This window comes from Rhodococcus sp. MT28, assembly GCF_058792695.1.
The window spans coordinates 1010852-1068522 of the sequence record NZ_JBXAFD010000001.1; the positions used below are offsets into that span (position 1 = coordinate 1010852).

A 57671-nucleotide genomic window follows, 5' to 3' on the forward strand; every position below is an offset into this window, starting at 1 on the left:
CGAACTGCTCTTCGATGGAGCGTCCCTGTCCACCGAATTCCTTGGGCCAGCCGATACCGAGCCAACCGTCCTTGCCCAGCAACTTCACGATCTCGCGGAAGTACTCGCCACCCACACCTTGCTCGCCGGCCGCGCGACGCTTCTCTTCCGGCAGCAGCGCCGCGAAGTACGCGCGCAACTCCTTGCGGAGCTCCTGCTGCTCGGGCGATTCCCTCAGATCCATCGCTGTTTCTCCTATGGCATTCATGGCTGGCAACTCTTGGCCTGGACGCTAACCAGATGCCCAGGTGGGCGCTGTGAGTGTCTCGATGAGCGGGAAGCCGAAACATGAGCGGCGTCACATAGGGTGAGATATGCGCATGGACTCCTCGGATCGCGTCGCTCTCACCGACTTGGCCGCCAGGTACGCACAGGCCGTCGACCGCCGAAACACCACTGCACTTGCGGCTCTCTTCACTGACGACGTGGCATTCGTCTTGCCGCCGGCACTGAACGGAACGGGTGCGCCGACGGAGATACGTGGGAATTCCGTCGTCAGCAGTTCGGTGGTCGATGCCGTCTCACATCTGCACTCGACCCGGCACATCGTCGAGCAGCAGATCCTCGACCTCGACGGCCCCACCACTGCGCACGGTGAGGCCTACTGCTCCGCCCACCACATCTATCCGCGGGGCGAGGGCCACCGGGACAACCGGATCGAGATTCGTTACCAGGACAGCTTCGAAAAGATCGACGGCACCTGGCTGTTCTCGCGTCGCGAACTGGTAGTCGATTTTGCCGAGGACGTTCCGGTCATCCTGCTCGGACAATAGGTACATGAAAAAATCGCGGTGATTCTGTATCTCCTCACGGGAGGTTTACCGGGCTAGCGTTCAGCAACTGTCACGCCATCTCGGCGTGCGTTCGGCTATGTCTTGGAGATTCACATGTCACGCTCGCGCACCAGAAGATTCCTCGCTGCCTTCGCAGTGGCCGCCGTCGCAGTCGGAACCGTAGCCGCGTGCTCGAGCGACAACTCCTCCGACGAGAACGCACCTCTTCGCATCGTCGCTTCTTCGGTTCCGCACGCCGAGATCCTGAAGTTCGTCGAAGAAAAGGGCCTGCTCGGTGACACCAAGATCGAGGTCAGCGAGATCACCGGCGATCTCGACGCCAACGAGGTGCTCGAAGCCGGAGACACCGACGCCAACTTCTTCCAGCACGTGCCGTACCAGGAATCGTGGTCGAAGGAAAAGGGTGTCGACGACCTGGTCGCCGTGGCGAAAGTCCACGTCGAGCCGCTCGGTGCATATTCCAAGAAGGTCACCAACGTGGCCGACCTGCGCCAGGGCGCAACGGTCGCTTTGTCCAACAACGTGACGAACTTCGCCCGTGGGCTGTACCTGCTGCAGCAGGCCGGTTTGATCAAGCTGGATCAGCAGTTGGGTGCTCCCGGCACGGACATCACGCAGATCAGCGAGAAGAACATCATCGACAACCCCAAGGGACTCACGTTCACCCAGGTCGATCCCCCGCAGTTGCCGCGCACGCTCGACGACGGAAATGTCGATCTCGCAATCATCAACGGCAACTACGCAATCGAAGGTGGCCTCAACCCGGCCAAGGACGCCCTGGTGCTCGAGAAGGCCGAGGGCAACCCGTACGCCAATGTCCTGACCGTACGCACCTCGCTCGAAAACGATGCGCGAGTACAGAAGTTGGCCGAGGCATTGACGTCCGCCGACGTCGCGACGTTCATCGAGCAGACCTATCAGGGCTCGGTCATTCCGGCCAGCGCTACCTGATCGAGACCCGTCATGGTCTTCTCGATCGAATCGGTCTCCAAGGAATACCGCAGCGGCACAAAGGTTCTGCATGCACTCGATTCTGTATCCCTGAAAATCGAAGACGGCGAAATCTTCGGCATCATCGGCAAGAGCGGCGCCGGCAAGTCGACTTTGCTGCGCTGCCTCAACCTGCTCGAACGCCCGACCAGTGGCCGGATTCTGTTGGGCGACACCGATCTGACCGCGTTGAGCCCAGCGCAACTGCGCGACACACGCAAGCGGATCGGTGTCGTGTTCCAGCATTTCAACCTGCTGCATTCCCGTTCGGTCGCCGCCAACATCGCCTTCCCTCTCGAAGTGGCGGGATACTCGCGGGCAGATCGACGTGCCCGCGTCGACGAGCTGATCGAGTTGGTGGGCTTGGAAGACCGACGTGACGCCTTCCCCTCGCAACTGTCCGGCGGCCAGAAACAACGCGTCGGCATCGCGAGAGCCTTGGCGGCTTCACCCGACGTCCTCCTGTGCGACGAGGCCACGAGCGCCCTCGACTCGGACACAACCGATTCGATCCTCGACCTGCTCGCCGATCTCAATCGACGACTCGGTGTGACCATTGTTCTGATCACCCACGAGCTCAACGTGGTTCGACGGATCTGCCATCGCGCTGCGCTGATCGATCAGGGCCGCATCGTCGACGAGGGAACGCTCACCGAACTGGTCGCAGACCCGGACTCACCCCTCGGAGAGGCGCTACTGCCGACCGGAACGGTACGAACGTCCACGACCGGAATTCCGGCGCTCCTCACCTTTGTCGATTCACTGTCCACCTCGCCTGTGATTTCCCAACTCTCACGAGATCTCGACGTCGACGTCACCGTGATCTCCGGCGGTATCGAGGACATCGGATCCCATCAGGTCGGTCGCCTTCGCGTGGAGTTCGCCTCGCACACGGGACTCGTCAGCAACGAAGAGACAAGAAAGTCTGTCGAAGAACATCTTTCGCAGCGCGGAGTGAAGGTGACGTTCTCATGAACAAGACGTCCTGGCAGGATTCCCTGGGCGAAGCATGGGAAGCCCTACTCGACACGCTCTACATGGTCGGTGTCTCGTTCGTGCTCACCGTGATCATCGGTATCGCTCTCGGTGTTCTGTTGCACGCGAGCGCGCCCGAAGGAATCCGTCCCAACCGCGTCCTCAATTCGGTTCTGGGCACCGTGGTGAACATCGGCCGTTCGCTGCCGTTCGTCATCTTGTTGGTGCTCCTCATCCCGGCAACGAGAGCGATCGTCGGAACAGCGCTCGGCGCCACGGCAGCGATCGTCCCGCTGACCATCGGTTCGGTGCCCTTCTTTGCGCGCGTCGTCGAGAACGCCTTGCGTGAAGTCGATTCCGGACGCGTCGAAGCAGCGCGGTCCATGGGCGCCACCGACAAAGACATCATCACCAAGGTGCTACTGCCCGAATCCGTTCCGGGATTGGTAGCAGGAGCAACCCTGACGGCGGTGATGCTGATCGGCTTCTCGGCCATGGCAGGTGCCATCGGCGCCGGTGGACTCGGCGACTTCGCAATCAAGTACGGCTACCAACGATTCAACACACCGGTGCTGTTCGTCGCAGTCGTGATCTTGATCGTGCTGGTGCAGGCAATCCAGTCGACCGGCGATCTCGTGGTTCGTTCAATGGCGCACAAGCGGTAACTGATCAGCTCGAGACCATCGCGATCGCTGTTCGCAGTCCGCGCCGCTTACCCGTCTGCGGATCGACGCCGAACACTTCCTTGATTCCGCCTCGGATGCGGAACTTCAACTCCGAGTGCGTCTCCGGAGCGTCGTCCTGGGAAGCCGAGAGAAACCTGTTGGGCAGCGACAACTTCCAGATGGTGCGCAGAGTCAATCCGTACTGCTTCCACAGCGGCCCGGTCGTGTACGGGAGGTCGTACTTGTCACACAGGTCGCGCAACGGCACCGCGATTTCCGAGTACCGATTGCTCGGCAGATCCGGGAAGCAGTGATGCTCGATCTGGTAGCAGAGGTTGCCGCTCATGAAGGCCATGACGGGACCGGCATGAAAGTTGGCAGAGCCCAGCATCTGTCGTAGGTACCACTGAGCGCGCGATTCGTTCTCGAATTCCTCGAGCGTGAACTTCTCGGCACCGTCGGGAAAGTGCCCGCAGAAGATGACGGCGTAACTCCAGTAGTTTCGGATGAGGTTCGCAACGACGTTCGCCGTCAACGTGGTCTTCCACGCGGGGCCGGTCAGGGCGGGGAACAGGATGTAATCCTTCGCCACCTGACGCGCGATCTTCTTACCGACGTCCTTGGCCATCTCCGATTTCTCGGACCACTTCACCTCACCCTTGCGGAGTTTGTCCGTTTCGAGGTGATGCAGTGCCACTCCCCACTCGAAGAGGGTCGCGAGCACAAAATTCGTGATCGGTTGAAAGAGATAGTCGGCGTGCCACTTTTGATCGCGCGTGACGCGCATGATTCCGTAGCCCACGTCGTTGTCCAGTCCGACGATGTTGGTGAACTTGTGATGGGTGAAGTTGTGCGAGTGCTTCCATCCCGAGGACGGGCAGGTGTTGTCCCACTCCCAGTTGCTCGAGTGAATCTCGGGATCGTTCATCCAGTCCCACTGGCCGTGGATGATGTTGTGGCCGAGTTCCATGTTCTCGATGATCTTGCCGACCCCCAGCAGCGCAGTCCCCAGAATCCAGGCAGGCTTCTTCTTGCTGGCGAACAAGACGATGCGGCCGGCCACCATCAGAGAGCGTTGAAACGCGATCGTCCGCTGGATGTATCGAGCGTCGTGCGCGCCGCGCTTCTCCTCGATGTCGAGCCGAATGGCATCCAGCTCGCGCCCGAGTGCCTCGACGTCTTCCTCGGTCAGATGGGCATATTCCTTGATGTCGGTGATCGCCACAGTGTTTCTCCGTATCGGTTTTCTCCGTGCCGCAGGACTGGTCCGTCGGGCGGTACCCCTGGGAGCCGGTGCGGAAACGTCAGCCCCGATATTCATGTGCGTCTTCACGCAATCTATGCCAGAGTCGATACACGTGAGCCCCGAAAACAAGATCACCATCCGCACCGCTACCGAGAGTGACTGGCCGGCTCTCCAACTACTCGACTCGGTGGGGTTCGGTTTTCACCCGTCTCCCGCGGTCAGCGAACTGACGAAGGCGCTCTACAAGCCCGAGCACATCATCCTCGCCGTCGACGGTGACCTACCCGTCGGCGTGGCCATCGAAATCGACATGGAATTCACCGTGCCCGGCGGACGCCAACTCCCCACGCGCGGAATCACCTGGGTATCCGTCGCCCCGACTCACCGTCGTCGTGGCGTCCTACGCTCGATGTTCACTGCGCTTCATGCCCACATCGAGTCGACCGGAGCACCGCTTGCCGCCCTGACGGCAAGCGAGGCCGGCATCTACAACCGCTTCGGATACGGCCCGGCCACCTTCAGCGAAGGCATCACCCTCGATCGCCGCTTCGCGCGATTCCGCCCCGAGGTGCCCGACAACGGTGGCGTGTCCATCGTCGACATCAAAGCTGCCTCGACGCTTCTTCCCGAGATCTACGACCGCTGGCGACTGCAGACTCCCGGCGCGCAGGTCCGTCCGCAACCACTCTGGGACCACATGTTCGCCGACCCGTCGGAGGATCGTGACGGCGCCTCCGGACTGTTCTTTCTGACACACGCGGACGGATACATCGCTTACCGGCACACGAGCGAGGGCCGCGACAGCATCGCCCGGATCGACGAGTTCGTGACGATCACCGAAGATGCGCACGCGGCGCTGTGGCGCACGATCTGCGGCCTCGACCTCGTCACCCGGATCGAGACACGCCAGCATCCTGCCGATCCTCTCCGGCTGATGCTGACGGACTACCGTCTTGCCCGGACGACGACGCGCTCCGATCGACTGTGGCTGCGCATCATGGACGTTCCCGCGGCTCTCGAGGCTCGTGAATATGCTGCTGACCTGGACACAGTCGTCAAGGTCGAAGATCCGTTCCTGAAGGCCGGCGGAACCTTCGCACTTCAGGTCAAGGGCGGCAAGGCCACCTGTACGGCCACTGACGCGGTGCCTGCGATCACGATGCCCTCTGATGTCCTGAGCAGCTTGTACCTGGGCGAGCACCAGGCCAAGACCTTCGCGGCGGCGCACCGACTCCACGCGTCCGATCCGCAGGAGATCCTGAATTTCGACTTCGCTTTCAACGCGCAGAAGCCCGCAATTCTCGGGTACGGATTCTGATGATCTTGCCGACACGGGCATCGACGATTTGTGCCCTCGGTCGTATTCAGGGTTAGCCTCGAACAATGGCGTTTGTCGAAAAGATGGTCAATAGGCTTCCTGAGCGGGTTCTCGTGCGCGTCCTGCCGCACGCAGAAATGCTCAAGTTCCTGGTGGTCGGCGGCATCGCCTTCATCGTCACCACGGTGCTGTTCTTCGGCATCAAGTGGACGGTTCTGCCTCAGCACCCGGTGACGGCCAACATCCTTGCGGTCCTGATCGCGACGGTTCTGTCCTACGTCCTCAACCGCGAATGGTCGTTTGCGCAGCGCGGTGGTCGACAGCGCCATCACGAGGCCGCTCTGTTCTTCATCGTCGCGGGTATCGGTTTGGCCATCAACCAGGTACCACTCTGGACCTCCCGGTACGTGTTCCATCTGCGTCAACCCGAGGTGTCGGTGTTGATGGAAAACTTCGCGGACTTCATTAGCGGATCGATCATCGGGACCCTGCTGGCGACGGCCTTCCGCTGGTGGGCCATGCGTCGGTACGTCTTCCCCGAAGAAGCCACCGACAGCCAGGTCGTTCTCGACATCGAAGCGACTCCCGGCACCAAGACGCCGACAACCGACGCCACCGCCCTCGACTGACTCCCGGATCGACGCACCCGATCGCTCGCGCTTCGATCAGAGTTCGTCGATTGCGATCAACCCGTCCTGCAGCGCCCGCGCAAGCAGTGCCATCTTTGTCGGCGCGATGCTCCTGAACGGGCTGGCCCATCCCTGATCATCATCGGCGACAAGCACTCCAGCCTGCAGTTTTCCCGCTCTGCACAACACGGTCACGACACAGTGATCACTGGTGCGTAGCCTCCGATTTCCAATTGGATTCGGAGGACCCATGGCTACTTGCAAAACTCGAGTTCTTGCGCTGTCGGCGGCAGGACTCATGCTCGTACTCGGCGCATGCAGCAAGGCCGAGTCGGCGAAAACGCCGACCGACCTCGACGTGACATCAGCGTCCGCCGGACACTACTCACTGGTCTGGGAACACGGCGGCTCGGAAAAGGTGCGTGTATTCGCCGCCACCGACCCGAAAAACCCAGCCGCAGAAGGAAAGGAAATTGGCACGGTCGACGGCTTCTCCACTGAGGTCGACGGCCTCGACCCACTGTCACGCTGGTACTTCGAGGTCATAGACGAGGACGGCACTTCCACCATCGCGTCAACCCGCCACGTGACGCTGCAGGGCGCAGCCAACGTGCGTGATGTCGGCGGATACGAGACAGCCGACGGCCGATCAGTCAAGTGGGGCCTGGTTTTTCGTGGCGACCGCTTGAGCGATCTGACTGCTGACGATCAACAAACGATCGAGAACGCAGGCATCCGGACCGTTGTCGATTTCCGAGGTGACAGCGAGATCGCAAAGGACGGAGCAGACAAGGTTCCCGCGAACGTGAAAGTGGTCAACACGGCAGTCCTGGATGCCGGCACTCAGGCTCTTGCCACAGCGATTACGAGTGCCCTGAAATCTGGTGACTCTGCAATCGTGGAGCAGGTGCTCGGGGGCGGTGAAGCCGTCCGGATCAGCGACACCGGCGCCGTCGACCAACTGTCCAAGCCTGACGGAATGGCCGGGTATTCCCAAGCCCTACGGACCATCGCCGATTCCGAGTCCGCAGTCGCTTACCACTGCACGGCAGGCAAAGACCGCACTGGACTGATGACAGCTCTACTTCTCGGCATTCTGGGTGTTCCTGACAAGACCATCGTCGACGACTTCGTCCTGTCGAACACCTACAACAAAGCCAAGAACGAACAGACCTACACGTTTCTGTCTTCGAAAGGAATCGATGTCGATCTGTTGAAACCATTGATGGAGCAGCGTCCCAGCCAGATTCAGCCAGTACTCGACAAGATTCGCGACCAGTTCGGTGGGTGGGAGAAGTTTTCGCAGGACGTGCTGAAACTTGACGCCGACACGATCGCAAAGCTCCGGAGCAAATTGCTGACCAAGCAATAACTGATCGACGTTCCGACAGCAATGACCGGCAGCCGCTCCGATGGCTGCCGGTCACGCCCGCACTCCTAGTTACTCAGCCCCAGCCGCTTCGAGCATTCGGCCATTTCGTCGATGATCAGTTCCAGCGACGTGCCACGACGACTGGCGGACAGCACGATTCGATCGGCTCCCAACCCGCGTGCCCACTCGAGTTTCGCTTCGTCGAGCCTGGGCAGTGTCGCACCGAGTACCAGCGAGACGTCGGCAGGATCTCGATCTGCCTTCACCGCAGCAGCTTTCATCGCTGCTACGGCCTTGTCGAGATCTTCACCGGCCAGTCCCAGCGGCTGGAAACCGTCACCCAATCGGCCTGCTCGCCGAGCAGCAGCGAGACTGTGTCCACCGATGTAGAGCGGAACTCCCGACTCGCGGTGCGGCTTCGGCCAGCTGTACGCACCCTTGAACGAGAAGTAATCGCCGTCGAAATCGACGGCTTCCTTGCCCGCCCAGAGTGAACGCATCACCGCGATGGCCTCATCGGCTACCTTGCCGCGGCGCTCGAAGTCACCGCCGCACGCCTCGATCTCTTCCTTCATCCACCCCAGGCCGAGGCAGATGCGCAATCGCCCACCGGAAAGGCGATCGAGCGTCGCCAATCGTTTGGCGAGCACTACCGGATTGTGATTGGGCAGCACCAGAACTCCAGTGGACAAGCCCAAAGTGGTTGTGGCACCCGCCACGAACGAAAGCAGTTCGAGCGGATCCGGGATGTCGCAGTCATCGGGAAGATGCGATTTTCCGGTCGGAGAATAGGGGTACTCGCTCTCGGTGTCGGCGATGACCACCGAGTGCTCCACTGCCGAGATCTCGTCGAAACCCAGCGACTCGGCCGCACGGGCGAATTGCAGAATCCAATCAGGGTCTCCGCTTCGACCCAGTTCGACCGGAACGACCACGCCGAGCTTCATACCGTTTCCTCCAGTGTCGCCATCAATTTCGGACCATCCACGACGCGACCGAGGTACCGGTCCGCATCGGGATCTGTTGCAAGCCACACCGCCGCTGCAGCGGGTACGGATGCCGGTGTGGCCGCAAATCCGGCGTCCACGATTGCGTCCGCGCCACCACGGGCTTTCCCTGATTCCGTGATGACAAATCCCGGACTCAGGTTGAACGCTTTGATTCCGGCGTCTCGGTACTCGGAGTTGATCGCTCCGGCAATACGTCCGAACGACGCCTTCGACGCGGCGTACGACAGACCCCAACCACCCTCGCCGGGAGGCGCAGGCGGATCCATGGTCGCCGAGCCCGATGCCAGATTGACCACTACGCCGTTGCCGCTCTTGATCATCGACGGGAGTATCACCTGGACCAGAGCGAGTTGGTGCAGATAATTCCCGATCGCCATCGCCTGAGCGTCGTCGATCTCGATGTCGAGCACCCGGTCCATGTTTCCGACCGTCTGCGCGTAGGCGTTGTTCACCAACACGTCGACATGTCCCCACTCCGCCAGCACCCGTTCACCGGCGCCGCGGACGGAGGCCAGATCGAGCAGGTTCATCGGAACGGCCAATGCGCGCACACCGAAGGACTCGATCTCGGCAACCGTCGTCTCCAGGCTGCCGGGCACCGGAATCACTTGCTCGCCTTGCCTCGTTCGCGGGGCTGCCCGTCCCTCTCCTTCACGAACGGTGCGAGCAGTGATTGCAACGTCGAATCCGGCGCGCGCGAATGCAAGCGCGCACTCTCGGCCGATCCCCCGGGAAGCGCCGGTCACCAGCGCAACTCCACTCACAGGAACCGCGTGCGGCCGTGCGTCTCGAACTCCTTCTCCAGGTTCACCACGTCAGCTTCGGTCATCAACGTGTATTCGGGAGTGCCTCGGCCCACCCAGTGGAACACTGGTTCGTCGGTCCGCCAGCGATCGGCTTGAAGTTCACGTTTGAGTACCTTGTTGGAGCCCGTGACGGGCAGGTCGGTCGAAACGCGAACAAATCGTGGCGCTGCCTTGGTACCCAGATCCGCCTGCGCGGCAAGGTAGTCGGCGAACTCGACCGGATCGAAATCGGCGAGATCGGCGACCTCGATCGCAGCCATGACCTGATCACCCGAACGCGGATCCGGCACCGCGAAGACACCCGTGGCGATCACCTTGGGGTGCCGACGCAGGATGTGCTCGATCATCAAAGCCGAGGTGTTCTCACCGTCGACGCGGATCCAGTCGCCCTTGCGTCCCGCGAAGTAGATGAAGCCGGCCTCGTCGACGTAGCCGAGATCGCCTGTCCAGTACCAACCGTGGCGAATCTTCTCGGCGATCGCGTCTTCGTTCTTGTAGTACCCCTCGAACTTCTTCGATCCGGCCTTGTCGACCATCTCGCCGATGGATTCGTCGGGGTTCAGCACGTGACCGTGCTCGTCGAGAATTGCGCGGGGTCGCTCTTCGCGCGTATCGGGATCGACGATGACGATGTTCTCGCTCGCGGGACGGCCCAGCGCTCCGGCAGGTTGGTTCGGATCGAGCACTACTGAACCGGCACCTTCACTCGAACCGTATCCCTCGAAAAGTTGTGCACCGAAACGACGGATGAACTCTGCCTTGTCCCCCGGCGACGCCTCGGTCCCGAAGCCGTGGGTGAGGGTGTTCTCGATGTCGTCGGGCAGTTCCGGCGTCGCCATGAGATACCCCAAGGCCTTACCGACGTAGGTGAAATATGTTGCGCCGTAGAACCGAACGTCCGGCATGAATCCCGAGGCCGTGAACTTACGAACGAGGCAGACCGTAGCTCCCTGCGAAAGGGCCGGCGCCCACAGAGCCATCAACGCGTTGCCGTGGAAGAGCGGCATGCAGCAGTAGCAGACGTCGTCGCGGTCGATGTCGTACTTGGCGCAGTTCGCGTAGGCCAACCGCGTCAGACGCCCCTGGCTGCACCGCACTGCCTTGGACATTCCGGTGGTGCCCGAGGTGAAGAGAAGCAAGAACAGCGTCGACGCGTCGACACCGAGGTCGATCTGAGGCGACTCGACGTGATGTGCTGCAATCCTGTCCGGGTACGACGCGTCGTCGACCAGGACGAAACGATCTTCGGTCAGCCCGAGGTCCAGGCCGGCAAGCTTCTCGTAGCCTGCTTTGTCGGTGACGATCAGCTGGCAGTCGACGTACCGGACCTCAGCCTCGAGTTCAGCTCCACGCCTGGTCGGATTGATGCCGACGATCGTGGCCCCGGTCAGGGCCGCGCCGCCGAGCCAGAACAGGAACTCCGGATCGTTCTCGAGAAGTACTCCGATGTGAAACGGTCCGGGCGCGCGAAGCGACTTCGCCAGCGAGCCGCGCGCTGCGCTCTCGCGCACCACCTCGTCCCAGCTCCAGTCCTGCGTCCGCGTCCGCAGGCCCAGGTGCTGATCACCGAGACGGTCGATCAACATCTGCGCGACGTCCTCGCGCTGAGGAGCTGCAAGAGCTGCATTCGAAGATGCTTCGGTGGCGGTGTTCGTCATCGTGTCCTGTGTCCTAGTCGATATCGGAATGTCGATTACTCCAACTGCGATACGACTCGAACGTATCGACGCCTCAGAGCCGGAACCGTCCCAGTCTCGCTCAGTGGTAACCGCCGCCACAGATATGATTTTCTCGTGAGATTTTGTGACGTGAAAAGCGCCACAATACGAAAGGCCATTCCATGACTGCCCCCGCAGATCCGCAGTTGCTTCTGGACCAGGCGGTCTCACGCCTCACCGGTCCAGGTGGGCCATTCGAGATCGTCGAAGAAGAGGTTCTCGGCACCGTCATGCCTGTGATGAAGAACCGCGGTCACGCCATCGGTGAACTGATCTCGGCATCCCGGGCCTGGGGCGACGGCGACTATCTCGTCACCAGCGATCGTCGAATCTCGTTCACCGAGCATGCCGATTCCGTTGCCGCGCTGGCAACTGCTCTGCGGGACAAGTACGGAGTCCGCAAGGGCGACCGTGTGGGCATCCTCGCTGCCAACACTCCCGAATGGGTCATGACGTTCTTCGCGACGCAGGCGCTCGGCGCGATCGCTGTCGGTCTCAACGGTTGGTGGGTTCCGCGCGAGGTCACCCACGGGATCGAGCTCTCACGTCCGAAGGTTCTGGTCGTGGACGCCAAGCGCGGCGCCGCCCTCCCCGAACTGCCGGCAGACATCACGGTCCTCACCATGGAAGAGGATCTGCCCGCGCTCATCGCGGAGTATGCAGGCTCCGACGTGCCGAGCACCGACATCGACGAGGACGACCCCGCCGTCATCCTGTTCACCAGTGGTACCAGTGGCCGCCCCAAGGGCGCACTCCATTCGCACCGCAACGTGATGGCCGTCGTCGACTACCACAAGTACAGCGACGCGATCGGCGCGGCATTCACCGGCCGTGAGTACGACGCTTCCAAGCCGAGCCCACTGCGTTATCTACTCACCTCCCCGCTCTTCCACATCGCCAGCCTGCACAATCTGGTGGTCCCCCGTCTCGCGACGGGCAGTGCCGTCATCCTGACCGAGGGCGGCTTCGACGTCGACAAGGTGCTCGGGTTGGTCGAACGCGAGCGTGTCACCAACTGGGGTGCTGTCCCCACGATGGCATCGCGGCTACTCGAGCACGGCAACATCGCCAAGTACGACGTCTCTTCGTTGACTGCATTCTCACTGGCATCCGCGCCGTCGTCGCCCGCGTTCAAGGAACGCCTCAAGGAGCAGGTGCCGTTCGCACGCAATGCTCTGGTCGACAGCTACGGCCTCACCGAATGCAGCACCGCCATTGCGGTCGCCGTCGGCGCCGAACTCGAAGAGTTCCCAGGCACTCTCGGGCGTCCGATCATCACCGTCTCGATGGAGATTCGCGATCCCTTCGGCGAATGGCTGCCGGACGGCATCGAAGGTGAAGTGTGCGTACGCAGCCCCTTCGTCATGCTCGGATACTGGGAGAACGACGAGGCGACCGAGTCGGCAATTGCCCCCGGACGCTGGCTCCGCACCGGCGATTTCGGCGTAATCGAGAACGGGCGTCTCCGTCTCACCGGTCGCCGTTCCGACCTGATCCTGCGTGGCGGCGAGAACGTCTACCCCACCGAGATCGAGCAGACGCTCGACGAACACCCCGACGTGATCGAGTGCGCTGTCATCGGCATGCCGCACCCCGACCTCGGCCAGGAAGTGTCCGCCGTGGTTGTCCTGCGTCCCGGAGCCGCCACAACGGAGGCGGAGCTGCGTGATTACGCTGCCGAGCGATTGTCCTATTTCAAGGTGCCGTCGAAGTGGCGCATCACCAGCGATCTGCTGCCTCGCAATGCAACCGGCAAGATGGTTCGGCGCGAGATCACCGTATGACCACGGAGCTGTCACGGATCGTCGCCGAGTCGGCGATCCGTGACCTGCTCTGCGAGTACACGCATCTGATCGATCAGGGCCGATTGCGTGAAGTCGCTGCATTGTTCGCCTCGTCCGACTACGGGCAGTGCGGGCCGGACGGGGTTGCCATCACGCTCATTTCGTCCGACGCCGACGCAGTGTTCGCAGCCTGCAGCGGCTTCATTCGAATGTACGGTGATCCGCCGGTTCCACGAACCAAACATCTGCTGACCAACACGCGAATCGCAGTCGACGGTGAATCAGCGACGGCACTCTCGTACGTCACGGTCATCCAAGGTACCGAAGATCTTGCCCTGCAACCCATTCTGGCGGGGCGCTACTTCGATTGCTTCACCTGCGTCGACGGGTCGTGGCAGTTCAGCTCGAGACTCTTCTGTCTGGACAACATGGGCGAGATGTCCGCGCATGCCAAGCGGGCACTGTAGAGGAACGACGACTGTGGAAATCGGCGTCAACATCTTGGGCCTCGAGGCCCTGTTCGACGGCAAGATTCGCCCGGTTCTGGACTTCGCCGCGCGTGCTGACCGTGCCGGGATCGATCTGATCTGCACCGGCGATCATCTCGGGTTCAATGCCGAAGCACACGCTCAGCGGGTAGCCGAACACAACTTCTTGTTCCCGCTGGATCACCCTTGGTACGAACCGATTTCACTTCTTTCCTCGATCGCCGCAGTGACCGAACGCGCTCGCCTCGGAGTATCGGTTCTGATCGCCACTGTTCGCCCAGCCGCCCTGCTTGCCAAACAGGTTGCAACTCTCGACTCATTGTCCGAAGGTCGAGCCGTCATGGGTTTCGGCGTCGGTTGGCAAGAAGCCGAATACACCGCTACCAACATGCCTTTCGACGCGCGATTCGGGCGCATGGAGGAGGCTGTCGCAGCGTGTCGCGAACTGTGGACCAATGCTCCGGCCACCTTCAAGGGACGCGACTTCGCCTTCGAGAACTACCACAGCCTCCCGCTGCCGATCCAAAATCGCGTACCGGTGCTCTTCGGTTTCGGACCAAGCCGGCGGAACTTCGACCGCATAGCACGCGTCGCCGACGGTTGGACCGTGAACCCGACCGACCTGGGAACGTTCACCGACAGTGTCACATTGCTGCGCAACACGTTCGAAGCCCACGACCGCGAGCCGGATACCGCACGTGTGCAAGTGTCTGCGGCGCCGGTTCGGCGCGACAATCGGTCCGTCGACCTCTCGGCAACCGCTGACAAGGTCCTGGACTGGTCCGACCGCGGCGCGTCTGCCGTGGTGCTTCGGCCTGCCGTATTCGATTGCGCTGCCGAAGAACTACCGGAATTACTCGACTGGATGACCAGCATCAAGGAGGCGTGACATGGACCAGGCACTGCAGGATCTCATCGACAAGCAGGCAATTCGTGAGGTGGTTCTGACGTACTGCCGCGGCATCGATCGCCTCGACTTCGATCTCGTCCGCAGCGCCTACCACCCGGACGCGATCGACCATCACACCGGATTCGACGGCACCATCGACGAGTACATCGCCTGGGCCACAACAAAACTCTCCGCGATCGGCGGCACGATGCACCACATCGGCAACCACCTGGTCGAACTGCACGGCGACCACGCGATCAGCGAGGCATATTCGATGTCCACACACTGGGGCGGGCCCGAAGACATCGGAATGATCAACTTCACCAGTGGTGCGCGGTTCATCGACCACATGGAGCGGCGCGACGGCCGTTGGGCGATCAAGGAGAGATGGGCCGTACGCGAGTGGACTCGCTCGGACGAGGGCCGCTTCGTCAACCCCGAAGGGCCTGGTCCGCGTGGGCGTCGAGATGCCTCGGATCCGCTGACAGCATTACGACTAACCCTTGAGATGCACTGAAATTCAGGAAACCGACTATTCCGACTGATTTAAGAATTCGACGCCATTCGAACGCATATTCGAATAAGATCGATGCATGGTCAACCCCACGACAGAGCTCTTCGGTATCTCAGCACAGCTGACCGGTACCGAAACTGATTGTGCGCTGGTTGATCTCATGACCGATCTGCACGCATGCGAGGCGATGCTGGTCGAACGCAAGCTCGCTGTGATTGCCGAGTTCTTTTCGCGGCGAAGCTCGGAGCATGTCGCCAGTGGTGCGTGGTCGTCGACCGCACACGAGTTGGCGGAGTCGGAAGTCGGTGCGTCACTGACGATGGGTCGCGCGGCTGCCGGCAAGCTGATCGGGTTGGGGTTCTCGTTAAGGACTCGTCTGCATCGCACTCGAGCGGCGATGGCGCGTGGCGAGTTGGATCTGTACCGAGTTGGTTTGATCGATTCCGCGACCGCGAACGTGAAAGACGAATTGATCGACGAGGTGGAACGACTACTGCTCGAGCAGGTTCTCGCCCCACCAGTAGCAGGCGGAACGGGCTTGACGGGAAGACGACTGACAGCGGCGATCGATCGGATCGTGGCGATGGTGGACCCGGAAGGTATGCGAGAACGCCGACGCCGTGCTCTCACCGATCGCTTCGTCGGGGTCAGCGCTGCCGAGGACGGGATGGCAAAGATCTTGGGAAGCGTTCCGGCAGAGCAGGCTCGGGCATTCGACGGCCGACTACGCGAGTTGGCAGTGTCGGTATGCCGAAACGACTCTCGAACGTACGAGCAGCGACGAGCCGACGCGCTCTTCGAGTTGACCAACGGATCACAATTCTTGCCGTGCAACTGTGGCCGAGCTGATTGCCCGCAGGATCGTAGCGGTGGTGTTGTCGTTCGTCGGCCCGTGGTTCACGTCGTGATGACTGATTCCACTCTGCACGGTGGCGGCGAGCCCGCCCACCTCGACGGGTACGGGGTGATCAGCGCTGAGCATGCTCGCGATATCGCCCGTGGCGCCGTAATTCGAAACGTCCGAGCACCTGCTGATGACGTCGCAGAGCCGGTGCCTGCTTCGGCGCGCGTCTACCGACCGGGCGCCGTTCTCGATACCTGGTTACGGATCATCGCGGGCAGCTGCCAATGGCTGCATTGTGATGTCCCGGCCTGGAATTCCGATCTGGACCACAATGAACCGTTCCATCACGGCGACCCCGAATGCGGCGGTAAAACGGTCGCGTCGAATATGAGTGCGTTCTGCCGCAACCATCATCGCCTCAAGCATTCCGACCGGTGGCGGTTCACGTCGAACGAGGATCGGACCATGTCGCTGACGTCGCCGACCGGGCATTGTTACCGAACGCGACCCGCAGGATTGATGGCTGGATCGCACGAACCGACACCGCCCCAGGGCGGTCGAAATCGGCGGACCCAGGCGGAGAACAAAGCTGCCCGTATCCAGAGTGAACGCAATCGCCAGCGCCGACGGATACAGAAACGAGCAGAGGAGCACGTTCAATACAAGCGGCGGAAATCACCGCGAGCCCGCCGAGAACCCAACGACTACGGGGACGACCCGCCACCGTTCTGAGATACCGAGCGGTGTCGAGGCGCGCCGACGGGTCGCAGGGTCAGTCTGACGTCGGCTTGGTGCCGTCTTCTGGTGCCGGATCGTCGTCGGCAAGCGGATCTATGGTGTCGACACCTTCAAGGACGGTCAGCTCTTCTTCCGCCTCGGCGAGGAGCCCTTTGGCTTCAGCTTCGACCTTCTTCACCCAATCGGACATCCCGAGCCTCTTCTCTTCCGAAGCGAGTTCCCGCTGTAACTGAACTCAGACTACGTCGCCGGCGACGAATTTCGCCGTCCCCTCGGGTCAGTACTCATGACCGAGTAATCATGATTCACGAAGGACGGAGCACGCATGCCCGGACAGTTGGAAGGCAAAACCGCACTGATCACCGGGGCCGCCCGAGGTCAGGGCAGGAGCCACGCCGTGCGATTGGCGCAGGAGGGCGCGAACATCATTGCGCTCGACATCTGCCGTCAGATCGAATCGGTGGCCTACCCGATGGGAACCGCCGACGATTTGCGGCAGACAACAGCAGCGGTCGAGAACCTGGGACGAAGTATCGTCGCGCGAGAAGTGGATGTTCGCGATCTGTCCGCACTGCGAACTGCGGTATCCGAAGGAATTGCGGAGCTGGGCAGCGTCGACATCGTCCTGGCCAACGCCGGTATCGGCATGATGTCCCCGGACATCGACGATGCTCGCGCCTTCCGCGACCAGATGGAGGTCAACCTATTCGGCGTCTGGAATACCGTCCAGGCCGCAGCGCCCGCGATGATCGCACAAGGTACAGGTGGCGCAATAGTCCTTACCGGATCAACTCTGGGACTTGTCGGTCGTGGAGGTGACGGCACCGGCGGATCCGACGGCTACTGCGCGAGTAAACACGCCATCGTGGGGCTTGGGCGCACGTGGTCGCACTGGCTTGCTCCCCACAATATTCGTGTCAACTCCGTGCACCCGACTGGCGCGAATACACCGATGGTCGTCAACGACGCGGTCGCGAAGCTGTTTGCGGACTCCCCGACATCGAGCGGAGCCGACGTGGGCAACCTCTTGAACGTCGAGTTGATCGAAGCTGCCGACGTCAGCAACGCGATAGCCTGGCTGGTTTCGGATCAGGCTCGATACGTCACAGGTATCGCGTTGCCGGTCGACGCCGGGTTCACGGCCAAATAGACGCCGGATACACCGGCTGCGTCGCCGTCGATCAGTCGACGGTCGGCGCCCACTGCACGCCGTTGATGTGCCCACCACCGTCGACGAAGAGGGTGTTGCCGGTGACGTAACGGCTGTCGTCACTTGCCAGGAAGGCCGCAACGGGGCCGATGTCGTCGAGGGGATCGCCGATCCGCCCCATCGGGTTCTGTGCGGCCATCACTGCCACGTTCTCCGGATTGGCTTCGGCGACACGCTTGTACGCCGCACTCTGCGCACCGGGACAGATGACGTTGCAGTTCACCTGCTTGGGAGCCCACTCGCGGGCGGCAGTGCGAGTCAGGGTTCGCAATGCTTCCTTCGCCGCGTTGTACTGCACCGAGTACATGTGAGCATTCACGCCGTTGAGGCTGCACATGTTGATCACGCGGCCCGTGCCGTGACGCTCCAGTTCCGGCAGGGCAGCCTGCATCGCCCAGAATGCCGCCATCACTGCCATGTCGAAACCGCCGCGCAACTGCTCGTCGGTCATCTTCTCGAGCCGAGCGAAACCGAAAGTCCGCCAAGCATTGTTGACCAGGATGTCGAGGCGTCCGAACCGCTCGACGGACTTGTCGACCATGGCAACAACCTGAGCTTTGTCAGTGACGTCGGTCCGGACGAATTCCGCCTCCGCGCCCCATTCGTCCCGCAACCACTGGGTGGTTTCGAGGCCCGCTGCCTCGTCGATCTCGGCAACCAACACCGACGCGCCTTCACGCGCGAACGCGCCCGCCACTCCGCGCCCGATGCCCATACCGGCACCGGTGACCACTGCTACACGTCCGTCGAGCTTGCCCACTGGGCCCTCCTTCGTCAGAACCCCTGTGGCGCGGCACGGTCTTGTCGATGAACAGTCCCTCTACCGACACACACAATTCGCCGTCCGCAGTTTTGATCTCACCGACGGTGTGAATCTTGCGGCCGTCCTTGGACAGGAATTTGCCGCTGATCGTGAGTGGCTCGAACAGCGGAGTCGGGCGATGGTACCGAGTGCTCAATTGTGCTGTCATGCCGGAAGTTCCACCCCAGGCGTTCGCGACGCCGAGAACGTGATCGAGCAGCAGCGCCGAAACACCGCCGTGCACATGGCCGGGAGGGCCCTGGTACGGCAGCGTCAACGTGACCACTCCCTGCACCGACCCGTCAGCGAGCCCTTCCAGAACGAGCGGCGGCGCAATGGCGTTCTCGGGGCCGGTCACGGGGTCGTGACGAGTCACGCCCTCACCGTTCCACATGTCGATCAACCGCTCGGCCACCTCGGGTGAGTGCTGTTCGAGATGCTCGGCAATGCTGTTGAGCTCCTCCGCAACCCGGTCCAGATTGGCGTTTCCGCGGTCGGTGCGCAGCATCGCGTCGACAACGCGACGCGCTGCTGCCGTGGCCCGGTCGACCGGGGCGTCCTGCGGCGGCGACGTCAGAATCGTGCCGCCCGGATGTGTCGCTGCTGTGGGGTGCGAACCGAGGTCCATCAGTTGATCTCCATTGTTGCGTGCGTGAGAACCGGGGAGTTCTCGCGTTCGGGGCACGTCGCCGCCAACGTCAGTGTGTTGCCGTCCTGCCATACCGAGGTGGTGATGGATTCGCCGGGGAAGAGCGAACCTGCAAACCGCACCGAGTAGTTCTTCACCCGCGTCGGATCTCCGTCGAGAATCCCGTCTACCACGGCCTTGCAGACGATGCCGTACGACGCGAGGCCGTGCAGAATCGGTGCATCGAAGCCCGCCATCTTCGCGAAGGAGGGATCAGCGTGCAGCGGGTTCATGTCTCCACTGAGTCGGTACACCAGCGCCTGTGAGGGACTCGTGCTCGACGTCAGTACCTTGTCGGGCGCTCGATCAGGCACCCCGGCAACAACTTCGGGCCCGGTGTTGCCGCCGAATCCACCTTCGCCGCGCGCCCAGATCTGCATTCCGGTGGTCCATAACGGATTCCCGTCCAGGTCCTCGGCCGCCGTCTCGAGAACGATCACAGCTGCCTTTCCCTTGTCCCAGACATCGGCGACCCGAGAAGAAATACGGGCAGCACCCGTCGACGGGATGGGCGCGTGAAGTGCCAGCGACTGCCCACCGTGCAGGATCTTTCGCAGATCGATGTCGATTCCCGGCATACTCATCGACGGTGCGGGCAGTACACCCGCCGAAACTCCCTGGCCTGCAACCATTGCAAACGTCGGGAGTACCTTCAGCCCCTTTTCGTACACCCAGGTCAGTTCAGCGGGATCGAGAGCATTCACCCCTGCCCCGAGTCCCAATTGGTAGAGCATGACGTCGCGATCGGTCCACGACGCCTCGCGCACAGTCGGTTCGGCGGCCAACGCCACCTCGAGATCGATAGCCATCAGTTCTCCAAAGTTCCGGCTCGGTAGACCGTCACGACGCACGCGCCGCCCAGTCCGAGGTTGTGTTGCAAGCCAATACGAGCGCCTTCGACCTGCCGCGCATCCGCGGTCCCGCGGAGCTGCCACGTGAGTTCGGCGCACTGCGCCAAGCCCGTCGCGCCCAGCGGGTGTCCCTTCGAGATCAAACCACCCGACGGGTTGACGACCCACTGGCCGCCGTACGTGGTCGCGCCGGATTGGACGAGCTTTCCGCCTTCTCCGACCGCGCACATCCCCAGGCCCTCGTAGGTGATGATCTCGTTGATCGCGAAGCAGTCGTGCAGTTCGATGACGTCGACGTCATCGATGGTGATCCCGGCCTGCGCAAAGACCTGCTCTGCCGCAGCTGCCGTCATCGGCGCGCCGACCACGTCGATCATCGACTTCTCGGCGAACGCTGCCTCGGTGTCAGTGGTCAACGCCTGTGCGACGATTTCGATCGCCCGGTCTTCGAGGCCGTGCTCACGCACGAACTTCTCGCTCACGACGATCGCGGCTCCGGCGCCGTCCGAGGTCGGCGAGCACTGCGAACGTGTCAGCGGCTCGTGAATCATCTTGTCGCCGAGTACCTGTTCGAGGGTGTACTCGTCACGGAACTGTGCGTACGGATTGTTCACCGAATGCTTGTGATTCTTGACCGCCACCGCTGCGATCTCCTCGACCGTGGTGCCGTACTTCTTCATGTGCTCGACGGCAGCGTTACCGAACAGCTGAGCTGTCATCGGCGATCGGGCGAACCCGTAATCCTCGACCATGATCTTCAGCTGAGAGTCCAAGGTCGTGACCTTGGGCATCTCACCGTTACCGGTCAACGCCGTTTTGGTCATCTTCTCGAAGCCGACGGCCAAGGCGCACTCGGCTTGTCCGGCCTGGACCCACTCGCGCGCCATCATCAGCGCCGTCGAGCCGGTCGCGCAGTTGTTGTTGACGTTGAAGATCGGAATGCCGGTCAGACCGGTCTCGTAGAGAGCTCGCTGTCCTGCTGTCGACGCGTTGAACACGTAACCGACCGCAGCACGCTGAATCTGGCCGTAGCCGATCCCGGCATCGGTCAGGGCATTCGAGACGGCTTCGGTCACCATGTCCGGGTATTCCCAGTCGCGGGTCTCGATCTTCTCGAACTTGGTCATGCCGACGCCGATGACGAAGGTGCGATTGCTCATGTGCAGGTCACTTTCCCGGTTCAGGGTCGCGAGGCAGACCCAGGATTCGCTCACCGATGATGTTGAGCTGAACATTGGTTGTACCACCCGCGATGGACATGCACTGCGAGTTCAAGAACATCTGGGTTGCAGACATCCGATGCTGTTCGCCCAGAAGTGAACTCGGTCCGGCCCACTCCATTGCCACGTCCCAGACCTGCTGGATGTGCTCGACACCGATCAGCTTCGCCACCGAGGATTCGGCACCCGGCTGCGCGCCGGTGAGCGAGCGCAGCGTGGTGCGCAGACCGAGCAGACCACCGGATTGCGCGTCGCACAGCACCTTTCCGAGCACGGTCAGCTGCTCGTCGTCGATGCCACCGGGCAGTCCGTCGACCAGGCTCAGAAGAGCCTCGCCACCCGATCCGAGCGACGAGTCGTTGGACAGCGAGACACGCTCGTTGGCCAGCGTGGTGCGAGCGAGCTTCCAGCCGTCGCCTGGCTCGCCGACCAGGCACTCGTCGGGAACGAAGACGTCGTCGAAGAAGACTTCGTTGAACAGTGCTTCACCGGTGATCTCGCGAAGCGGGCGAATGTCGAGGCCGCTGTTCTTGATGTCGATCAGGAAGTAGGACAGACCCTTGTGCTTGGGGGCGTCGGCGTCGGTGCGCGCGAGGCAGATTCCCCAGTGCGCGTCGCGTGCCATCGACGTCCACACCTTCTGGCCCTGCAACTTCCAGCCACCGTCGACCTTGGTGGCCTTTGTACTCAGCGCGGCGAGGTCGGAACCTGCGCCGGGCTCGGAGAAGAGCTGACACCAGACGATGTCGCCGCGCAGTGACGGCGGGACGAACTTGGCGAGCTGCTCTTCGTTGCCGTGCGCGATGAGCGTCGGGATGACCCAGTTGCCGATGATCATGTCGTGCGGCTTGATCTTCGCAGCGCGTAGTTCTTCGGCGATGACCAGCTGGCTGACGGCATCGGCGGATTTGCCCCACGGAGCCGTGAAGTGCGGTGCGGTGTAGCCCTTTTCCGCGAGATACGTTTTCTGGGCGGCGCCTTCGAGTTCGAGTGCAGGAGCGAGCTCGGCTCGGACGTCGGCTCGGATCGCCTCGGCCTCGGGCGGCAGCTCGACGCTGAGCACGCGACGGGTTCCGGCAATGGTCAGCTCGGCAACGCGACGACGCCAGGATGCCGTGGAACCCAGCAGAATTCGCAGGGACTGCGCGCGGCGCAGGTACAGGTGCGCGTCGTGCTCCCACGTGTAGCCGATTCCGCCGAGCACCTGGATGCAGTCACGCGTGACGGAGAAGCCAGCCTCGGGGGCCGTGGCTCCGGCGACGGCTGCTGCGAGAGAAGCCTCTTCGGCACCGACGCCGTTGGCGGGAGTCAGCGCACGCGCAGCGTCCCAAGCGCAGACGCGTGCCTGCTCGGCAAGCGCGAGCATACGTGCAGCCTTGTGCTTGACACCCTGGAACTGGCCGATCGGGCGACCGAACTGCTGACGCACCTTCGCGTAGTCGGCCGACGTCGTGACTGCCCAGTCGGCCAAGCCTGATGCCTCGGCCGCGAACAGTGTTGCGGCAATGTCCAGTACACGCTGGGTATCGATGGTGAGGATCTCGGAATCGGTGAGCACCAAACCGTCGACGGTGACCTCGGAGTTACGACGCACGACGTCGTAGCTGGCCAAGTCCGTGACCTCGAGGCGGTCACGTCCGAGCAGAACGAATCCGCTGTCCGTCGCGAGGAGGAACAGGTCAGCGACATGGCCGCCGAGAATAAGGCTGGACGTTCCGCTGAGGGTGGTGTTGTCGCCGTCGCGGGTGATCTTCAGCGAACCCGGCTGTAGTGCAACAGCTCCGAGCGTGCTGCCATCCACGAGCGTCGGCAGTCTGTCCGTTTCTCCGGCATCGCTGAGAACAGCGCTGACCACTACCGTCGGCAGGAATGGTCCGGGAACCATCGAGCGTCCAAGTTCCTCGACGACGATGGCGAGTTCGACCAATCCGTATCCTGCGCCGCCGAATTCCTCGGCTACGTGTAGTCCGAGAAGCCCCTGCTCGGCAAGCCCGTTCCAGAGTTGGGGGCGAGTTTCGACCTTCGCCTCGACGGCTTCACGGACGACGGTGGGTGTTGCGTGACGCGCCGCCCAGCCCCGTACGGAGTCGCGGAGGTCACGATCTTCTTCACTCAATCCAATAGTCATGTCTACCTCGTCAATTCGACAGTGTCAGTACGGGTCAGATGCGTTCGATAATGGTGGCGGTCGAGAGAGCGCCACCGGCGCACATCGTGACCAGAGCCGTCGACTTGTTCGAGCGCTCGAGTTCGTGCAGCGCAGTGGTGATCAGACGAGCGCCCGTGGAACCGACGGGATGTCCGAGCGCGATCGCACCACCGTTGACGTTGACCTTGGACAGGTCTGCGCCGTGAACCTGCGCCCAGGAGAGCACGACCGAGGCAAAGGCTTCGTTGATTTCGACGAGATCGATGTCGTCCAAGGTCATTTTGGCCTTGTCGAGCACCATCTGGGTGGACTCGATCGGTCCGTCCAGGTGATAGAAGGGATCGGATCCGACCATGCCGGACGCGACGATCCGCGCGCGGGGGTTCAATCCCAGTTCCTGTGCGCGCTCTTCGCTCATCAGCAGTACCGCAGCCGCGCCATCACTGATCTGCGACGAGTTGCCGGCGGTGTGGATATGGCCTTCGATGACCGGCTTGAGCCCAGCCAGCGCTTCTGCCGTCGTCTCACGCAGTCCCCCGTCGCGAGTGACAGTGGCGATCTCACCGGTAGGCACGCCTTCCTTGTCCACCACGGGAGCCTTGACGGGCACGATCTCGCGGTCGAAGCGTCCTTCAGCCCAAGCCTGAGCTGCGCGGCGCTGCGATTCCAGACCGAACGCGTCGACGTCGGCGCGCGTGATCCCACGCTTCTCGGCAATTCGCTGCGCGGAGGTGAACTGGTCACCCATGTCGATGGTCCAGTCGTCCGGGTACGGGTTTCCCGTTCCCGGTGCGTTTGCCTGACCCAGGAACACACGGCTCATAGCCTCGACGCCGCAGCCGATACCGGCCGAGATCTGACCAGACGAAATCAGGCCTGAAATCAAATGCACTGCCTGCTGGGCGGATCCACAGGCGCAGTCGATAGTGGTTGCCGCGGTGCTGTACGGCAATCCGGCGTGCAGCCACGCCTGCCGCGTGACGTTGTTGGACTGCTCACCTGCCTGGGTGACACAGCCGCCGATGATCTCTCCGATGTCTTCCGGTGCGACGCCTGCCCGTTCGAGAACGCCGAGCTGCGCTGCTCCCAGAATCTCGGCGGGGTGCAGTCCCGCCAGGGCGCCGCGACGACGGCCGATAGGTGTCCGAGCGGCCTCGACGATGACTGCATGACCCATGATGTTCGCTCCTTCGTGGAGTTTTCGGTCGGTGAGCTGGCTCACCGTCTATTTTTCTGTAATTTATTCTATTAATGATGTCAGGGCAATGTCCGGATTGACATCAACTCTCAACTGATGCGGATTCAAAAATAGAATTTATTTCAATTTTGCGAACATGACGAACCCTCCCCAGAGAGGGGCGAAGTCACGTCAGTGCCGTGAGAGATTCACCAGAAGCAGGTCGCATCCCTTGCGGATGTCGTACTCCGCATCGGGGATGGAGATTCGACCGTTGAGGCACGATTGGATGACCCCGAACCACAGCTGCATCAGCAGACGCAACCCGGTGTTGTCTTCCTCGGTGGGGTTCTCGATCCCGGCCGCGTCGAGGATGATCTGCCGGAAGCCGCGATCGATCTTTCCCACGTCCGGCACCGTCGCGACGTTGGCGGTACTGGACGACTGCAGCATCGCAGTCGAGAGAGCCGGCCGACGCAGTAACCCGCGAGTCGCGCGAACCAATACCTCGTACACCGCATCCTGCGGATTGTCCGACTGAACCTGATGCCTGACAAAGCTGGCACCGATCTGGTCGATCTGCTCGACCATCACAGCGACGAAGAGGTGCGTCTTCGAGGGGAAATAGCGATAAAGAGTGCCGATGGCCACGCCCGCCCGCTTGGCGACCTCGTGCATCTGTACCCGTGAGAGTTCCTTCTCGGTCCCCAATTCGGCTGCCGCTTCCAGCATCCGCACATGGCGCGCCCGCTGCTCGTCCGAACTGGGCTCTGCAGCGTCCCTGACCTCGGCAATTCTCGGCAACGTCGCCCCCATCATCGATTCTGTGTCCCGGTCGCGAACGACCTCGCCAATTCTCTCATCTCGACCACCCATCTCGGCATATTGCCCGCTCAGTGGGACCTGGCATGGCCTTCTCTCCCCGTGCGGTATTCCGTGGACACCCCACCCTCTTGGAGTAAGGACGCAATGATGCAGGACTGGACCACCGAGTGCGACGTGTTGGTAGTCGGCTCCGGCGGCGGCGCGCTGACCGGCGCATACACCGCGGCAGCTCGAGGATTGACGACGATCGTCCTCGAGAAAACCGATCGCTTCGGCGGAACTTCCGCGTACTCGGGCGCATCCATCTGGCTGCCGGGAACCCAAGTACAGGAACGTGCGGGACTCCCCGACTCAACGGAGAACGCACGCACCTATCTGCGCGCATTGCTCGGCGACGCCGAGTCCGAGCGCCAGGATGCCTATGTCGAGACCGCTCCCGATGTCGTCGCACTACTCGAGCAGAACCCGCACATCGAATTCGAGTTCCGTGCGTTCCCCGACTACTACAAGGCCGAAGGCCGGATGGACACGGGACGCTCCATCAACCCTCTCGATCTCGATCCCGCCGACATCGGTGACCTCGCCGGCAAGGTGCGTCCGGAACTCGACCAAGACCGCACCGGTCAGGATCATGCTCCCGGCCCGATGATCGGTGGGCGCGCACTGATCGGCCGACTGCTGGCCGCAGTCCAGAGCACCGGTAACGCAGAACTTCGTACCGAATCCATCCTCACCTCCCTGATCGTGGAAGACGGTCGGGTTGTCGGCGCCGAGGTCGAATCCGGCGGCGAAACCCAGCGAATCAAGGCGAACCGCGGTGTGCTGATGGCAGCGGGCGGCATCGAAGGCAACGCCGAGATGCGTGAGCAGGCCGGCACCCCCGGCAAAGCGATCTGGAGTATGGGTCCCTTCGGCGCCAACACCGGTGACGCGATCTCCGCCGGAATTGCTGTCGGTGGCGCAACCGCTTTGCTCGATCAGGCGTGGTTCTGCCCCGGCGTCGAGCAGCCGGACGGCAGCGCCGCATTCATGGTCGGCGTTCGCGGCGGACTCGTCGTCGACAACGCGGGCGAGCGTTACCTCAACGAGTCTCTCCCGTACGACCAGTTCGGCCGGGCCATGGATGCGCACGACGACAACGGTTCTGCAGTGCCGTCGTTCATGATCTTCGACTCGCGCGAGGGTGGCGGACTACCTGCCATCTGCATCCCGAACACGGCGCCCGCCAAGCACCTCGAGGCCGGAACCTGGGTCGCCGCCGACACTCTCGAAGAACTCGCCGCCAAGACCGGACTGCCGGCCGACGCATTGCGCAGTACTGTCGAAAAGTTCAACGATGCCGCAAAGCTGGGAGTCGACGAAGAGTTCCATCGCGGCGAAGACCCGTACGACGCATTCTTCTGCCCACCCAACGGCGGCGCGAATGCGGCACTGACGGCGATCGAGAACGGTCCGTTCTACGCGGCCCGCATCGTCCTCAGTGACCTCGGCACCAAGGGCGGATTGGTCACCGACGTCAACGGTCGAGTCCTGCGTGCCGACGGCAGCGCCATCGACGGCCTGTACGCCGCCGGCAACACGAGCGCGTCACTGAGCGGCCGCTTCTACCCCGGTCCTGGCGTTCCGCTCGGCACGGCCATGGTCTTCTCGTACCGAGCAGCCCAGGACATGGCGAAGTAACCAGCACAACGAGGACGTGGGGCAGGCAATGTCAGAATCACCTGCCCCACACTCTTTCGCACGGCGACGCGATTTTGTATCACTCCAGGTCGATACCGGGCAACCCGTCCACACTCTTCGCGTTCTTCTCGGCGCGATAGGCGATTAGCCGCTCCGGGCCCTTCTTCTCCGCCACGCGGTCGAGCACGTCACGATCGGATTGGTAGTCCATCAGCGGTACTGCGTATCCGCACGAATCCGAAATGCGCGTCAGATCGACCACGACGATCGACCGCAGCCCCGGGTGCTCAGGGAACCTACCGACAAGCTCGTTGAATGGTTCCGACCCTGCAAGCAGAACGTGTCCGTGACCGTGCAGTCGTACGATCTTCGGTGGTCCGTCAAACGCCATGAACATCAGTGTTATTCGGGAGTTCTCGCGCACGTGCGCGATGGTTTCCACACCGCTGCCGGTGAGGTCGAGGTACGCCACCCGGTTGGATGTCAGCACCACAAACGATCCGACTCCCCCTTTGGGTGAGCAATTGACCAACCCGTCAGCAGACAACGGTGCGGTGGCAACGACGAACAGCGGTTGAGCCTGCAACCACGTGGTGAGCTTTTCATCGATGCCTTCGTAGACGCGCCCCATGTCGAGAGTGTAGTTCGCGCCGACTGGACGTCACGGGGCAGACGCTGCGGCAGCTCGAATCTCCTCACACATCGCTGCGAAGACGCGGTCGTCGGCGGGATTCGCCGGCACCGCCAGTGCAATGCCGTCGCAGAGACTCGCGTATTTCGAACTCAGCACCTCGGGGAGTTCGGCGTAGGTGCATTGCGTGACCAGCCTGTCGAGAACATCGTCGGTGAGGACGTCAGGTAGTCGAGCCCAATCACCTGCCCGCGCCATCACTGTCAGTTCTTCCCCGACCTCGGATAATCCGAGGACCTCCAGCGCGACTCGGTACGCCGGAGTGGAGTAGAGAAAGGCAAGTTCACTGCGCACCGCTTCTCGTTGAGCAAGTATCGCGGCAGGATCTTTGCCGGTGATCATCTTCGGAACGGCAATCAGTCGCGGCTTCCTTCCTCCTGCCGTCAACGATGGAATGATCCTCTCCGCGAGCACCTTCGGATGGGAGCTGGTGGGGTGAGAAACAAAACCGTCGGCGACGGCTCCCGCCAGTGAGCACATGCGAGAGTTCACTCCCCCGGTCCAGATCTCCGGAGCCGGAACATCGAGCGGCCCCGGATTGAAGTAGGGCTGCAGCCGGTCGAAGGTATAGTGCGTTCCCGCATGGTCGAGTTCACCGCCCTCCTGAAACACTCGGAAGATCTCGCGTACAGCGCTGACGTAATCACGCAGTTGCGCAACAGGATCCGTCCACGGCATCGAGTACCGCCCGACGATGTTCCCACGCACCTGCGTCGCAAGCCCCAGTTGAAATCGCCCACCCGAGAAACCCGCAAGATCCCAGGCAGCCAAAGCCGTCACCATGGGACTGCGCGCAAACGCGACAACCATCGACGTCCGGACAGTGAGAGTACTGCTGTGCTCGACGGCCAGGGCCGCCACCGCAAACGGATCACGAATGGTTTCGGAGATGTGCACCGTGTCGAAACCAAGGTTCTCGATGCGTCGGACGTGCTGAGCTACCTGCCGCAGCGGAGTGTCGGCAGGTAGCGAGGTCACCAATTCCATATCAGCTCAAAGGCTCCAGGCGAATCGACAGCAGCTTTCCTTCGGTAGCCACCTTGCGAGCGTGTTCGTTGAAATCCGGGGCGGCACAAACGAACAGGGTACGACCGTCGGAACCGCCGAGTCCGCAAGCGAAGACACCGCTGTCGAAGGCAATTTCGTCGACTATCTCCCCGCTGGCGCCCACATGAAGAACACGGCTTCCGAGGGCATCGGCCACCCACATCGAATCGTCTCCGTCGATACAACACCCGTCCGCCGCAACGACGATCTGAGCGAGGGTGGTCTCCATCTCGGGTCCACCAGGCACCGGCCCGAACGACGCCCAGTCGCGGCGTTCACCCAGAGAGCCGTCGGCCTGGACGGCAAACGCACTGATTCGATTTCCCAGCGTTTCGTCCACGAGCAGATCTCCGGTCGACGTCAGAGCCATTCCGTTGGGGAAGTGGAGATCTCGCGCGACGACGTGCACCGATCCGTCCGGGTCGACGCGGAGGAGATCTGCCGTCTCGACGGGGGCCAGGTTCATCAGATCGAACCCGAAGTTGCCCACGTACGCTCGTCCCTGTGCGTCGACCAGCATGTCGTTGACGTTGGCACTGACGTACCCGGACAAGTCTGCGTGCACCACCAACTCGCCATCGGATTCTCGCCGCAGAATCTTCTGGTCCCGCATGGAGACGACCAGTAATCTGCCGTCCGGAAGCCACCCCAGCCCGGACGGCTGCCCTGGAACCTCCGCCTCGACGCGTATGTCTGTCCCGTCCTCGCAGGCCGAAATCACCTGGTAGGTGTAGAAGTCCGATACCCAGATCCGGTTCTCGTGCCAGCGCGGGCATTCGAAGTAGGTGTATCCCTCGAGAACTACCGCAACTTCTGGTGCCATCAGGCTCTCCTGCGTCGGTGACGAATGGACTATCAGCCCCATTCAATCACCGGCACCGCTGTCGCGGTGTCCGATTCCCGACTAGTCGCCGGCGCGAACTTCGTCCAACACGTCGAAAGCGGATTCCCATCCGTCGTACACATTCCCGTCACCCTTGAATCCCGGAATTCCTACCAGGTGGAAGGTCATCTCGGTTTTGTCACCCCGTTCTGCGAGCGTGACCGTTATCCGAGGTGCGGCATCCACCGGATCACTCGGATTTCCCCAGGTGAAGACCAGCCTCTTCGGCTCGTCGACCTCGAGATAGGTTCCGCCGGTGGGGTACTCGGCTCCGTTCTCGTCGTTGATCATCAGGTAGCGGTACGTTCCGCCAACTCTGGGATCGATCGTGACATGCTCACGAGGACTGCTGACACCCTTCGGATGCCACCAGCGCGCCGCCTCGTCGGGGTCGGTCCACGCCTGCCAGACAAGGTCGCGCGGCGCGTCGAAGATCCGGGTGATGGTGAATTCTGCAGTGGCATCGACGTTCTGGTCACTCATTGTCCTTCTCCTTCTTCGGTCGACGTTGTTTCAGCTCACGTAGACGCTCGTCGAGGAGGTCGAAGCGTTCGTTCCAGCCTCGCCGGTGTTCGTCGACCCAGGCGCTGGCGTCGTCGAGACCCTCTGCGCGAAGGGTGCACGTGCGCCATTGCGCGGTGGCGGTTCGTTCGATGAGACCGGCTCGCTCGAGCACCTTCAAATGCTGAGAGATGGCGGGTCGACTCATTTCGAACGGCTCGGCCAACTCACCGACGGTCATCGAACCATCAGTGAGGCGAGAGAGCATTTCACGCCTCGTCGGGTCGGCCAATGCGCTGAACACTGCATCGAGTCGGCCGCTTCGCTCGTCCATGTAAGCAACTCCTTAATTAAGGAATAGCTTAAACATAGGACTCGACATCTTGCGCGTCAACCCTTTCAGCTCCAGGTATATCGAAGCCGCTCGACGGTTGTCGCCTCGTCCATCTGGGAGAAAGTCTCGCGCTCAACTCCCTTCACTGACACCATCGCTTCGATGATCGACTCCCCGAAGATTTCCTTCGCCACCGAGGAGGAGTTGAACTTCTGCACTATCTCGCGCAGATCGGTGGGGACTCGGGTCACCCCGCGCTCATCACGTTCCGCCTCCGTGAGAGTCGACGGGTTCACCACAATTTCCGGCGGCAATGGCGAGGCATTGCCGATACCGATATGCGAAAGGCCAAGTATCGCAGCGGTCGCCAGATACGGGTTGGCCGATGGATCGACGATTTTCACTTCGGCGTTGGCGCCGTGTGGATTCGACGGTGACTCGGCGCAGAACCTCAGTGCCGCTTCCCGGTTCTCGAGCCCCCAACAGACGTAGGCCCCCGACCAATTGTCCGGTCGCAGCCTGACCCCGGAGAGCGGTGAGGACGCAAAGACGGCCGTGAATTCCGTGAGGTGAGAGAGGATTCCACCCAAAGCTGACGATCCTTTGTCGGTCATCCCGTACTCCTGCCCGCCACCGGAGAAGACGGGCCGCCCACCTGAGTTCAACGAAAAGTGCTGGTGTGCACCGTTCCCTGTACCTCCGATCGTAGGTATCGGTGAAAACGAGGCCGCCAATCCGTGGGCTCTGGCAGTGCGGCTGATCAAGATCCGGGCCAGTATCACCAGGTCGGCAGCCTGAACAGGAGTTGCCGGAGCGATGGAGATCTCGAATTGATCCGGTCCGTACTCTGCATGAACTTGCTCGATATGAAGTTGTGCGCGTTCGGCATTGCGCAGAAGGTCCTTGAGGAAGTCCTCGCGGCGCAGGACTGCACCTAACCCGTACGCCGACCACGCTCCGTTGCACGCATCACCGAAAAGAGTGAACTCGATCTCGTGACCCACCCGAGCTTCCAGTCCGTCGGCGGCAAGCCGCGCCACGACGGCAGTGAGTGCGGACCGAGTACACACGGCAGCCGTCGCACCGTCTTGCTCGTGCAACGTCGCCGGCGCCCACGACACGCCCCCGCCGAGATCACGGAGGTCGGAGCGGTCGATACGCAACCGGAGATCACCCACGACGGAAAAGGAATCGGTGAAGGCAATCCGATCGTCGCTACAGAAGACGTTCCAGCTCGGTGAGACTCCCGCACCGGCTTTCTCGAAGACACCGGTTCGGCCGGCCGGCATCACCTTCGCGCGCGCGACACCCGCCATGTCGACGATCGAGCCGATGGTCAGAGCCGGTACTTCCCTCATCCAAAGGCAAATACCCCACCCGGTGACGCGCCAACCCGTCAGATCAGGTTGTCCTCCACCGGCAGTCCGAACGCCGCCCGGCCGTAGAGCGCCAACGCGCGCTCGGGTTCGTTGGCAACGTGAACGCTGCCCGCATGAACGTCACGCCACGCACGCTCGATCGGGTTTCCGCGAGAGAGGGAGTTCCCGCCTGCCGTCTTGAAAAGCATGTCGATCGCTTCCACCGAGCGTTCCGTCGCACGAACCTGATCACGACGCGCACGCAGCCTCATCGAGAGTGGGAGCTCCTGACCGGCCACAGCAAGTTCGTACATCTCCCGGATATTGCGATCCATCTGCAGAATCGCAGCATCGATCTCCGACGACGCACGTGCGACGGCGACCTGAGCGAACTGATCCTCGCTGAACCGTCCACCACCCAAACTCAGACGGACGCGCTCACGCATCACGTCCAGGTACCCCTCGTAACAACCGGCGACGATGCCCACACACGGAGCGGCAACCGTCGAGGTGAAGATACTCCCGAACGGAAGCTTGTACAGCGGACCAGGATTGACTGCTTGGCCTGGGCCGCGAAGTTGTGCGGTCTCGTAGTTGCGCTTCAATCGGTGCTCGGGAACGAAGGCCTTGTCGACCACGATCTCGTTGCTCGCGGTGCCGCGCATCCCCACGACATCCCAGACATCTCGGATCTCGTAATCCGTACGCGGCACCAACACCGTCATGAAATCGACGGGACGACCATCCATGCCGACCACCATCGCGCCCAGCAATGCCCAACTCGCGTGATCACAGCCGGAAGAGAAGCCCCACTGGCCCGACAGTTCGTAACCACCGTCCACCGCCGTCAGTCGACCGACCGGCGCGTAGGCGGACGAGATGAGCGTCGTCTGATCCTCTCCCCACACGTCGGCCTGCGCTCGGTCGTCGAAAAGTGCAAGATGCCACGGGTGCACCCCCACCACCGACGCGACCCAACCGGTCGAGCCGCAGGCAGCCGAGATGGCCCTGACCACTTCGTAGAACTGAACCGGGTCGCTCTCGGCACCTCCGTATCTTTTCGGCGCCAGCATGGAGAAGACGCCGGCTTCGGACAGCTCCCGGATGGTCCGTTCGGAGATCTTGCGCGAATCGTCGACCTTCTGAGCGCGGGCCGCGATCTTCGGAAGCAGATCACGGACTGAACTCAGAACCTTGTTGACCATGGGAGACACTCCTCGCACCGAACCGTGAGGGAGCGGATCGGCAGATAGACATAACGGCTGCCCCGTCACGATATGTCGGTCACGCGTTCCGGTGATCGGAAGTCCCGGAGGCCGGGATCAGCCGCCGGATCCTCGCGCTCGCCGCTGGTCCCGGCCAGTGAGACGAGACCCCAGAGGCAATTCACGCTCCCCTAGCGTCGGGCGTCGACACTGCCCCTGGAAAGGACGGGACTCATCGTGACGATCACTCAGTCCGACAACGACGAGGTTCGCGAGATCCAAGCTGGAACCGCGCCTACACGCTTTGCGCGTGGATGGCACTGCATTGGACTCACGGAGTCCTTCAAGGACGGCCAGCCGCACTCCATCGAGGCGTTCGGCACCAAACTGGTCGTCTTCGCCGACAGTGAAGGCAACGTCAAGATCCTCGACGCGTACTGCCGTCACATGGGTGGCGACTTGAGCCAGGGCACCATCAAGGGCGACGCCATTGCCTGTCCGTTCCACGATTGGCGCTGGGGCGGCAACGGCAAGTGCCAGAAGATTCCGTACGCACGCCGCGTCCCCCCGCTGGCCAAGACGCGCGCCTGGCAAACCCTCGACCAGGACGGCATGCTCTTCGTCTGGCATGACCCCGAGGGCAACCCGCCGACCGACGACGTGGCTATCCCCCGCATCGAAGGCGCGCTCAGCGACGAGTGGAGCGACTGGGTCTGGTACACCACGACCGTCGACACCAACTGCCGTGAAATCGTCGACAACATCGTCGACATGGCGCACTTCTTCTACGTGCACTACTCCTTCCCGACGTACTTCAAGAACGTCTTCGAAGGCCACGCCGCAACGCAGTACATGCGCGGCGTCGCTCGCTCGGACATGCGTCCCCACGCAGCCGGCACCCCGAAGATGGTCGGCAGCAACTCGGTTGCCACGTACTTCGGCCCCTCCTTCATGGTCGACGACCTGACCTACGAGTACGAGGACTACAACGTCGACTCTGTGCTCATCAACTGCCACTACCCGGTCAGCGCTGACAAGTTCGTGCTCCAGTACGGCATCATCGTCAAGAAGTCGGATCGCTTCCAGGGTGAAGCCGCCGACGCGATGGCCGCGAACTTCGGCACGTTCATCGCCAAGGGCTTCGAGCAGGACGTCGAGATCTGGAAGAACAAGACTCGCATCGAGAACCCGCTCCTGTGCGAAGAAGACGGCCCGGTCTACCAGCTCCGTCGCTGGTACGAACAGTTCTACGTCGATGTCGCGGACATCGCTCCCGAGATGACCGAGCGCTTCGAATTCGAACTCGACACCGCGCGACCCGTCGCCGCCTGGCAGAAGGAAGTCGAAGACAACCTCGCTGCAAAGAAGGCAGACGAAGATGCAGCCTCTTCAGTGCGCTGAGTGCAAGGCTCAGGTCCTGGTCCAGAAGAACAGTTGGGAACACACCACCGTTCAGTGGAGTGACCAGGCCCGCGCCCAGTGCCTCGAAATCGCCGACGACCGTGAATTCGGGCAGCGAGAGGGACGACCCGGTGCCCCTCGCAAGCAGTGCGGCGCCTTGATCGCGTCCATCGTGAACGCTGCAACAGCGGGCGAACTCGAGATCCTCAACGACGAGCCGGTGCCTCAGCCGATCGTCGACAACAGCGAACCCGTACCGACTCCGTTTCACTAGTCAAGCCAACATCTTTCGAAGAAGGTAGTAATGATCGATCCTCAGTACTACGGCCCGTGGGCAGTCATCGCCGGCGGTTCAGAAGGTGTCGGCGCAGGGTTCGCCGACGAGCTCAGCAAGATCGGCATCAACCTCGTTCTCATCGCCCGCAAGCCGGGCCCGCTCGAGGAGACCGCGGCCAAGGCACGCGCCAACGGCGTCGAAGTACGCACTCTCGCATTGGATCTGCTCGTTCCGGACGCGCTCGATCAGATCAAGGCGGTCACCGACGACGTCGAGGTCGGCCTGCTCATCTTCAACGCCGGCGCCAACAGCTACGGCCACGAGTTCGTGACCGGTGATCTGACGGGATTTGCCGGAGTCATCGAGCTGAACATCAACAAGCAGCTCGAACTCTCGCACCACTTCGGCGGATTGATGAAGGATCGCGGACGCGGCGGCATCATGCTGCTTGGTTCGCTGGCCGGATTCATGGGCTCCGAGCACCAGAGCATCTACGCGGCGTCCAAGGCATTCGGGCGCATCTTCGCCGAAAGCCTGTGGCTCGAACTCCAGCCGTACGGCGTTCACGTCGTCGAGTTCATTCTCGGTGTCACTCGCACACCCGCTATGATTCGCGCGGGACTGAACTTCGACATCCCGGGCATGAACGTCGCAGAGCCCGAAGATGTTGCACGTGAAGGTCTCGAACACCTTGCCGACGGCCCGATCTGGGTGGCTGCAGGAAACTACGAAGGCGCCAAGAAGCGCAGTGGCTTCCCCCGAGACAAGATGGTCAAGGGTGCTGCCGAAGCGATGCGCAAGCTGCTCAACCGCTGACATCTGCTGTGCGCCTTTATTAACCCCCCGACGTTAAGAAAGGCGCACAGCATGAGCATCGACATCACCACTCTTCTCGACGAACGCGAGATCACCCGCTCCATCTTCGAGTTCGCCCGAGCTATGGATGCGCGAGAGTGGGATGAACTCCACCGGATCATGACGCCGGACGCTACGGCAGAATTGGGCACCGGAACTCTGCGCGGACCCGCCGAGGTAGTGGCGTCCATCCGCTCGTTCCTCGACGAGTGCGGTCCCACCCAACATCTGATCGGTAACGTGCTGGTCGAGGTGGTCGGCGATCTCGCCACCAGCCGCTCCTATGTCAGCGACATGCATGTGGGCACCGGGAGCAAGGCTCACCTGAACTTCTTCACCCTCGGCGACTACCACGACTCATGGGCGCGGATCGACGGAAAGTGGCGAATGACGCACCGCACCAAGCATTCACACGCCAGTCAGGGATCCATCGAGGTTCTGGGCGCCGGCCCCAGCGGTTGGCGGAGCTGATTCAGCTCAACATCGACGAACGGCCGGTCGCGAGCGGACTCTTGCTGGTGAGTCCGCCGTCGACCACCAGGGTCTGCCCCGTCATGTAGCGAGATTCGTCCGAAGCCAGGTAGACCATGGCATGCGCGATGTCTTCGGGTTCGCCGAGGTAAGGCAGGGCGTTTGCCTGCTTCATGCCGTCGATGACATCAGCGGGGATGTTGTCCACGAGAGCGGGTGTCATGATCGCGCCCGGCGCTACGGCATTGCACCGAACACCGTTTGCTCCGTACTGGACTGCGATGTACTGCGTCAGACGAATGACAGCCGCTTTGGCGGATCCGTAGGCAGACTGCAGGGAATCCCCGATCAATCCACCTACCGAGGCCGTGTTGACGATCGATCCTCCACCGGCACTGTTCATGTGCGGAATGGCAAGTCGTGAAGCGACGACAGTGCTGCGGACGTTGAGCGACATCACGCGATCCCACTCGTCCAAGTCCATCCGGAGCAGGTCGAGATCCTTGCGCGGGTTACTACCGCCCACGTGATTACACAGGACGTTGATGCCGCCGAATTCGGTGACCGCCTTTTCGATCATCGCTGCCAGAGAGTCCTCGTTCATGACATCGACGCCGAAACCCACTGCATTGCCACCCGTCTCGCGAATCGCCACCGCCGCTTCCTCTGCACGCGCAGGATCGAGGTCGGCGACCAACACCTTGGCGCCCTCTGCCGCCATGAGTTGTGCTGCTGCACGCCCGATTCCACTGGCGGCGCCTGTGATCACTACATTCTTGCCTTCGAGCCTGTTCATATCTGTTCCTTTCGCGGAGAATCGCCGTACCCGGATCTCACGTGCCCGGAGTTGACAGCTCGGCGATTGCCCGATCACTACCAGTCAACGCAGGATCGACAGCCTCGTCCAACTTTCTTGAATGAACTCACAAGTACGTGACCACGACCCGCGCACCTGCTACACCGCCGAAATCGAGTGGCGACGGAAGACCTCACTGTGCTGAAGTGGCACTATGCAGAATTCTGTTCGACCGCTGTCCATCGACGACCTCGACCGTGCCGCCGAGGTTCTCGGCGAGGCGTTTGCCGACTACCCCTGGACGAACTGGTGCGTCGCCGAAGACTCCCACGTGGAACGCGTCGCGACTCTGCAACGGATCTACCTCGAACACCTGGCACTACCGTTCGGGCGTTCCTACATCGACGATTCCGGCAACGGCGTCATCGCAGTCCTGCCGCCGGACACTCCAGAGCCTGATGAAGCGACCGTCGAGAAGATCGTCGAACTGCACGGAGATCGGTTCGAGCGCGTTCTTCAGGCTGACGAACAACTGTCTGCGCTTCCCGTCCCCGACAACGCGTGGTCGTTGGCAACGATCGGTACGACGCCGCGCTCACGCGGAACCGGATTGGGTTCTGCGCTACTGAAACATGCTTTGGCGGAACTGGATCGAACCGAACAGAATTGCTGGCTCGATACGTCGACCGAACGAAATCTACCGCTGTACCAACGGTTCGGTTTCACGATCGTCGGCCAGACCTCGCTCCCCGACGGACCGGACGTATGGCGGATGCATCGACTTCAGGGCTGATTGTTCGACTTCAGCACTCGCCTAATCATTTTCGACAACGACGCGTATTGGGTGATCGTGTTGACGGCGATCCACCTCGAGACCGGCCACGTCCGGGTCCACGAGAAAACCCCGACCGACAGCAGTTGATCGTCGTCAAGGGTCTCGATGTAGTTGCGCAACATCGCAACAGCAGCTCCCAAGCGGTCACGAAGCTCCTGAGCCGGAATGTCGATACTCGCGTCGACAACCGACTGGTTCAGTGCGGGTGTTTGCGTCCACTTGTAACCCGCCGCCGGCGTCTGCGGAGCCTCGTCTCGCAGCCCGGCACCTATCCACTCTGCGACGGCCTCTGCCCACCAGACACGCACAGCGAGTACGTCGTGCACCGTCCACGCGTCGACGACGATGGCGTCGAACGCGTCGGCCTCGGCGACGCCGTCGAGTAACGCTTCGAGTTTCGAATACGCCGAGTCCAGCTCGCTCACCAGCTCTTCGCGTGACCAGGTCTGCGCCACAATGCCTCCGAACGATCAGTGGAGAAGAAAGAAGCGGGACCATCTCGACTCGATGGCCCCGCCTCCAACTTTAACGTCCTCCCGGATTCAGTTCAGCTCACCCAAGAACCTTCCGAGGTTGTCGGCGATTTCCTTCGACCTGGTGTGGTGCAGGTAGTGGTCTCCGTCCAGCAAGATCACCTCTCCGTGATCGACGGAGGCTGCCTGCCCCTCGTGCAGCTCTGTCCAGCCCTGAACTTCTGAATTGTTCACGGCGAACAACAGAATCGGAAGATCGGCTGGGAACGTCTTGCCGATTGCTTCAGCAAAGTTACTCGAAAGATGATCCATCTCGTTGAGATAGGTATCGCTGAAGTTGTTCTTCGCAGTCAACTGTCGCATCTCGTCCTTTGCGGCGGGATCGAGGTACTCGTCCGAGGCTTCACCACCGACGACCTTGGACAGCAATTCCGCCAAGCCCAATTGCCTTCCAACTCGGAGTGCGTCGATCGGGAATTTGGTATCCATGTTCGGCTGCCCTGGAACACTGCTGTCGATACCCACGAATGCGGTGACCTCGTCACGGTACTTCGCGGTGTAGTCCAGCGCATAGAGACCAGTGATCGAGTGCCCCATGAGGATGTATTCGTCAATTCCCAGCGACTGTACTGCCGTATGAATCTCTTCGACGATGTTCGCAGTCGTGCGGTCCTTGTCCGTTCCGTCACTGTAGCCGTAACCGAAGGGCTCGATCGTGACGACGCGGTAGTCAGGTGCGAGCTCGTTGACAAGCGGTGTGAAGTCGAGAATCGGTGCGGACGTTCCGAACCCGGGTAACAGCACTATGGTCTGATCGCCGTTGCCGCGGATCGAGTAGCTCATGTTCTTTCCGTCGACGGACACGAACTGGTTGCCCGTCTCCCCGGCCGGAACGCTCGCTTTGCTGGAGCCGACATTGAATACGAGCGCTATCGATACCAGCACAACCAGAACTACGGACACCGAAGCAACCAGCTTCAGTGCAACGGTACGAATCTTCTTCATTCTCATCCTCATCTTCTCGGGCGTCGATACGGCTAGGAAAGGCGCGACATCGAGGCCGCACTGGTCTCGTCGAGCACACGCAACACGTTGTTGCCCATCAGCTTTGCCAAGTCCTCCGCGGACCAACCGCGTTCCGCCAGACGGTCTATCAACACCGCGAAACCGGATACGTCCTGCATACCGTCCGGAAAGTCGTCGAACCCATCGTAGTCACTGCCCAAACCGATGTGGTCGATGCCCGCGACGTCTCGGGCATGCTCGACGTGGTCGGCGAGATGGTCCACTGTCATCGCCGGTCGTGGGCCGACTCGCCCGCCTTTGAACCACTCGTTGTACTCGGCAGAAAGGAACATGGGTACAAAGGCGATCATGATGACCCCGCCGTTGTCCGCGAGCAGTCGCATGACGTCGTCGGGAACATTACGGGGGTGACCGCATAGCTGAGAGCACGACGAATGGCTGAAAATCACCGGCGCCGACGACGTCTCGATGGCATCTCTCATCGTTTCCACCGAGACGTGCGACAGGTCGACGAGTACGCCGAGCCGATTCATTTCGCGCACGATCTCGCGACCGAAGTCGGTCAGCCCGCCGTGTACTCGAGTGTCCGTCGCGGAGTCCGCCCACCCGGTGTTGTCGTTGTGCGTCAGCGTCATGTACCGAAGACCAAGGCGCGCCATCATTCTCAGAACACCGAGCGAGCTGCCGATGCTGTGACCGCCCTCCGCGCCCAACAAGGACGCGACCTTGCCCTCGCTCCAGATGCGACGCACGTCGTCACCTGTACGCGCGAATTCGAAAGTATCCGGGTATCGCTCGATCATCCGGTACACGTAGTCGATCTGTTCGAGTGTGTACTGAACCGCCTCTGGCTCCGTCCGGTCACACGGGGTGTAGACCGACCAGAACTGCGCACCGACGCCGCCGCGACCGAGTTTGTCGATGTCGGTTTGGAAGATGGAATCCTTCTCGAGATTCTCCACCGAGTATGCGGCAGTTTCGCGAGCCGTCCAGGCCAGATCGTTGTGACCGTCGATGACCGGCGCAAGGCCGTAAGCATCGAGTGCCGCGGGGTGATTCACGTCCGGAAAAGGAGCGAGAGGTTTCATCATGAGTTTTCCTCGAAAAGTAGTGCGGGCAGGTCGAGGGCCCTCATCGCCTTCGACCTGCCCGAGATTTCATTCAGCGGAGAGAATCGCCGCGACTAGTCGGAAATCTTCTTGAAAAGCCTTGTCATGTACAGATATTGCTCGCCATCGATCGTGAGATGAGCCATCTCACCCGAAGCGCTCTCGTTACTGATCAAGAACCTGGAGGCGGACAGAGGTACGACCTTGGTGGGCGGAGCCGGCGGCTCGCCGTCGATCTCGACCTTGGCGAAGTTCTGCACCTGGAATCCGCCGTCCTCGCCGCGCGTGAGTTCGATTCGCACGGTTGTCGATTCATAGGTTCCGAGAATGTGCGACAGGTCGATGTCTTCCGCATTCGGCTCGGACTTCGGTTCCGGCAGAACGAGATCGAGCTCCTGGGCGATCTCCTTCTCGATGTCGTGGGCCAGGGCGCCGCCGCCACGCGAGTTGGTCACCACGGCCATGGCGAGACCGAGCTCGGGGAAGGTGTGAAAACGAGTGATCTGGCCGATTGTCGCACCACCGTGCTGCGCGGACGTCACGCCGCCCCAGTCGGACAGGATCCAGCCGAGACCCCAGGCCTGATCGACGCTCGAGACCGCGGTCAGGTCGAATTGCGGAGTGCGCATCAGGCGCGCGGATTCTTCGGACAGAATGCGTTCACCCGTCAATGCGAGTCCGTCACGCATGTGTGCAGCACCGAAGGTCAGGAGCGAGCTGACCGATCCGGTGATGATCCCGGCCGGACCGATACCGCGCGGAAGCAGCCACTGCTTGGTCGGAATCACCTTGTCCGGCGACGTCCGATCCGGGTTGGCCACGTGGCCGACGGCCGTGCGGAACAGCGGCGCGTCCTTGGCCTTGGTGATGATGTGCGTCAATCCGAGTGGCTTCCAGAGATATTCGACCAACGCCTCGTCCCACGTCATCTCACGAAGGACCTCGACGATGCGGCCGGCAACGGCAAAACCCGCGTTGCTGTAACTCAGATGCCCGCCGGGCTCGGTGACGCTGATCGCGGTCGCGAGTTCGTCGACGTACTTCTCGACGCAGTCGTCACCGTCACCGGTGTCGTTGAACAGGTCTCCGTCGATACCGCTTGTGTGCGTGAGCAACTGGCGGATCGTGATTTCCTTCGTGTTGGAAGGATCCGCGATCGTGAACTCCGGAAGCACCTCCACCACCAGGGTGTCCAGCGTCAGCTTGCCCTCGTCGACGAGCTGCATGATCAGCGTCGTCGTCCAGATCTTGCTCGCGGATCCGTACTGGAACAGGGTGTCTGCGTCGACGTCGACGCGCGTGTTCAGGCTCGTCACTCCGGTGGTGATGACACGGATGTCCGCCGCGCCGTCTTCGCCCAGCGCGATCACACCGACCTGCGCGCCCGGTACCGAATGCTTGGCTGCCAGTTCGTCGAGGCGTTCCTGCCACTTCGGGGCGACAAGTAGGTCCTTGGGCAAGTCGGTCACAGGTCGAACTCCTTCGATCATGGAAGCGAGCGGCGTAGACGGCGTTGCTGGGATCCGCTCAGGTCTCACTCGTCGGGAAGTGAGGTTGCGGAAGCAATAACCGTCCACCCATGATCTCAGTGTGCTCGCAGTCACGTCCTGGTCGATTGCACCGAAGTCGGCCCCGAAAATGGTGCAATCGGACGAGCGAGTGTTCAGGATTCGCCATTCGAAACGATCAGCGCTCGAAGGTTCCTTCCAAGCGATTGCGTGAACCCGGATGGATCAAGCGCGCCGCGCTGACCAATCCGTTAGCCGACCAGGTGCGGCGGCGAATCAGCAGGCACGGTTCCCCGCGATCGATGCGTAACAGCTCGCATTCGTCCGGGCTACCCAACACCGCTTCCACGACATGCTCGCCGCGAACCAGAGGCGCAACGTCACTCAAGTAGTTGTTGGGGGTGATCGCGGTGAAGTCCTGGCGCAGATAGTCGGGCGCCTCGTTCGGATTCACGAATCGGTCTTCCACCTGAATCGGAGTTTCGTCCTCGAAGTGCACCATCAGCGAATGGAACACCCGTTTGCCCACCGATTCACGAAGGAACGTCTGCCCGTGGTCGGTTTCTTCCTCACGAACGAAGACGACCTCGGTTCGATGACGGTGGCCGCGGCGCTGAATCTCGTCGGCGATGTTCTTGACTTCGAACAGCGGGGACGCGGTCTTCGTGGCGGCGACAAAAGTACCGACCCCCATCATCCGCACGATCAGACCGTCGCTGGTGAGTTCGCGAAGCGCTCGATTGATCGTCATTCGTGACAACCCCAGCGCACTGACCAGTTGATTCTCCGAAGGCAGCTGATCGCCTTCGGTCCACCGACCCGAGTTGATCTGCGAGACCACGAGGTTCTTGACCCGTTCGTAGGCAGGGGCGGACTCGCCGCCTGCCTCGTTGAACAGCACGGCGAGTTCTGCGTCCACTTCGGCAATCGCCATCGCCACCACCCGTTCGTCGAAAACCACCGAGTCGGTTCTCCCGTTCGGCCTCCGAAGTCTATCCGCCTCGTGCACCTTTCCGATCCATCCGAGAGCGTCCGCGCCGGACCTAACCCACCATGCGCCGCAATTGGCTCGTCGCAACCGAAAGCGCAGCAAGATCGTGTTGCCCGGATGCCTCGATCTCTGCGAGCGCGAGAGTGGACCTCTCGATTCTCGACGCATTCCTTTCTTCCCACCTCGAGAGTTTTTCCGCTGTCGTGTCACCCGCTTCCGCGTCGGCCAAGACGTCGAGGGTCAGGGCCCGCACCGTCGAGTACAACTCGTCCCGCAACGACAACCTCGCCAACGCGTTCCATTTTCCGTCCTTGCTCAATGCCGACACTCGATTGAGCATCGGGACGAGCCCAACATGCTCACCGAGCCGGAAATAGAGTTCGCCGGTCTCCGAGATCGTCCGATCGGCGAGGTCCGCGATCTCCACCACGTCGAGCAGTCCGAACTGATCGAGCAATATCTCCACTCGTCTGACCAGGTTCTCCGGCGCGCCTTTGTCCGTGATGAGGACCGTTCGCGCAGCCAGGTTCCGCTGATCTGCGCCTACCAGCCAGCCATCGAGCTCTGCCGACGCCTCCGCGATGCGATCACCGAATCTGCTGATCTCGGCCCCGACGGCCAGCGGTTGCGGACGACGTGTCAGCATCCACCGTGACGCCCGGTCGAGCAGTCGCCTGGTGAGCAGGATCAACTCGTCGGACACTGCGGTCGAGATCGAGGCTTCGCTGATGGCGTGCCACAACCCCCACAGTCCGAACACCTCGGAGACCACAGTGAAGGCACGTACTGCGTCTTCCGGATCAGCGCCGACTTCTTCACCGAGCCGATACGCATAGGTGATGCCGCCTCGATCGATGACGTTGTTCGTCAGCACTGTCGCGACGATCTCGCGACGAAGTGGGTGCCGGTCGAGGGCGTCACCCCCTGCAACTCGAACGCCCTCCGGAAAATAGTTCGCCAGCACCTGGCGGTAGATCTGGTTGTCGATCGAGCTTCCCGCCAACAGCGTGGATTTCAGATCGAGCTTGACGTGGGCCATCAGTGTGGCGAGTTCCGGCGACGTCAGCCCCGTTCCCGACTTCTCGGCCGCGGCGAACTGCTTCTTGGTCGGAAACCCTTCGATGACACGGTCGACGATCCCGCGCGATTCGAGGTTGGAAATCACTCTGCCGTGCACACCGATCATCGCCCCCGCATCCGCCCGCGTGGTACCCATCAGTTCGTTCTGCGAACGGTTGTCTGCGAGAACGAGTTCTGCGACCTGGTCGGTCAGCGATTCGAGTAGTGCGTCACGACGTGAGTCCGTGACGACGCCTGAGCTGATCAGGGAGTCGAGAAGGATTTTGATGTTCACCTCGTGGTCGGAACAATCGACTCCGGCCGAATTGTCGAGGGCGTCTGTGTTGATCCGTCCACCGCCGCGTGCGTATTCGATCCGTCCGGCCTGGGTGAGGCCGAGATTGCCTCCTTCACCGATCACTCGGGCACGCACTTCGTTGCCGTTCACCCGAACGGCGTCGTTGCTCTTGTCGCCGACTTCTAGGTCGGACTCACCGGAGGCCTTGACGTACGTTCCGATGCCGCCGTTCCACAACAGATCTGCCGGGGACCGCAAAATCGCCCGAATCAGTTGCGGTGGAGTCAGTTCGGTGACGTCGTCCTCGAGGCCCAGTGCCTCTCGTATCTCGTCACTGATCGGAACGCGCTTCGCCGAGCGTTCCCACACTCCGCCGCCGGCACTGATCAAGGTCGGGTCGTAGTCGGCCCACGAGGATCGTGGGAGTGCAAAGAGACGTGATCGCTCGTCGTACGAGCGCTCAGGCGACGGGTTCGGATCGACGAACACGTGCCGATGATCGAACGCCGCGATCAGGCGAATGTGCCTGCTGCACAACATACCGTTGCCGAAGACGTCGCCACTCATGTCTCCGATCCCCACCGCGGTGAAGTCATCGTGCTGGGTATCGACGCCGAGCTCACGGAAGTGCCGCTTGACACTTTCCCAGGCGCCCTTGGCCGTGATACCCATGGCTTTGTGGTCGTAGCCGACCGACCCGCCGGACGCGAAGGCGTCGCCGAGCCAGAATCCGTACTCCGCGGCAACCTCGTTCGCGATGTCGGAGAACTTCGCAGTTCCCTTGTCCGCGGCGACAACAAGATACGTGTCGTCTCCGTCGTGGCGAACGACCCGCCGCGCCGCGACAACGGCCCCGCTCTGCTTGTCGACGTTGTCGGTCAGATCGAGTAGTCCGCGAATGAAGGATCGGTAGCAATCGATCCCGGCCGCCAACGCAGCTTCTCGGTCTGCGTCTGCGCCCCGCCCTGGAACCGGTGGGCGTTTGACGACAAATCCGCCCTTCGCTCCGACAGGCACGATGACTGCGTTCTTGACTGCCTGCGCCTTCACCAATCCCAGTACCTCGGTGCGAAAGTCCTCTTTCCGATCCGACCAGCGCAAGCCGCCGCGAGCCACCGTACCGAAACGAAGGTGCACACCTGCTACATCGGGTGAGTACACGAATATCTCGAACTTCGGTCGAGGGAAAGGCAATACGGACAGCTTCTCCGAATCGAACTTCAACGAGAGCGCGCCGAGCGATTGAGTGGGATACACGAAATAGTTGGTACGCAACGTGTTACGGACCAGTTCGGACAATGCGCGCAGGATCCGATCGGCGTCGAGTCCTTGCACCTGCGCCACGGCCGTTTCCACGTCCGCTGCTGCACGTGCACCTCGATCTCCGTCGACGACGCCAGGATCGAAACGGCTCTCGAACAATTCGCACAATCTGCCGGCGATCTCGGGATGATCGGCAAGTACCTCGGCGACGCGACCGGTGCTGTAAGGAAATCCCGCTTGCTGCAAGAACTCCGCGTATGCCCGCAGCACCACTACCTGTTTCCAGCCGAGTCCCGCGATCGCGACCAATTCGTTGAACGAGTCCGGCTCGGCGTCACCGTTTCGAACCGCGGCAAACGTCGCCGCGAATCGCGCGGCAAAGTTGTCGAAGCCTTCGACCGGAGCACTCGGATAGTCGAGCGTGAACTCGTAGATCCTGGACTGTTCGGTTCCCACCGGTGCGATCTCGTACGGACGCTCGTCGACCACTTCGACGCCCAGGCTCTGCAATACGGGCAGCACCTCGCCCAGCGAGAGCGGATCACCCGAGACGTACAGCCCGAGACGGTGAGTACCCGGTCCGTCGACAGATCGGGCCAACCGTGGACTTACTTCTCCGGGCGCGAGGCCCTCGAACACCGCCATGTCCTCGGCGGCTCGGACAGCGTCGAAATCCTGCTTGTATGCCACCGGAACGCGCTCGGCGAACCGAGCACGCCTGCGCCGCTCGTCGTAGTGCGAAGCATCCAGAACGAATCGTTCGTCCCACGTCAGGCACGCGTCGACGACGAGGTCCCGAATCTCCCGTGCTTGTCGCGCCGACGCGAAGTTCGCGCCGCCGCCGACTGTGGCCGTGAAATGTACGACGGCCAAGGGGGATTCCGAGACTCGACTGGAGAACTCGATATTGTGGGCACCGAGTGCGTCGGCGAGTACCGACTCGGCCGTTGTTCTGATCGTCGTACTGAATTTCTCTCGCGGAACGAAGAGCAAAGCCGACAACTCTTGATCTCGCCCTGTCGCCGGGGAACTTCCCACCGGTTGCAAGAACAGATGGATCGATGTGCGGCCGTCCACGGAAGTGAGTTCGTCCAGCGCGTCCGCGATTCGGGCCGGCTCGGCCGCCAGGAGCACTGTGACCGGAATCGACTGAATCACTGCCAGCATCGATTGTCCGACAAACGAATCGACGGTGGATCCTGAGGCCTCGAAGATGTCTGCGACGCGTCCTCGCACGAGCGGGGTTCGCCTGACGTCGGCGACGATACCGGTCGCGGTGAAGAACCCGACGAATCGGTACGCACGGTCGCCGACGGACACGTCGATCTCGGTGGCGTATTCGGATCCACCGAACCCTTGCCGGAGGTACACCACTGCAATCGCGAGGGGCGCCGCTTTCGAATCCGAAGAGCCGGTTGGATCGGGGAGCACGCCGATGGCGTACGGCTCGTCACTGTCGACAGTTCGCGCACCACCGATGACACTGAAGTTTCCGGCGCTGCACCACCGGAGAAAGTCAGCTTCTTCGGCGTAGCCGTTCGAGTCCAGTTGCTCGCGCGCCTCGTCGACGAGGTCCCGCAGGGGCACGGAATCGCGGAAGGCACGCGCGATACGGTCGAGGATTCCGGCGACGTCGTCCGCGATCACCTGCGCCTGCGCGTCCGAACAGTGTGCGGGTAGTCCTATGTGGATCCATGATTCGGTGCGCTCCCCGGCCCGGGCGTCTTCGGTGCTGTGCGCCGGTTGTACGGCTGTGCGAAGCACGGGGTGCACCACGAATTCAGGTTCCACGCGGGCACGGGCAAGTGTCGCCAAGACCGCTTCGACGAGCTGCGGCATGTCGTCGCCGACGTATTGAATCGCGGGGCCATCCCCTAACTCCCCGGCCGGCGCGAGTCGCGAGATCGACGAGTTGTGTCCTCGTCGACGCGAAAGGTCCATGTGCGCGGCGACAATCGCCAGCTTGCGGTCTTCGGCGAGCGCAGCGTATCGGTCCGCCGACAAGCCCTCGAAATACGTACTGGACACCCTCCTCACATTCTCGGAGTCCGGTGTCGTGTCGACTGAAACGAGGCTCATGTCAGCACCTTCCGCCGAAAGCCACGCTGCTTCCGACTTGTAGTGGGTTCGATCCGCAATCAACTTGTCTATACAGGCTTAGACAAGTTGATCATTGCAGAACGTGAGCCGCGACACAACAAATTCACCCCTGGACAAATTCGCCACCCTCGGCCATAGTCAGTCCATGCCAACTAGTGGCAATTAGATTTCATTAGATGAAATTCGTAACTATTCCGCCTCGAAGGAGCCCCCGTGACTACCCAGACCGCGCCCGACACCGACAGCGTCGATCTCGCAGAGTTCCGCAGCACTGTCCGAGCCTTCGCCAACGCCGAGATCCACCCAGGAGCAGCCGCACGCGACGAGTCCAAGGAGTTCCCGGCGCAGCTGGTCAAGCGCCTCGGGCAGCAGGACCTCATGGGCATTTCCGTGCCCGAGGAATTCGGTGGGCTGGGTCTGTCGACACGAACCCAACTGGTCGCCATCGAAGAAGTTGCACGTACCGACGCCGCGCTGGCATCGATCTACACCGCGCACTACCTGGGCCTCGAGCCGATTCTCGTCGGCGGCTCCGAAGAGCAGAAGCATCGCTGGTTGCCTCAACTCGCGTCGGGCGAACTACTGGCCGGCTTTGCACTCACAGAACCCGATGCCGGCTCCGACATCGCCTCGATGCGTACCGTCGCCCGACGCGAGGACGACGGCTGGCATCTCTCCGGATCGAAGACGTACATCTCCAACGCCAAGGAAGCCGACCTGGTCGTGCTCTTCGCCAAGACGGACCCGAGCGCAGGATTCCGAGGCATCACCGCCTTCGTCGTCCCCAAGGGAACTCCGGGAATCAGCTACTCGGAGCCGCAGGACAAGATGGGAATTCGTTCGGCCCCGACGTACACCGTCTACCTCGACGACGTCGTTCTGCCGCTCGACTCCGTGATCGGCACCGAAGGTCGCGGCGGCAACATTGCCTTGACCGCCCTGAACCGAGCACGCATCGACGTAGCGGCAATGGCAAACGGCATCGCTCTGCGCGCTTGGGAACTGGGACGCGAGTACGCAACGGAGCGAAAGCAGTTCGGCACGCCGATCTTCGACTTCCAGGCAATCCAGCTACTCCTCGGTGGCTGCGACGCGCAACTTGTCGCATCACGCGTCACCGCAGACTGGGCCGCCGACGTCAAGGACGCCGGTCAGGACATCCGCCGCGCCGCATCGATTTCGAAGTACGTCGCCACCGAAGCCTGCTTCTCGATCGTCGATCAAACCGTACAGATCCACGGTGGCGCAGGTTTCATGCGCGAATCGGAAATCGAACGCCTGTACCGCGATTGCCGCATTCTCCGCATCTTCGAGGGCACCTCGCAGATCCAGTTGCTCACCATTGCCGGCAATGCTCCGTCGCCGCGTTCCACCGAGTTCTGAAAGGCGCGGACATGACTGCACTTCCCCCACTCGACGGCATCCGGGTCATCGACCTCTCGCGCGTCCTTGCCGGACCCTACTGCACCGCACTGCTTTCCGACGCCGGTGCGGACGTCGTCAAGATCGAATCCGAACACGGTGAAGACTCTCGGCACCTCGGCCCGTTCCGCGACGGCGAGAGCATCTACTTCAACGTGCTCAATCGTGGCAAGCGTTCGGTGGCACTCAACCTCAAGAACGACGAGGACCGTGAGGCGCTATTAACGCTCATCGAGACCGCCGACGTCGTCGTCGAAAACTTTCGCCCGGGAGTCACCAAGCGCCTGGGAATCGACTACGAGGCTGCGCGGGCTCGCAATCCGCGGATCGTGTACGCGTCCATCTCCGGTTTCGGACAGGACGGGCCCATGTCCGGAGCCGCCGCCTACGACCTTGTAGTCCAGGCTCTTTCGGGCATCATGAGCATCACCGGTTCGGAGGAATCCGGGCCGACACGGTTGGGTGAGTCGTTCGGAGACCTGGTCGCCGGGCTGTTCGCCGCCTGGGGAATCAGTACCGCCCTGCTGAGTGCACGGGCGAGCGGACTCGGGCAGCACCTTGACGTCGCGATGTTCGACAGCATGCTCGCCATGCTGCCGACAGCACACAGCCAACTGCAATCCACCGGGCTCACTCCCCCACGCGTCGGCAACCGTCATCCGGTGTCAACACCGTTCGACACCTACAAGGCCGACGACGGACTCTTCGTCCTCGCGGTTGCGAGCCAGTCGGGTTTCGAGAAGCTGGCGCAGACGATGAATCGCGTCGACCTGATCGCAGATCCTCGATTTGCCGACGACACCGCCCGGACCGAGAACGAACCGGCACTGCGCAAGGAGATCGAAAACTGGGCTGCCGGAAAGACCGTCGCCGACGTGGTCGGTATTCTCGGCGACGCGGGCCTCGCCGGCTCGGAAATCTGGGACGTCCAGCAGGCACTCACCTCCGCGCAGGCCGAGTATCGCGGAGTCGTCGAATCGTTCGAGCACCCGGTAGCAGGAAAAATCTCCTACGTACGACAACCCGTCGTGTTCGGTGATAGCCGACGCCCCGATGTCCGCCGCAGTCCCCTGCTGGACGAGCACCACGGTGAGGTACTGCCGGGCTCGCGATAGATTCAGCGCAGACATCCCTCGGCACTTGGAGTAGGACATGGCCCCCGGCGACGTGACCCGCAGCGCGAATCGCACGTTCGAACTTCTCGGTGCGATCGTCGAGCACGGCGGGTTGACGCTCGGCGACGCCGCCAAGGCAACCGATCTGGCAACCAGTACCGCGCTTCGCCTGATCAGAAGCCTCGAACAAACCGAGTTCGTCGTCCGCGGCGAGGACAACGTCTATCGCGTCGGCCCGCGGCTACTACAGATCGGGGCTCGCGCACTCGGTGACAATCAACTGTTGCCGAGAGCGCGGCCCGCGATGAAGGCCATCGCCGAAACCACGAGAGAGTCGACCTACCTGTCGACGAAGGGACCGAAAGACACTGCGCTGTATCTCGATCAGATCGAGGGCACGCACGCGATCCGCCACATGGGGTGGGTGGGCCAGAGCGTTCCCCTGGACGGCACCGCCGTCGGCGCAGCGTTGAGCGGCAAGGTAGGCGAGAGCGGGTACGCCATTGCGCACGACACCATCGAGGATCACTCGACCGGAGTTGCCGCGCCGATCTACAACGCGGTCGGTCAGATAGCCGGAGCGCTCAGCGTCGTCGGCCCGACATTCCGTCTGACGGACGAGGTCTGCGCCAGCCACGGTCGTGTCTTGGTGGAGCACTGCGCCCGGTTGTCCGCGGAACTCGGCAACCAGACTCCCTGACCACCCCGAGCACTTGGCGATTCAGTCTCGTATCCGAGACAATGTGGTTCCCCGCTCCCACCTCAGCCCTACCCGTAAGGACACACCCCATATGACGACGAGCCGCGTGAAATCTGCTGAGCGCGTGCTCGACGTGCTCGATCTCCTGGCCCGCCGGGGTGTGCCGCTGGCGACGGCAGAAATCTCCAGCGCCCTCGAGCTGCCGAAGAGTACGACGCATCACCTCCTCAATGTCATGCGGGATCGACGGTTCGTCTCGTACTGGGCTGATCAACGCGCCTGGACCCTGGGTGTCTCGGCGTTCGAAGTCGGTGCGTCGTACATGCGGTCCGGCCCACTTCACCGTGAGGGCCAACGATTCATGCTGGCACTCACTCAGTCGACCGACGAGACCTCCCATCTGGCGGTACTTCAGGGTTCTGACGTCATCTACCTCGACAAACGTGAACCTCTGAAGCCCGGCGTTCGGTTGGTGACCGAGATCGGGACCCGCCTTCCGGCGCATCTCACCGCAGTCGGGCGGGCAATTCTGAGCCGTCTGGACGTGGAACAGATCAGCGCGCTCTACGAGGGGTACACCTGGCCGACGCGGACCGGAACGGGACCGTCGACGCTCGCCGAACTGCGAGAACTGCTCGCCGCAGCACGTGAGAGCGGATATGCGGTCGAAGAGAATGCGACGACATCCGGGATCAACTGCATCGCCAGCCCCGTGATCACACGGGACGGTCGTCCGGTCGCAGCTCTCGGCGTCACCTTCCTCTCCGGCTCCAAATCGGCCGAGGAGAGTGCCCTGATCGCCGACCGAGTGCGCACCGTCAGCGCCGAGTTCTCCGCCGATCTCGGAGATCGAATGGTGGAGACCCCGACCGCAGACATGTAACAAAATTCTCCGTTTCGCACTCTGTGGGCCTTGTTTTCGTCTCATATTCAAGACTAGAGTCTCGTATACAAGACTTTGTTAGATAGCCACGCATCATCATTGGAGTCCCATGAACGCCACCCCTGCCACCCAGACAGCCACCCGAACCATCGAGGTCGGAATCGGCGCTGTCACCATCGCCGACGTCGTCGACGTCGCGCGCAACGGATACGGCGTTGCATTGACCGCGGAATCACTGGCCGCGATCGCCGAAAGTCGTGCACGCATCGAAGCGCTGGCCGCAGACCCCACACCGGTCTACGGAGTTTCCACCGGATTCGGCGCACTTGCCACTCGGCACATTCCGGCGCATCTGCGGACACAGTTGCAGCGCAGCCTGATCCGCTCACATGCGGCAGGTTCGGGACCGGAAGTCGAACGCGAAGTGATCCGGGCCTTGATGCTTCTGCGTCTTTCGACGCTCGCCACCGGGCGAACCGGAGTGCGCCCTGTAGTCGCACAGGCGTACGCCGACCTACTCACCGCAGGCATCACCCCGGTGGTGCACGAATACGGCAGCCTCGGATGCTCGGGAGATCTGGCACCACTGGCGCATGTGGCGATGGCAATCATCGGTGAAGGTTCCGTCCGCACCGCCGACGGTGAACTCACCGATGCGGCAACGGCATTGGCTGCCCATGGTCTCGAACCGGTGGTTCTGGCCGAGAAGGAAGGCCTCGCACTGATCAACGGTACCGACGGGATGCTCGGTCAACTGGCCCTTGCGATCACCGATCTCGATCATCTGCTCAAGTTGGCCGACATCGCTGCCGCCATGAGCGTCGAGGGCTTGCTCGGCACCGATCAGGTGTTCGCCGCGGACCTCCAAGCGCTTCGCCCCCACCCCGGCCAGGGCGCGGCCGCATCGAACATGGTGCGTCTGCTTGCCGATTCCCCGATCGTCGCCAGCCATGCGGGCCCTGACTGCACCAGGGTTCAAGACGCGTACTCACTGCGGTGCGCACCGCAGGTCGCCGGCGGCGCACGCGACACCGTCGATCACGCCCGCCTCGTCGCCGGGCGCGAATTGGCCAGTGCTGTCGACAATCCCGTTGTCACCCTCGACGGACGGGTTCGATCCAACGGTAACTTCCACGGAGCTCCCGTGGCCTACGTCTTGGACTTCCTCGCCATCGTGACCGCGGATGTCGCGGGTATCAGCGAACGCCGAACCGACCGCTTCCTCGACGTAGCACGCAATCACGGTCTGACCCCCTTCCTCGCCGACGACCCCGGTGTCGACAGCGGACTGATGATCGCGCAGTACACACAAGCTGCCATCGTGTCCGAACTCAAGCGACTCGCGAGCCCGGCCAGTGTCGATTCGATTCCCTCCTCGGCCATGCAGGAAGATCACGTCTCCATGGGATGGTCGGGTGCACGCAAGCTCCGCCGGTCCATCGACGGTCTCACCCGAGTTCTCGCGATCGAGATACTGACTGCAGCAAGAGGAATCGATTTGCGCTCCCCACTCGAGCCCTCCCCCGCCACCGGAGCCGTCCTTCGGACCCTGCGCGAGAAGGTGCAGGGGCCGGGTACCGATCGCTTCCTGTCCCCCGAGATCGAGGCCGCGGTGGACTTGGCGGCATCGGGTGCACTTGTTGCGGCTGCGGAGAACGCGATCGGCGCCCTGGCATGAGCGCGCCCGGTGCGCTGAGGCCTCGCCCCCGACCCGAAATCGAAGCGCTTCCTCGATACTCCAAAGCCGCCGGCCTCGAGCAGGTTCGGTGGCGGGCGTCGAGCAACGAGTCGACGGTTGCACCCTCGGCGGCCATTCTCGAGGCCGTCAATCTCGCGGCCTCACACTCGCACTTGTATCCGTCGCTGTTCGGCGACACACTGATAGCCCGGTTGAGCGACCGTCTGGGCGTGGGCGACGACCAGGTACTGGTCGGCGCCGGGTCGTTGGCACTGCTCCAGCAGGTATTGACCGCATACACGGGCCCTGGCACCGAAGTCGTCTACCCGTGGCGCAGCTACGAGGCGTACCCGATACTGATCGGAATCGCCGGGGCGAGCGGTGTCCCCGTCGCACTCGATTCCGAACATCGGCACGATCTGAGTGCAATGGCGGCAGCCGTGACGCCGCAGACCCGCGCAGTACTCGTCTGCAACCCCAACAATCCGACCGGAAGCGAGTTCTCGACCGCGGAGTTCGTCTCGTTCGCCCGCTCGATCCCGGGTGACGTCCTCATCCTTCTGGACGAGGCTTACCGGGAGTTCGCGACCAGCGATGTCGACGGCGTCGACCTGCTTCGAGCCTTTCCCAACATCGTCGTCTTCCGAACCTTCTCCAAGGCTTACGGATTGGCCGGACTTCGTGCCGGCTATGCCGTCACCAACTCGGCGATCGCAGCGGATCTTCGCAGCGCTGCACCGCCCTTCGGGCTCAGCGCCGTTGCCGAGGCCGCAGCCTGCGCGGCCCTGACCGATCCGGCACACACCGATTCGATAGTCGAAACGGTGACCGCGGGTCGCTCTCACCTACGTGAGCAATTGGCTCTGCGCGGCGTCGAGACGGTCCCGAGCGGTGCCAACTTCGTGTGGATCCCTCTCGGCAAGAGAGCTTCTGCACTCGAAGCGGCCTGCGTCGCGCAGGGTGTCTCGGTCCGGATGTTCCCCGGCGAGGGTGTGCGGGTGACCGTAGGTGAGCGGGCAGCAGAAGACGCCGTGATCGCCGCTGTGGATGCACTCGCACACAACCTTTGACCGACTGGAGAAAAGAATGTCCGTCCACGAACTTGCTCGGTCGATCGGTTCGAGTCGCCTGATCACCGACCCTGCGGTAATGGACTCGTACCGCCGTGACGAGGCCCATCTCGCCGAACCCGGCCATCCGGCGGCCGTCATGCTCGCCGAAACTGCGGCCGACATTTCCGAGGCGCTGAAATGGGCTACTGCTCACCGTGTCCCGGTGGTAACCCGCGGTGCGGGAACCGGTTTGGCGGGCGGCGGGGCAGCCGTCGAGGGCTGCCTGGTCATCTCGACCACTCGCATGCGCTCGATTCTCGAGGTCAATCCGGACGATCAACTCGCTGTCGTGGAAGCCGGGGTGATCAACGCCGACATCAGTCGAGCAGCAGACGAGTACGGGCTGATGTACGCCCCTGATCCGAGCAGTTTCGAGATCTCCACGATCGGCGGAAACATCGCCACCAACGCCGGTGGACTGCGTTGCGTGAAGTACGGCGTCACCCGCGATTCAGTCCTGGGTCTCGAGGTTGTGCTCGCCGACGGTCGGATCGTGCGGACAGGCCGAAGGACCGTCAAAGGTGTTGCGGGATACGACTTGACCAGTCTTCTCGTCGGTTCGGAAGGAACACTCGGAGTCGTCACGAGTGCCACGCTGAAGTTGCAGCCCAAGCCCAAGAGAGCACCGGTCACCGTCGTCGGCAGTTTCGATTCTCTCCGCTCCGCAGCGGACGCGGTTGCCGCGGTCGTTCGCGACGGAATCGGGCCGAGCCTGCTGGAGCTGATCGATCGAGCAACGCTGCGCGCCGTCGACGACTGGAAACGAATCGGGTTGGAAGACAACACCGCCGCGATGCTGATCGCACAGGCCGACGGGGTCGATGCCGACGCAGCAGCCGCGGCGATGCAGAAACACTTCGAGAGGGCGGGCGCCGATTTTGTCGCCGTCTCGCAGGACGCGGCAGAAGCCGCACAGCTACTCGAGATTCGTCGACTCGCCTATCCGGCTTCCGAACGACTCGGGCAATGTCTCGTGGAAGACGTCGGGGTCCCGCGGTCGAAACTGCCCGACATGCTCGAGAGTATCGACCGAGCGGCCGCCGAGTACATGGTCAAGATCATGACTGTCGCGCATGCTGGTGACGGCAACGTCCATCCGACCTTCGTCTTCGACCGCACTGCCGACGGCTCGGTCCCCGAAGCCGTGTGGACCGCCGCGGACGAGGTCTTCCGGCGTGCTCTCGAACTCGGCGGAACTCTGACCGGAGAGCACGGCGTCGGCGTTCTGAAGCGTCGCTGGCTCTCTCTCGAGCTCGGCGAGGACAGCATGCAACTGCACCGATCGATCAAGGCTGCCTTCGACCCGCTCGGAATCCTCAACCCGGGTAAGGGTTTCTGATTTCTCGCGCGGTGTTACACAGCATTTACGCGAAAACGGGTCCCGGGTATTGACGCCTGTATATACAGGCATATACATTCATCCGCAGTGACAGTGACCCAGCGCACAAAGCACAAGGCGCAAAGCACCAAGCACGAAGAAGGTGGGCAATACCCCGACGTCGATTCCGTCGCTCGACGGGCTCGCAGCAGAAAGACAGGCCTATGACTCACGATGGACCGGCCGAGGTCATCCTCACTCCGGAACGACGCACTATCGACGTCGTCCCGGATGCAGAACGACACGGCACCCCGCGCAGCCAGTTCACTCTCTGGTTCGGCGCCAACATGCAGATCACTGCAATCGTCGACGGCGCTCTCGCCGTCGTATTCGGCGCGGACGCCATCTGGGCGATCGTCGGACTTCTGATCGGCAACATCTTCGGTGGCGCTGTCATGGCGCTTCACTCCGCACAGGGCCCGCGTATGGGCCTCCCCCAGATGATCTCGAGTCGCGCCCAGTTCGGCGTCAAGGGAGCAGTCGTACCGCTTGTTCTCGTCATCCTGATGTACCTCGGCTTCGCTGCCACCGGCACCGTGTTGGCCGGACAGGCCGTCAACAAGATCCTGCACATCGACAGCCCCACCGTCGGCATCGTCGTCTTCGGTCTCCTCACCGCATTCGTCGCGGTCACCGGCTACAAGCTGATCCACATCGTCGGCAGGATCGCCACCGTCGTGGGCATCGTCGGATTCTCCTACCTGGCCGTTCGACTGTTCCTCGAGTACGACGTCGCCTCGTACGTCGGCATCAAGGGCTTCGACATAGTCACCTTCCTGCTCGCGATCTCGCTGGGTGCCGGTTGGCAGCTCACCTTCGGCCCGTACGTCGCCGACTACTCGCGTTACCTGCCGCGCAGCACTTCCGAGAGCACCACGTTCTGGTCGACGTTCCTCGGTAGTGTCATCGGATCGCAGTGGTCCATGACCTTCGGCGCTCTCGTCGCGGCCTGCGCCGGCGACGCGTTCCTGGGTAACCAGGTCGGCTTCATGGGAGATCTGGCCGGACCCGCTGCCATCGCCTTCCTGATCTACTTCGTCATCCTGGTCGGCAAGCTGACGGTGAACGTGCTCAACGCCTACGGCGGATTCATGTCGATCCTGACCACCGTCACCGCCTTCAACGGACAGTCGCGAATCTCGAGCACCGCGCGCACCCTCTACATCCTCGGTTTCACTGCGGTCTCGGTCTTGATCGCCATCGCCGCCAGCGCCGACTTCCTGGACAACTTCAAGAACTTCGTCCTGGTGTTGCTGATGGTGTTCACGCCGTGGAGTGCGATCAATCTGATCGACTACTACCTGATCTCCAAGGAACGCATCGACATTCCGGCGCTGTACGACGTCAACGGTCGGTACGGAGCATGGAACTTCACCGCATTGGCTTGCTACGCCGCCGGCGTTCTCGCCCAGATCCCGTTCCTCGCCCAGAAGATGTACACCGGCCCCGTCACGGACATGCTCGGCGGCGCCGACATCTCG

The 57671-nt window shown here is 62.1% G+C and carries 54 protein-coding genes and 1 pseudogene (2 of these 55 running past the window's edge); 27 read left to right on the top strand and 28 right to left on the bottom strand.

Going from position 1 to position 57671, the window contains the following annotated elements:
- Positions 1-223: the start of an acyl-CoA dehydrogenase family protein gene (locus AC1Q6C_RS04850; protein ID WP_003940442.1), read on the bottom strand. Its footprint begins 944 nt before the window's first position; the window shows 223 of its 1167 coding nt (coding positions 1-223); it begins with the start codon at positions 221-223; its stop codon lies off the left edge, out of view.
- A gap of 130 nt (positions 224-353) precedes the next feature.
- On the opposite strand from AC1Q6C_RS04850, the gene AC1Q6C_RS04855 reads away from it, so the two are divergent.
- The 4 genes from AC1Q6C_RS04855 to AC1Q6C_RS04870 all read left to right on the top strand — a co-directional run bounded on the left by AC1Q6C_RS04855 (position 354) and on the right by AC1Q6C_RS04870 (position 3463).
- Positions 354-812: a nuclear transport factor 2 family protein gene (locus AC1Q6C_RS04855; RefSeq protein WP_030537000.1), complete on the top strand. Its 459-nt coding sequence runs from the start codon at positions 354-356 to the stop codon at positions 810-812.
- 114 nt (positions 813-926) lie between these two features.
- Positions 927-1784, top strand: coding sequence for a MetQ/NlpA family ABC transporter substrate-binding protein (locus AC1Q6C_RS04860; RefSeq protein ID WP_003940478.1), 858 nt, complete (start codon positions 927-929; stop codon positions 1782-1784).
- Positions 1785-1796: 12 nt separating this feature from the next.
- Complete coding sequence (locus tag AC1Q6C_RS04865) at positions 1797-2798, top strand: methionine ABC transporter ATP-binding protein (RefSeq protein ID WP_047270724.1); 1002 nt, start codon at positions 1797-1799, stop codon at positions 2796-2798.
- Positions 2795-3463 (top strand): methionine ABC transporter permease, encoded by a 669-nt coding sequence (locus tag AC1Q6C_RS04870; RefSeq protein ID WP_219467433.1) that lies wholly within the window; start codon positions 2795-2797, stop codon positions 3461-3463. Before AC1Q6C_RS04865 ends, AC1Q6C_RS04870 begins: the two co-directional genes overlap by 4 nt.
- Before the next feature lie 4 nt (positions 3464-3467).
- Here AC1Q6C_RS04870 and AC1Q6C_RS04875 read toward each other — a convergent pair whose 3' ends face one another.
- A complete protein-coding gene (locus tag AC1Q6C_RS04875) occupies positions 3468-4688 on the bottom strand; it encodes a fatty acid desaturase family protein (protein ID WP_007732653.1) in 1221 nt (406 codons plus the stop codon).
- A 133-nt stretch (positions 4689-4821) separates the two neighbouring features.
- On the opposite strand from AC1Q6C_RS04875, the gene AC1Q6C_RS04880 reads away from it, so the two are divergent.
- On the top strand, positions 4822-6027 hold the full coding sequence (locus AC1Q6C_RS04880; protein WP_492666402.1) for an enhanced intracellular survival protein Eis: 1206 nt from the start codon (positions 4822-4824) through the stop codon (positions 6025-6027).
- Between the two features lie 65 nt (positions 6028-6092).
- Positions 6093-6656: a GtrA family protein gene (locus AC1Q6C_RS04885; RefSeq protein WP_003939753.1), complete on the top strand. Its 564-nt coding sequence runs from the start codon at positions 6093-6095 to the stop codon at positions 6654-6656.
- 36 nt (positions 6657-6692) lie between these two features.
- Here AC1Q6C_RS04885 and AC1Q6C_RS04890 read toward each other — a convergent pair whose 3' ends face one another.
- Complete coding sequence (locus tag AC1Q6C_RS04890) at positions 6693-6851, bottom strand: hypothetical protein (protein ID WP_223304510.1); 159 nt, start codon at positions 6849-6851, stop codon at positions 6693-6695.
- A 55-nt stretch (positions 6852-6906) separates the two neighbouring features.
- Between AC1Q6C_RS04890 and AC1Q6C_RS04895 the strand changes: the two genes are divergently transcribed.
- Positions 6907-8028, top strand: coding sequence for a tyrosine-protein phosphatase (locus AC1Q6C_RS04895; RefSeq protein WP_492666403.1), 1122 nt, complete (start codon positions 6907-6909; stop codon positions 8026-8028).
- 65 nt (positions 8029-8093) lie between these two features.
- Here AC1Q6C_RS04895 and AC1Q6C_RS04900 read toward each other — a convergent pair whose 3' ends face one another.
- The 3 genes from AC1Q6C_RS04900 to casI are packed head-to-tail and all read right to left on the bottom strand — an operon-like array spanning position 8094 to position 11430.
- The gene (locus AC1Q6C_RS04900; RefSeq protein WP_030536995.1) at positions 8094-8975 is read right to left on the bottom strand and encodes an LLM class F420-dependent oxidoreductase; all 882 of its coding nucleotides are present in this window, start codon (positions 8973-8975) and stop codon (positions 8094-8096) included.
- Positions 8972-9802, bottom strand: coding sequence for an SDR family NAD(P)-dependent oxidoreductase (locus AC1Q6C_RS04905; RefSeq protein ID WP_042924818.1), 831 nt, complete (start codon positions 9800-9802; stop codon positions 8972-8974). The genes AC1Q6C_RS04900 and AC1Q6C_RS04905 overlap by 4 nt, the downstream gene beginning before the upstream one ends.
- Positions 9799-11430, bottom strand: coding sequence for a steroid-22-oyl-CoA synthetase (gene casI / locus AC1Q6C_RS04910; protein WP_037128859.1), 1632 nt, complete (start codon positions 11428-11430; stop codon positions 9799-9801). The genes AC1Q6C_RS04905 and casI overlap by 4 nt, the downstream gene beginning before the upstream one ends.
- A gap of 254 nt (positions 11431-11684) precedes the next feature.
- On the opposite strand from casI, the gene casG reads away from it, so the two are divergent.
- The 5 genes from casG to AC1Q6C_RS04935 all read left to right on the top strand — a co-directional run bounded on the left by casG (position 11685) and on the right by AC1Q6C_RS04935 (position 16813).
- Entirely contained in the window at positions 11685-13346 is a 1662-nt protein-coding gene (gene casG / locus AC1Q6C_RS04915) for a steroid-24-oyl-CoA synthetase (protein ID WP_007732670.1), read from the top strand.
- Positions 13343-13813: a nuclear transport factor 2 family protein gene (locus AC1Q6C_RS04920; RefSeq protein ID WP_230359076.1), complete on the top strand. Its 471-nt coding sequence runs from the start codon at positions 13343-13345 to the stop codon at positions 13811-13813. The genes casG and AC1Q6C_RS04920 overlap by 4 nt, the downstream gene beginning before the upstream one ends.
- Before the next feature lie 13 nt (positions 13814-13826).
- Positions 13827-14723, top strand: coding sequence for a TIGR03619 family F420-dependent LLM class oxidoreductase (locus tag AC1Q6C_RS04925; protein WP_042924820.1), 897 nt, complete (start codon positions 13827-13829; stop codon positions 14721-14723).
- 1 nt (position 14724) lies between these two features.
- Complete coding sequence (locus AC1Q6C_RS04930) at positions 14725-15240, top strand: nuclear transport factor 2 family protein (protein ID WP_007732673.1); 516 nt, start codon at positions 14725-14727, stop codon at positions 15238-15240.
- A gap of 76 nt (positions 15241-15316) precedes the next feature.
- A complete protein-coding gene (locus AC1Q6C_RS04935) occupies positions 15317-16813 on the top strand; it encodes a DUF222 domain-containing protein (RefSeq protein ID WP_064074284.1) in 1497 nt (498 codons plus the stop codon).
- 40 nt (positions 16814-16853) lie between these two features.
- Here the strand turns inward: AC1Q6C_RS04935 and AC1Q6C_RS04940 are convergent, their stop codons facing one another.
- On the bottom strand, positions 16854-17009 hold the full coding sequence (locus AC1Q6C_RS04940; RefSeq protein WP_003940615.1) for a hypothetical protein: 156 nt from the start codon (positions 17007-17009) through the stop codon (positions 16854-16856).
- A 135-nt stretch (positions 17010-17144) separates the two neighbouring features.
- On the opposite strand from AC1Q6C_RS04940, the gene AC1Q6C_RS04945 reads away from it, so the two are divergent.
- Positions 17145-17969 (top strand): mycofactocin-coupled SDR family oxidoreductase, encoded by an 825-nt coding sequence (locus tag AC1Q6C_RS04945; RefSeq protein ID WP_193594933.1) that lies wholly within the window; start codon positions 17145-17147, stop codon positions 17967-17969.
- Between the two features lie 31 nt (positions 17970-18000).
- Here AC1Q6C_RS04945 and AC1Q6C_RS04950 read toward each other — a convergent pair whose 3' ends face one another.
- The 7 genes and pseudogenes from AC1Q6C_RS04950 to AC1Q6C_RS04980 all read right to left on the bottom strand — a co-directional run bounded on the left by AC1Q6C_RS04950 (position 18001) and on the right by AC1Q6C_RS04980 (position 25735).
- Positions 18001-18789: an SDR family NAD(P)-dependent oxidoreductase gene (locus AC1Q6C_RS04950; RefSeq protein WP_007732675.1), complete on the bottom strand. Its 789-nt coding sequence runs from the start codon at positions 18787-18789 to the stop codon at positions 18001-18003.
- Positions 18790-18811: 22 nt separating this feature from the next.
- Positions 18812-19459: pseudogene (locus tag AC1Q6C_RS04955) on the bottom strand (PaaI family thioesterase); the annotation flags it as partial.
- Positions 19459-20328, bottom strand: coding sequence for a MaoC/PaaZ C-terminal domain-containing protein (locus AC1Q6C_RS04960; protein WP_007732676.1), 870 nt, complete (start codon positions 20326-20328; stop codon positions 19459-19461). The pseudogene AC1Q6C_RS04955 and the gene AC1Q6C_RS04960, both read right to left, overlap by 1 nt.
- Positions 20328-21530 (bottom strand): lipid-transfer protein, encoded by a 1203-nt coding sequence (locus tag AC1Q6C_RS04965; RefSeq protein ID WP_492666404.1) that lies wholly within the window; start codon positions 21528-21530, stop codon positions 20328-20330. Before AC1Q6C_RS04965 ends, AC1Q6C_RS04960 begins: the two co-directional genes overlap by 1 nt.
- A 7-nt stretch (positions 21531-21537) precedes the next feature.
- Positions 21538-23718, bottom strand: a complete 2181-nt coding sequence (locus AC1Q6C_RS04970) for an acyl-CoA dehydrogenase family protein (protein WP_492666405.1) — start codon at positions 23716-23718, stop codon at positions 21538-21540.
- Positions 23719-23752: 34 nt separating this feature from the next.
- Positions 23753-24916 (bottom strand): steroid 3-ketoacyl-CoA thiolase, encoded by a 1164-nt coding sequence (locus AC1Q6C_RS04975; RefSeq protein WP_492666406.1) that lies wholly within the window; start codon positions 24914-24916, stop codon positions 23753-23755.
- A gap of 192 nt (positions 24917-25108) precedes the next feature.
- A complete protein-coding gene (locus tag AC1Q6C_RS04980) occupies positions 25109-25735 on the bottom strand; it encodes a TetR/AcrR family transcriptional regulator (protein WP_030536987.1) in 627 nt (208 codons plus the stop codon).
- 153 nt (positions 25736-25888) lie between these two features.
- Between AC1Q6C_RS04980 and AC1Q6C_RS04985 the strand changes: the two genes are divergently transcribed.
- Entirely contained in the window at positions 25889-27421 is a 1533-nt protein-coding gene (locus AC1Q6C_RS04985) for an FAD-dependent oxidoreductase (RefSeq protein ID WP_037128865.1), read from the top strand.
- Between the two features lie 79 nt (positions 27422-27500).
- Here AC1Q6C_RS04985 and AC1Q6C_RS04990 read toward each other — a convergent pair whose 3' ends face one another.
- From AC1Q6C_RS04990 to hsaA, 7 genes are all read right to left on the bottom strand, one after another.
- Entirely contained in the window at positions 27501-28052 is a 552-nt protein-coding gene (locus AC1Q6C_RS04990; RefSeq protein ID WP_003939780.1) for a pyridoxamine 5'-phosphate oxidase family protein, read from the bottom strand.
- 30 nt (positions 28053-28082) lie between these two features.
- Positions 28083-29099, bottom strand: coding sequence for a TIGR03617 family F420-dependent LLM class oxidoreductase (locus AC1Q6C_RS04995; RefSeq protein ID WP_042924836.1), 1017 nt, complete (start codon positions 29097-29099; stop codon positions 28083-28085).
- Between the two features lies 1 nt (position 29100).
- The gene (locus tag AC1Q6C_RS05000; protein ID WP_030536983.1) at positions 29101-29982 is read right to left on the bottom strand and encodes an SMP-30/gluconolactonase/LRE family protein; all 882 of its coding nucleotides are present in this window, start codon (positions 29980-29982) and stop codon (positions 29101-29103) included.
- An 81-nt stretch (positions 29983-30063) separates the two neighbouring features.
- Positions 30064-30525: an SRPBCC family protein gene (locus AC1Q6C_RS05005; protein WP_042448421.1), complete on the bottom strand. Its 462-nt coding sequence runs from the start codon at positions 30523-30525 to the stop codon at positions 30064-30066.
- Complete coding sequence (locus tag AC1Q6C_RS05010) at positions 30518-30877, bottom strand: ArsR/SmtB family transcription factor (RefSeq protein ID WP_003940373.1); 360 nt, start codon at positions 30875-30877, stop codon at positions 30518-30520. The genes AC1Q6C_RS05005 and AC1Q6C_RS05010 overlap by 8 nt, the downstream gene beginning before the upstream one ends.
- 65 nt (positions 30878-30942) lie before the next feature.
- Positions 30943-32235 (bottom strand): type I glutamate--ammonia ligase, encoded by a 1293-nt coding sequence (locus tag AC1Q6C_RS05015; protein WP_042448424.1) that lies wholly within the window; start codon positions 32233-32235, stop codon positions 30943-30945.
- Between the two features lie 38 nt (positions 32236-32273).
- A complete protein-coding gene (gene hsaA, locus AC1Q6C_RS05020; RefSeq protein WP_042448427.1) occupies positions 32274-33440 on the bottom strand; it encodes a 3-hydroxy-9,10-secoandrosta-1,3,5(10)-triene-9,17-dione monooxygenase oxygenase subunit in 1167 nt (388 codons plus the stop codon).
- A gap of 237 nt (positions 33441-33677) precedes the next feature.
- On the opposite strand from hsaA, the gene AC1Q6C_RS05025 reads away from it, so the two are divergent.
- The 4 genes from AC1Q6C_RS05025 to AC1Q6C_RS05040 are packed head-to-tail and all read left to right on the top strand — an operon-like array spanning position 33678 to position 36444.
- Entirely contained in the window at positions 33678-34841 is a 1164-nt protein-coding gene (locus AC1Q6C_RS05025; protein ID WP_003940257.1) for a 3-ketosteroid-9-alpha-monooxygenase, oxygenase component, read from the top strand.
- Positions 34819-35115 (top strand): hypothetical protein, encoded by a 297-nt coding sequence (locus AC1Q6C_RS05030; RefSeq protein WP_054825667.1) that lies wholly within the window; start codon positions 34819-34821, stop codon positions 35113-35115. Before AC1Q6C_RS05025 ends, AC1Q6C_RS05030 begins: the two co-directional genes overlap by 23 nt.
- A gap of 30 nt (positions 35116-35145) precedes the next feature.
- Positions 35146-35934 (top strand): SDR family NAD(P)-dependent oxidoreductase, encoded by a 789-nt coding sequence (locus AC1Q6C_RS05035; RefSeq protein WP_020909164.1) that lies wholly within the window; start codon positions 35146-35148, stop codon positions 35932-35934.
- 51 nt (positions 35935-35985) lie between these two features.
- Positions 35986-36444, top strand: a complete 459-nt coding sequence (locus AC1Q6C_RS05040; protein WP_003940631.1) for a nuclear transport factor 2 family protein — start codon at positions 35986-35988, stop codon at positions 36442-36444.
- A gap of 1 nt (position 36445) precedes the next feature.
- Here AC1Q6C_RS05040 and AC1Q6C_RS05045 read toward each other — a convergent pair whose 3' ends face one another.
- Positions 36446-37240, bottom strand: coding sequence for an SDR family NAD(P)-dependent oxidoreductase (locus tag AC1Q6C_RS05045; protein WP_042448434.1), 795 nt, complete (start codon positions 37238-37240; stop codon positions 36446-36448).
- A 214-nt stretch (positions 37241-37454) separates the two neighbouring features.
- Between AC1Q6C_RS05045 and AC1Q6C_RS05050 the strand changes: the two genes are divergently transcribed.
- Complete coding sequence (locus AC1Q6C_RS05050; RefSeq protein ID WP_058037659.1) at positions 37455-38033, top strand: GNAT family N-acetyltransferase; 579 nt, start codon at positions 37455-37457, stop codon at positions 38031-38033.
- On the opposite strand, the gene AC1Q6C_RS05055 is transcribed toward AC1Q6C_RS05050, so the two are convergent.
- From AC1Q6C_RS05055 to AC1Q6C_RS05080, 6 genes are all read right to left on the bottom strand, one after another.
- The gene (locus tag AC1Q6C_RS05055) at positions 38024-38530 is read right to left on the bottom strand and encodes a ClbS/DfsB family four-helix bundle protein (protein ID WP_230359088.1); all 507 of its coding nucleotides are present in this window, start codon (positions 38528-38530) and stop codon (positions 38024-38026) included. The genes AC1Q6C_RS05050 and AC1Q6C_RS05055 overlap by 10 nt on opposite strands.
- Positions 38531-38617: 87 nt before the next feature.
- Complete coding sequence (locus tag AC1Q6C_RS05060; RefSeq protein WP_336871740.1) at positions 38618-39553, bottom strand: alpha/beta fold hydrolase; 936 nt, start codon at positions 39551-39553, stop codon at positions 38618-38620.
- Positions 39554-39585: 32 nt separating this feature from the next.
- On the bottom strand, positions 39586-40665 hold the full coding sequence (locus AC1Q6C_RS05065; RefSeq protein WP_336871739.1) for a dipeptidase: 1080 nt from the start codon (positions 40663-40665) through the stop codon (positions 39586-39588).
- A gap of 92 nt (positions 40666-40757) precedes the next feature.
- On the bottom strand, positions 40758-42152 hold the full coding sequence (locus tag AC1Q6C_RS05070; RefSeq protein ID WP_003940270.1) for a serine hydrolase domain-containing protein: 1395 nt from the start codon (positions 42150-42152) through the stop codon (positions 40758-40760).
- A 217-nt stretch (positions 42153-42369) separates the two neighbouring features.
- Positions 42370-43125, bottom strand: a complete 756-nt coding sequence (gene hutC, locus AC1Q6C_RS05075; protein WP_024487384.1) for a histidine utilization transcriptional repressor HutC — start codon at positions 43123-43125, stop codon at positions 42370-42372.
- 109 nt (positions 43126-43234) lie between these two features.
- A complete protein-coding gene (locus AC1Q6C_RS05080; protein WP_492666407.1) occupies positions 43235-47881 on the bottom strand; it encodes an NAD-glutamate dehydrogenase in 4647 nt (1548 codons plus the stop codon).
- 234 nt (positions 47882-48115) lie between these two features.
- On the opposite strand from AC1Q6C_RS05080, the gene AC1Q6C_RS05085 reads away from it, so the two are divergent.
- The 8 genes from AC1Q6C_RS05085 to AC1Q6C_RS05120 form a co-directional block, all read left to right on the top strand.
- A complete protein-coding gene (locus AC1Q6C_RS05085; RefSeq protein ID WP_007732726.1) occupies positions 48116-49285 on the top strand; it encodes an acyl-CoA dehydrogenase family protein in 1170 nt (389 codons plus the stop codon).
- A gap of 11 nt (positions 49286-49296) precedes the next feature.
- Complete coding sequence (locus tag AC1Q6C_RS05090) at positions 49297-50439, top strand: CaiB/BaiF CoA transferase family protein (protein ID WP_003940060.1); 1143 nt, start codon at positions 49297-49299, stop codon at positions 50437-50439.
- A 37-nt stretch (positions 50440-50476) separates the two neighbouring features.
- Positions 50477-51139, top strand: coding sequence for an IclR family transcriptional regulator (locus AC1Q6C_RS05095; protein WP_030536970.1), 663 nt, complete (start codon positions 50477-50479; stop codon positions 51137-51139).
- Positions 51140-51230: 91 nt separating this feature from the next.
- On the top strand, positions 51231-52022 hold the full coding sequence (locus tag AC1Q6C_RS05100) for an IclR family transcriptional regulator (RefSeq protein ID WP_042448445.1): 792 nt from the start codon (positions 51231-51233) through the stop codon (positions 52020-52022).
- A gap of 109 nt (positions 52023-52131) precedes the next feature.
- Positions 52132-53700, top strand: coding sequence for a histidine ammonia-lyase (hutH, locus tag AC1Q6C_RS05105; protein WP_007732730.1), 1569 nt, complete (start codon positions 52132-52134; stop codon positions 53698-53700).
- Positions 53697-54770, top strand: coding sequence for a histidinol-phosphate transaminase (locus tag AC1Q6C_RS05110; RefSeq protein WP_003940619.1), 1074 nt, complete (start codon positions 53697-53699; stop codon positions 54768-54770). Before hutH ends, AC1Q6C_RS05110 begins: the two co-directional genes overlap by 4 nt.
- Positions 54771-54786: 16 nt before the next feature.
- On the top strand, positions 54787-56151 hold the full coding sequence (locus tag AC1Q6C_RS05115) for an FAD-binding oxidoreductase (protein WP_065455844.1): 1365 nt from the start codon (positions 54787-54789) through the stop codon (positions 56149-56151).
- 203 nt (positions 56152-56354) lie between these two features.
- Positions 56355-57671: the 5' portion of a purine-cytosine permease family protein gene (locus AC1Q6C_RS05120; RefSeq protein ID WP_003940251.1), read on the top strand. It continues 120 nt past the right edge of the window; 1317 of the gene's 1437 nt are visible here — the first part of the coding sequence; the start codon lies at positions 56355-56357; its stop codon lies off the right edge, out of view.

Excerpts from the sequence above, each read along its gene's own strand:
- AC1Q6C_RS04970 (WP_492666405.1), bottom strand. The coding sequence starts at position 23,718 with ATGACTATTGGATTGAGTGAAGAAGATCGTGACCTCCGCGACTCCGTA.
- AC1Q6C_RS05110 (WP_003940619.1), top strand. The coding sequence starts at position 53,697 with ATGAGCGCGCCCGGTGCGCTGAGGCCTCGCCCCCGACCCGAAATCGAA.
- AC1Q6C_RS05090 (WP_003940060.1), top strand. The coding sequence starts at position 49,297 with ATGACTGCACTTCCCCCACTCGACGGCATCCGGGTCATCGACCTCTCG.
- AC1Q6C_RS04995 (WP_042924836.1), bottom strand. The coding sequence starts at position 29,099 with ATGGAATTGGTGACCTCGCTACCTGCCGACACTCCGCTGCGGCAGGTA.
- AC1Q6C_RS05100 (WP_042448445.1), top strand. The coding sequence starts at position 51,231 with ATGACGACGAGCCGCGTGAAATCTGCTGAGCGCGTGCTCGACGTGCTC.
- AC1Q6C_RS04985 (WP_037128865.1), top strand. The coding sequence starts at position 25,889 with ATGCAGGACTGGACCACCGAGTGCGACGTGTTGGTAGTCGGCTCCGGC.
- AC1Q6C_RS05040 (WP_003940631.1), top strand. The coding sequence starts at position 35,986 with ATGAGCATCGACATCACCACTCTTCTCGACGAACGCGAGATCACCCGC.
- AC1Q6C_RS04865 (WP_047270724.1), top strand. The coding sequence starts at position 1,797 with ATGGTCTTCTCGATCGAATCGGTCTCCAAGGAATACCGCAGCGGCACA.
- AC1Q6C_RS04935 (WP_064074284.1), top strand. The coding sequence starts at position 15,317 with ATGGTCAACCCCACGACAGAGCTCTTCGGTATCTCAGCACAGCTGACC.
- AC1Q6C_RS04855 (WP_030537000.1), top strand. The coding sequence starts at position 354 with ATGCGCATGGACTCCTCGGATCGCGTCGCTCTCACCGACTTGGCCGCC.
- AC1Q6C_RS05000 (WP_030536983.1), bottom strand. The coding sequence starts at position 29,982 with ATGGCACCAGAAGTTGCGGTAGTTCTCGAGGGATACACCTACTTCGAA.
- casI (WP_037128859.1), bottom strand. The coding sequence starts at position 11,430 with ATGTTGATCGACCGTCTCGGTGATCAGCACCTGGGCCTGCGGACGCGG.
- AC1Q6C_RS04885 (WP_003939753.1), top strand. The coding sequence starts at position 6,093 with ATGGCGTTTGTCGAAAAGATGGTCAATAGGCTTCCTGAGCGGGTTCTC.
- AC1Q6C_RS04860 (WP_003940478.1), top strand. The coding sequence starts at position 927 with ATGTCACGCTCGCGCACCAGAAGATTCCTCGCTGCCTTCGCAGTGGCC.
- AC1Q6C_RS05050 (WP_058037659.1), top strand. The coding sequence starts at position 37,455 with ATGCAGAATTCTGTTCGACCGCTGTCCATCGACGACCTCGACCGTGCC.
- hutC (WP_024487384.1), bottom strand. The coding sequence starts at position 43,125 with ATGGCGATTGCCGAAGTGGACGCAGAACTCGCCGTGCTGTTCAACGAG.
- AC1Q6C_RS04975 (WP_492666406.1), bottom strand. The coding sequence starts at position 24,916 with ATGGGTCATGCAGTCATCGTCGAGGCCGCTCGGACACCTATCGGCCGT.
- AC1Q6C_RS04900 (WP_030536995.1), bottom strand. The coding sequence starts at position 8,975 with ATGAAGCTCGGCGTGGTCGTTCCGGTCGAACTGGGTCGAAGCGGAGAC.
- AC1Q6C_RS05010 (WP_003940373.1), bottom strand. The coding sequence starts at position 30,877 with ATGGACGAGCGAAGCGGCCGACTCGATGCAGTGTTCAGCGCATTGGCC.
- casG (WP_007732670.1), top strand. The coding sequence starts at position 11,685 with ATGACTGCCCCCGCAGATCCGCAGTTGCTTCTGGACCAGGCGGTCTCA.
- AC1Q6C_RS04945 (WP_193594933.1), top strand. The coding sequence starts at position 17,145 with ATGCCCGGACAGTTGGAAGGCAAAACCGCACTGATCACCGGGGCCGCC.
- AC1Q6C_RS05095 (WP_030536970.1), top strand. The coding sequence starts at position 50,477 with ATGGCCCCCGGCGACGTGACCCGCAGCGCGAATCGCACGTTCGAACTT.
- hsaA (WP_042448427.1), bottom strand. The coding sequence starts at position 33,440 with ATGGTCAACAAGGTTCTGAGTTCAGTCCGTGATCTGCTTCCGAAGATC.
- AC1Q6C_RS04980 (WP_030536987.1), bottom strand. The coding sequence starts at position 25,735 with ATGATGGGGGCGACGTTGCCGAGAATTGCCGAGGTCAGGGACGCTGCA.
- AC1Q6C_RS05115 (WP_065455844.1), top strand. The coding sequence starts at position 54,787 with ATGTCCGTCCACGAACTTGCTCGGTCGATCGGTTCGAGTCGCCTGATC.
- AC1Q6C_RS05035 (WP_020909164.1), top strand. The coding sequence starts at position 35,146 with ATGATCGATCCTCAGTACTACGGCCCGTGGGCAGTCATCGCCGGCGGT.
- AC1Q6C_RS04940 (WP_003940615.1), bottom strand. The coding sequence starts at position 17,009 with ATGTCCGATTGGGTGAAGAAGGTCGAAGCTGAAGCCAAAGGGCTCCTC.
- AC1Q6C_RS05045 (WP_042448434.1), bottom strand. The coding sequence starts at position 37,240 with ATGAACAGGCTCGAAGGCAAGAATGTAGTGATCACAGGCGCCGCCAGT.
- AC1Q6C_RS04895 (WP_492666403.1), top strand. The coding sequence starts at position 6,907 with ATGGCTACTTGCAAAACTCGAGTTCTTGCGCTGTCGGCGGCAGGACTC.
- AC1Q6C_RS04920 (WP_230359076.1), top strand. The coding sequence starts at position 13,343 with ATGACCACGGAGCTGTCACGGATCGTCGCCGAGTCGGCGATCCGTGAC.
- AC1Q6C_RS05065 (WP_336871739.1), bottom strand. The coding sequence starts at position 40,665 with ATGATGAAACCTCTCGCTCCTTTTCCGGACGTGAATCACCCCGCGGCA.
- AC1Q6C_RS04960 (WP_007732676.1), bottom strand. The coding sequence starts at position 20,328 with ATGGCTATCGATCTCGAGGTGGCGTTGGCCGCCGAACCGACTGTGCGC.
- AC1Q6C_RS04965 (WP_492666404.1), bottom strand. The coding sequence starts at position 21,530 with ATGAGCAATCGCACCTTCGTCATCGGCGTCGGCATGACCAAGTTCGAG.
- AC1Q6C_RS05060 (WP_336871740.1), bottom strand. The coding sequence starts at position 39,553 with ATGAAGAAGATTCGTACCGTTGCACTGAAGCTGGTTGCTTCGGTGTCC.
- AC1Q6C_RS05030 (WP_054825667.1), top strand. The coding sequence starts at position 34,819 with ATGCAGCCTCTTCAGTGCGCTGAGTGCAAGGCTCAGGTCCTGGTCCAG.
- AC1Q6C_RS04930 (WP_007732673.1), top strand. The coding sequence starts at position 14,725 with ATGGACCAGGCACTGCAGGATCTCATCGACAAGCAGGCAATTCGTGAG.
- AC1Q6C_RS04870 (WP_219467433.1), top strand. The coding sequence starts at position 2,795 with ATGAACAAGACGTCCTGGCAGGATTCCCTGGGCGAAGCATGGGAAGCC.
- hutH (WP_007732730.1), top strand. The coding sequence starts at position 52,132 with ATGAACGCCACCCCTGCCACCCAGACAGCCACCCGAACCATCGAGGTC.
- AC1Q6C_RS05015 (WP_042448424.1), bottom strand. The coding sequence starts at position 32,235 with ATGAGGGAAGTACCGGCTCTGACCATCGGCTCGATCGTCGACATGGCG.
- AC1Q6C_RS04990 (WP_003939780.1), bottom strand. The coding sequence starts at position 28,052 with ATGGGGCGCGTCTACGAAGGCATCGATGAAAAGCTCACCACGTGGTTG.
- AC1Q6C_RS05080 (WP_492666407.1), bottom strand. The coding sequence starts at position 47,881 with ATGAGCCTCGTTTCAGTCGACACGACACCGGACTCCGAGAATGTGAGG.
- AC1Q6C_RS05005 (WP_042448421.1), bottom strand. The coding sequence starts at position 30,525 with ATGAGTGACCAGAACGTCGATGCCACTGCAGAATTCACCATCACCCGG.